Source organism: Haoranjiania flava, assembly GCF_025631005.1.
In the GTDB taxonomy this organism is placed as follows: domain Bacteria; phylum Bacteroidota; class Bacteroidia; order Chitinophagales; family Chitinophagaceae; genus Haoranjiania; species Haoranjiania flava.
The window spans coordinates 57,672-115,342 of record NZ_JAOTPL010000009.1 but is presented as its reverse complement, the minus strand read 5'-3'; the positions used below and the strand labels follow the sequence as shown (position 1 = coordinate 115,342).

Genomic DNA, 57,671 nt, shown 5'->3' with positions numbered 1-57,671 from the left:
CTGAAAGTTTGTTTCTGTAAAGGCTGCCTTATTCTTTCCGGTAATATATATGTCTCCGGTTTCGCTATTCATTTTTATAAGATATGAATTGCGCGGTGAAAGCATATATGCATAAGGGTCAAGATGGAGAAATACCGGGTTTTCAATATAGATCTTGGTTTGCTTTGTTTTACTTACAGGAATTGTAGCATAGTTGTGCGTTCTGCTATCATAGTACTGAAAATCAAGCAATGGTGCTTTACCACCCCAGAATGCACTCGGTGCAAAAACAGAAGAATCGAAAGCTATGTATACAGCATGCTTTTCATTTTGTATATTTTTTGACTGGTAGAAAATATTCTTCGGTTTGCACCCTGTTACAACTATGGTGATTATTGTGAGCAGGCATATGATCTTGTACATAGGAGCATATTTGTCCAAATATAATCAAATAATACGCACAGGCAATACAACTGCCAATTTTACCAACTAATAAAATTTCAGTAGGTTTGCGCAAACTAAAAACTATACTTATGGAAACAGGCTTATTACATTTACACAACATTCTTCGCTGGGTAATTTTTATTTTATTGTTGATAGGCATTTTTAAAAACTATGCCGACGCCAATAAACCATTTACCAAAGCACATAAAAATATTGGTTTATTTACCATGATCGCAGCACACCTTACCTTGCTGATAGGCCTGTACCAGGTGATACTGGGCAACCGTTTTTCCTGGACCAATGTACCAGCAGGTGAAAGCGTAATGAAAAATTCCACGCTGCGCTTCTTCCTTGTGGAGCATCCGCTTGCCATGATCATTGCCATTGTGCTTATTACCATCGGCTATGGTGTGTATAAAAAAAATATTTCCGATACCCAAAAGCATAAAAAAGCAGCGCTGATGTTTTTGCTGGCGCTGGTATTGATACTGGCTGTTGTTCCCTGGCCCTTCAGAGCCGACGGGATCGCGCGGCCTTTATTCCCGGGCATGTAGGAAAAATTTGAAAAAAGGTTTCAAGATGGTTTTGGAACCTTTTTTGTTTAATTAAATGAAAGAATGTTATGGATTTTAAAGATCTCAGGATAGTATTTTTAGGGACGCCCGAATTTGCGGTGGCCTCACTGAAAGCATTGGTAAATGCAGGAGCCAATATTGTGGGTGTAGTTACTGCGCCCGATAAGCCTGCCGGCAGAGGCATGAAGCTTACAGCCAGCGCTGTGAAAAAGTATGCATCAGAAAAAAACATACCGCTATTGCAGCCCGAAAAGCTCCGCGACCCGGGTTTTCTTGAAATGTTGCAAGACCTGAATGCCGACCTGCAGATCGTGGTTGCTTTCCGCATGCTGCCGAAAGCTGTGTGGAACATGCCACGCCTGGGCACAGTGAATTTACATGCTTCTTTACTGCCGCAATACCGGGGTGCAGCGCCCATCAACTGGGCCATAATCAACGGCGAAACAGAGACAGGACTCACCACATTTAAACTCAGGCATGAGATTGATACGGGCAATATTTTATTACAGGAAAAAGTAGCTGTTTTGCCGGAAGACAATGCAGGCACATTGCACGATAAAATGAAAGACATCGGCGGCAGGCTGGTTGTAAAAACCGTAGAAGCAATAGCTGCAGGCAATATCGTGGAATCTGTGCAAACTATGGAAGGCAGGCAGTTAAAAACCGCACCTAAGCTTTACAAAGAGACCTGTAAAATAAACTTTGAAGATACCGCGGCATCTATACATAACCTGGTTCGTGGTTTATCGCCCTTTCCGGCAGCGTTTACCTATTTGCAGGAAAAATTAGTAAAAATATATGTATCAGTACCGGAAACAGAAGCACACAACCACACGCCCGGCGAATTTTTTACAGACGGGAAAACTTACCTGAAATTTGCCTGCAGGGATGGTTTTCTGAATGTAAAGGAATTGCAGCTCGAAGGGAAGAAACGCATGCAGGTAGCTGACTTCCTGAGAGGGCACAGGTTCGACAGTTTGTACGATTAAATTTTTATGCAATGATGAACTTTATACCCATATTCCCGCTGTCCGTAGCTCCGTATCCCGGAAAGGTTATGGCTTTAAATATTTTTGAAGACCGTTACAAGCAATTGATCAATGATTGTATTTCTACTAAAAAGCCATTCGGCATCCCTATGATCGCCAAAGGCAACCTGGAAAATATCGGTATGCTTGTGTCCATCAGTCAGATAAGAAATGTATTTGAAGACGGCAGGATGCAGATAAGTGTGCGTGGCGAAAAGATTTTTCATACTTTGGAAATAATAGAAGCCATGCCCGATAAGCTGTACCAGGGCGCAATTGTAAAATATCCGCACAACGACCGCCGGCCGCAGCCTGCATTGTTTAACAGCACTAATATTTTATTACAGCGGTTATTTGACCTGTCCAATATGGCTTATCCCGTAGAGGGAAATTCTGATTCTTCGCTCAGCTACGACATTGCTGATTTTGCAGGCTTTACCTTAGACCAGAAGATAGCGTTCATGTCGCTTTTGAAAGAAGATCAGCGCCTGGAGTATATTCGCCAGCACCTGATGAAGGTAGTGCCGCTTATAGAAAACTCTGTAATCATCAGTGATGTTATGAAACAAAAAGGTTTCAGCCTCGACAATTTTTCACTCAATTAATTTACAAACATCGTTTTTTTATATAGCCATTTTAGTTATATTTTTGCGGGTAAATTTTACTAACTATGGCAGATATTTTTGAGAGGCTCGTAAAGAATTATGGACCTATAGGAGAACACAGAGACAGATCGCACGGTTATTTTTCATTTCCAAGATTAGAAGGAGAGATTTCAAGCAATATGAAATTCAATGGTAAGGAAATGATCGTATGGAGCCTGAACAACTACTTAGGCCTGGCAAACCACCCGGAAGTAAGAGCAACAGACACACAGGCCACTGCAGACTGGGGACTGGCCTACCCGATGGGCGCAAGAATGATGAGTGGCAATACAACCATCCACGAAGAACTCGAAAGAAGACTTGCTGCATTTGAAAATAAAGAAGACGCAATTTTACTTAACTACGGATATCAGGGCATGACCAGCCTGATTGATGCTGTGTGCGGCAGGCACGATATTATTGTGTATGATGCTGAATGCCATGCCTGCATCATAGACGGTATGCGCATGCAGTTGGGGCACAAATTTGTATTCAAGCACAATGATATGGATGATTTTGAAAAGCAGATGGTACGTGCTACTGCTTTGATGGAAAAGCAGGGGCAGGGAGGCATACTGGTAATCTCAGAAGGGATTTTCGGCATGGCAGGCGACCAGGGAAGGCTTAAAGAAATCGTTGCGTTAAAACAAAAATATGAATTCCGTTTGCTGGTAGACGACGCGCATGGCTTCGGCACGCTCGGTAAAACCGGCGCAGGCGCAGGAGAGGAGCAGGGTTGCCAGGACGGCATAGATCTTTATTTCTCAACATTTGCAAAGTCAATGGCTTCCATAGGCGCCTTTGTGGCCGGCGATAAAACCATCATAGACTATATCCGTTACAATATCCGCTCACAGATCTTTGCCAAATCATTGCCTATGGCGATTGTAGTAGGTAACCTGAAAAGGCTGGAGATGTTGCAGACTATGCCCGAATTGAAAGAGAAACTCTGGCAAAATGCCATTAAATTGCAGGAAGGCCTTAAAGCGCGCGGCTTCGACATTGGCAATACCAACACGGCTGTAACGCCGGTGTACATGAAAGGCGGCCTGGAAGAGGCAACCGCCATGTGCATGGACCTTCGCGAAAACTTTAACGTGTTTGCCTCTATTGTGGTTTACCCCGTGATCCCCAAAGGCCATATCATTTACCGCCTGATACCTTCTGCTGTGCACACAGATGAAGATATTGAAACTACGTTACATGCATTTGAGGTCACCAAAAAGAAACTGGATGCAGGCGAATACAAGGTAGACCAGATACCCGATATGCACATTGCCAAAAGCGATGTATAATTTATAACTATAATTCTGTAAGCCTGCTGTGTAAGACGGCAGGCTCTTTAATTTTCTCATTTAACAGGCAATCTGTTATTTTTCAATCTTCAAAAAATTAAGATGAACCTGGAATGGTTTCTACAATATCACCCTGTACTGCTGGCGCTGTTTGCTACGTTATTCACGTGGTTTGTAACTGCTTTAGGCGCGTCAATGGTATTTTTTTTTAAATCCATCAACCGGAAAGTGCTCAACGCCATGCTGGGCTTTGCTGCGGGCGTAATGATCGCAGCCAGTTTCTGGTCTTTGCTCAATCCTGCCATTAAAATGGCTGAAGAGTCCGGCACTACATCCTGGGTGCCTGCCGTGGTGGGTTTCCTGCTGGGCGGTGCATTTTTATTTGGTATAGATAAAATTCTGCCTCATTTGCACCTCAACCGGAGCATAGATAAAGCCGAAGGCGTAAAAACTTCCTGGGAAAGAAGCGTGCTGCTGGTGCTGGCAATTACCCTGCACAACATTCCCGAAGGGCTGGCCGTAGGAGTAGCCTTTGGTTCATTGGCTAACAACCCGGATACGGGTGTGCTGGCGGGCGCTATAGCGCTGGCTATCGGCATTGGATTGCAGAACTTTCCGGAAGGAGCCGCTGTGTCTATTCCGTTGAGGAGAGAAGGCATACGGCGCTGGAAGGCCTTTAAATACGGGCAACTTTCCGGAGCGGTAGAGCCGCTTGCAGGTGTTGCAGGCGCATACCTGGTTACAACAATGGAACCCTTATTGCCTTACGCACTTTCGTTTGCTGCGGGCGCTATGATATTTGTAGTGGTGGAAGAACTGATACCGGAATCGCAAAGCGGTAATGAAACCGACCTGTCTACCATTGGCGCTATGATTGGTTTTGCTACCATGATGCTGCTCGATATATCTTTAGGCTGATGTTGCGCCTGCGGATACATAGTCAGGCTAAAAGAATAACCAGGCTTATTATCAGTTTTTCGGGTCAGCAACTTTAAAGCCGTTGTCTTTTGCAAACTTTTGCTGTGCGGTTACAATGTCTTGTACAAGCTTTTCTTTGTCTGCCACGGTTTGCAATAATTTTTCTGCTTCAACCCTGTAGGCTGCCGTGTCTGTCTGTGCACTTACTTTAGAATAGCCGGTATACACAGCCTTCAGGCCTTCAAAATACTTCAGGCTTTCCTGTTTAAATTCAGCGCCGCCTTTGATGCCTCCAGGCAGGCTCATGCCCTGGATTGTATCAATAGATCTTTGTACTTCAGCTGCCATGTTATCGCTTACGATCCTGGCGCTATCGTTATTGCCTGTTTCAAAAAGATGGCCAAGTGTGGCTTCGGCGGTTTCTATCTTTGGTATCAGGCGCTGCTCCTGTTGAGTTATAGTTTCACTGAATTCAAATGCCTTTTTAGAATTATCGGCACAGGAGATTAAAAAAATGCTCAGCAATAAAGCTGCGAATGGAAGAATACGTTGCATGTGTATATTTTATTTTCTGATGGATTGCGATAGTTGCCGGGAAAATCGCCATAATATTTATGGCGATTTTATGTGTATATTATTTATTTTTTCAGTTGCCACATCGAATAACCATTTTTAGATTCCATACTCATTCCCGGTTGGTATAGATTCCTGATCTTTATGGCTATTTCATGTGTATATTTTAATTGCTTTTCAGTTGTCATATGGAATAGCCTTTATTCATTCGCGGTTGGTATGCAACTTTGCTTATGGCTATTTTATGCTACAAGTTTTACTTAGCTTTAATTTATCAAAAGTAATAAACTTTATTATAATATATAAATTTTCCAGATGAAGAATTATGATCCTGCACAGATGAAGTTTTATGAACTGATTTTTTATAATTGAATAGTATCGTTTTTTTTGATCAACTCTAAAACTCAGCACAGATTGTGTTAACTTCGCTGCCACATGAATATTTCCCCGTTCATAGCAAGGCGCATTGTATTTAACCGGCAAAAATCTTTTTCAAGGTTTATCATCAGGCTGGCTACTACTGCCACAGCCATCAGCGTAGCTGCCATGATCCTTACCTTAGCGTTTGTTAATGGTTTCCAGGATGCCATCAGCCAAAAGATATTCAGCTTCTGGGGCCATGTACGTGTACAGCAATACGAAGCGGGCATGGGAGAAGGTGATGAGCAGCCGCTGTACAGCAACAGCGAAGTGGTTGACATTATTAAAAAAATCCCCGGCGTAAATACGGTGCAGGGCTATGCTACCAAATATGCTGTAATGGAGAATAATAAGGATATTGAGGGTGTATTGATTAAAGGTGTGGATGCGCAATATAATTTTTCCAAAATAGCGCCGTTCCTGAAACACGGCAGGTGGATTAGTTTTACAGAGGATGCCTATAGCCGCGAAATTGTCATATCGCAGCAGAATGCCGATGCACTCAAACTCAAACTGAACGACGAGGCCTCTTTTTATTTTATTTCCAGTGCAGAGAACAGGGCAAACCTCAGGAAGCTTAAGGTAGTCGGGATCTATAAAACCGGTATTGAAGAATACGACAAGTTGTACGCCATCGGCGATATGCGCCTGATCAGGCGTATGAATGATTGGGACAGCACGCAGATCGGTGGGTACGAGGTATTCCTGAACGATTATAAAAACATGGATTCGGTGAATTATGCCCTGTACGGCGTATTGCCCGAACGCTGGACAAGCCGCACCATTAAAGACGTGTATCCCAATATTTTCGACTGGCTCAACGTGCAGGATGTAAACCGCAACGTGATCTTCATCATCATGTCTGTAGTTGCCGTTATCAATCTCATTACCTGCCTGCTGATACTGGTGCTGGAGAGAACCCGTATGACGGGCATTTTAAAAGCGCTGGGCAGCACCGACTGGACCATTCAGAAAATATTTCTCAACCAGGCTTCCGTGATAGCTTTGCGGGGCGTAGTATATGGTGTGGTTGCAGGCCTGGGGATTGCATTGCTGCAGAAATATACAGGCTTCATCAAGCTGGACGAGGCGGCTTACTATGTTTCAGAAGCGCCCGTAACTATTGTGTGGTGGCATACAGTACTGGTAGCGGCGGCTACTATCATTGTTTGTTATCTTTCGCTTTTGTTGCCTACATTTCTTGTGAAAAAAGTAGACCCGGTAAAAGCTATTCGTTTTAATTAAAAAAAATATTTTCATTCATGCGTCAAAAACCCATTCATCCGGCATTGCAGGAATATTTAGACGGGAAAGTTTTATTGATCAATAAGCCGCTGAAATGGACATCGTTCGATGCTGTAAAAAAAGTGCGCATTCTTACCGGTGTTTCCAAAGTAGGCCATGCAGGCACGCTCGATCCGCTGGCAACAGGATTGCTGATCATCTGTACAGGCAAATTTACCAAGAACATCAACGATTATATGGCGCAGGAAAAAGAGTATACCGGCACGTTTACGCTGGGAGCCACCACACCAACCTTTGACCTGGAAAGTACACCCACTAATTTTAAAGATATTTCTTTCCTGAGGCAACAAACCCTCAGGGACGCTACCGCAGATTTTACAGGCAATATCCTGCAAATGCCGCCCATGCATTCTGCTATTAAGAAAGATGGTAAACCGCTTTACCTTTCTGCACGCAAGGGTGTGGAAGTAGAGATAGAACCACGGCCTGTGACCATTTCAGCCTTTGAGATCACGGGTATTGACCTGCCATTTGTGCACTTCAGGGTTATATGTTCTACCGGGACCTATATCCGCAGCCTGGCTAATGATTATGGCGCCAGGCTGGGAGTGGGCGCTTACCTGAGCAAACTCTGCCGCACCCGCATTGGTAATTTTAGTTTAGAAGATGCGGTGGATATACCGCAGTTTGAACAGCAGATCAAACAACAGAAAGAACTTTATTCTGTGTAAGATTGCACGCTTGCGTTTCGTTCGCAGGCAGGCAGTGGACCTGCCACTGCGATACACAGCAGCAGCAAAGCAGCGCCAGTATCAGCCAGATCCGTCGCAGTATTATATAAAAAATTCTGTGCGTCTACTGCCTACACAATTCGTTAAAGGATTTGTATAAGCCTGACTATTGCTTCTTTCCTTCAAATTTTGCACCTATAGCTGGTACGCCTAAAACAAGAATACTTCTTTGGTCTATTAAATATTGCAGAGATTTTCCCGTTTTCGCATCAGCATCTAACAGGCGCACCAAAGTATGCTCTTTAGCATATACCTCACTGATGGGGTCTATTTCATCGATCTTTTCTTTGGTATTGGAAATTTCTATAGCCGCATAAGATTTACCCGGCACATTAGGTGCAATTCTAATTTTAGTAGGGGCAGGCCTGGTTATATGGATGGTGCCGTTGACTGTTTTGCCCTCAATCGTAAAGGTGCCGTTATACGTACCTAAAACCTGTTGTGGTCCATTAACGAATCTTTGCTACAACCGGCAAATAAAACGCCGGCAGACAATACAAATAATAATAAATGCAGCATTGAGTTTTTTATAAAAAATTTTTTCAAAGATAAATAAAGCTTATGCCGGCATTTACGGCTAAAGAAAAATGCTTAAACTAAGTAATGTTGGAAATATCTTCTTGTTTAGTATGCTAATTGTCATCTATTTTCACACCATAGCTTGCCGAGCCTTCAGCTACAACCTTTACAACTTCCACGGATATACAGCAGCCATGATTATTACATCCATTCACTAATGGCCCCCGGCATCTTTTATAAAACATATATCGATGTAAGTCTAATGACAAATTGTTCAATATAAAATTAAAAGGGACGATGTATCAAAAGTTAAGCGCAAGGGTTGAGAATTGCTTAAACAAAAGCTTTCTTCATTCCATTACCAAATAAAAAAGAGGCTGCCTCGGACTTTTGAGGCAGCCTGCTCGCTATTCATCGTCATAGTTCCGTGTGTCTATGCCTGCCGCCTGGTATGCAGGGCATTTGCCTGTAAGGCTTGTAGCAAGTAACATAGCTGCTCCCAGGGCAAGGATTACTTTGCCCGTGGTAGATATTTTTTTAGAGCATGCAGCCCCGATCATTGAAGAAGCTACGGTGGCTCTGATCACTTTATCAGCAGTGCCTACATTTTTTTCCAGGCTGGTATTAAATAGTTGATCCATAATTAATCTATTTTAGGTTAAAAAATCTTACTGTTTTATCTATTGCTATAGCTCAGCACAAACCTGCAGGCGTATGCATTGTTGCTATTGTCTATAAAGTAAACCGGGTTATATTTTGATTTTTCCTTCTATGCCGTCAGAGTTATCGGTTTCTTTGCCCGCAATCACAGCAAACGCAAAAGATAAAATGCTTACCATCTTCCCCGCTTTGGTATCCCAATAATACGATTCTGAAGGCTGCACGCGTATAATGCTTACTGCCGGATCTTCTTTGCCTTCATCGAACCAGGGCTTTGCAAATGCTGACCATTTTTCGTCAATGGTGGCCTGGTCTGTATAAATATAGGCATCGCCATATACGGAAAGATACTCTGAATCACTGTTGTTGGAGAAGAAAAGCTGCACTTTTTTATCTGCTTTGATATCAAAATTCTTATTGCTTTCTTTGCTGCTGATAAACCAGAGGTTGCCTTCTTCATCTACCTCCTGGAGGCTCATAGGCCTGGTAGAAACAGGCTGTTCATCCAAGTTGGTGCAAAACAGGCAAATGCGTGCTTTTTCAGCAAGTTCTTTCAGTTTTTTTACTCCTTCTTTGTTTGATAAGTTTTCAGTTGACATAAGTTTTTTGTTTTAATTTTAGTATCATAGCTACATAAACTACGCCAATCATACACGTTCACTGCCAATTTATTCTAAATGCTTACATATAGACTTGTTGGCCTTTAATTATTTTTCCTAAACAAGATTCTCGCACAGTAGTTGCAGTAATAAATTTTTAGCTATAAATCGATTAATGGATAAACTCTTACAATTCACAAAAACAGGGATTTATTGTCCACAGGGAAAATTTTATATCGATCCCTGGCAGCCTGTGGATTATGCCGTGATCACTCACGGCCACAGTGATCATGCGCGCTACGGCAGTAAGCATTACCTCTGCCATACGTTCACCAGGCCCGTGTTGGAATACCGGCTTGGTACAGATAATGATTTTGAAACGATGCATTACGGGGAAACCCGCTACATCAACGGCGTGCGGGTTTCATTGCATCCCGCAGGGCATATTGTAGGTTCTGCGCAGGTACGCCTCGAATACAAGGGGTGTGTGGCGGTAGTTTCAGGCGATTATAAAACCGAGAATGACGGCATCAGCGGAGTTTTTGAACCCCTTAAGTGCCATGCTTTTGTAACGGAAAGTACTTTTGGCCTGCCGATTTACAACTGGCTGTCGCAGGAAGAGATTTTCGATAAAATAAAGCAGTGGATATTATTCAACCAGCAATACAACAAGACCAGCATCTTTGTGGCTTACAGCCTGGGAAAAGCACAAAGGATCATGAAAGGCCTGGAAGGCGTGGCAGATATTTTTGTGCACAGCGCTGTGGCCAATATGAATAAAGCTATTGAACGCGCAGGTATAGAGTTGCCTGCATACAAAATTTTGCATGAGGTGGAAGACAGGCAGCAGATGCAAAACCAGGTGGTCATAGTCACATCTGCTTTGCTGGGTACGAACGTCATCAAACGTATACCCAACGGCGCTACTGCCATTTGCTCCGGGTGGATGCAGGTGCGCGGCAGCCGCCGCTGGCAGGCAGTTGATGCCGGCTTTGCCGTAAGCGACCATGCAGACTGGGGCGGTTTGTTGCAGAGCGTAAAAGCCACAGAGGCCGAAACAGTGTACGTAACCCATGGTTTTCAGAGCACTTTTGCCAAATACCTCAACGAGCAGGGCATACAGGCTTATGAAGTGGCCACCCAATACGGTAATGAAGAGGTTGATGAAACGGTAAATAAAACAGAAGATAACTGATGGAAAACTTTGCTGTGCTTATACAGGAACTGGAAACGAGCAATAAAACCAATGATAAAATTGATGCTATTGTCCGCTATCTTGAAGTTGCATCGGATAAGGATAAGGTATGGCTGATTGCATTGTTCACGGGCAGGCGGCCTAAGCGGCCGGTGAAAACTTCGCTCATGCGTGCGTGGGCTTTGGAGATCACCGGATTGCCGGAATGGTTGTTCCTGGAAAGCTATTCCAGTGTAGGCGACCTGGGCGAAACACTTTCCCTGATATTGCCCAAGCCTACGCATTCCATCAGGAAATCTATCCATACCTGGATCACCGAACTAATAGCTTTGCAGGAGGCGTCTGAAGAACAAAAAAAAGAATACGTGCTGAAAGCCTGGTCTGGACTTGATTTTACCGAACGTTTTATTTTTAATAAGCTTATCGGCGGCGGCTTCCGCATTGGCGTTTCGCACAAACTGCTGGTAAATGCCCTTGCAAAATATACGGAAACCAGCCCCACGAAGATCATGCACAACATTATGGGTAACTGGCACCCTTCAGACATAAGCTTCGGCGAGCTGGTAGGCGAAGATTCAGAAGGTGACTTTTCAAAGCCTTACCCGTTTTGCCTGGCATACCCCATAGATAAAACACCCGACGAATTAGGGCCTGTGGAAGATTGGCAGGCAGAGTGGAAATGGGATGGCATACGCGGCCAGCTGATTAAGAGAAAAGGAGAAATTTTTATTTGGTCGCGCGGGGAAGAGCTGGTAACACAACAGTTCCCGGAGATAACGGTAATGGCCGAAAAGTTGCCGGACGGAATAGTGCTTGATGGGGAAATACTTGCGGTAAAAGACAGCCAGGTATTGCCTTTCAACGATCTTCAGAAAAGGCTCAACAGGAAAACGCTTACCAGGAAAATGCTTGAAGATGTGCCGGTAGGCTTTTATGCTTACGACCTGCTGGAATACGATGGTAAAGATTACCGCGAACATGCTCTGGCGCAGAGAAGAAAATTGCTGGAAGAAATAGTAGAAGCGCTTATTGGCAACATCAGTATTTTCTTATCGCCTGTGGTCCGGTTCGATTCCTGGGACGAGCTTACAGACATGCGCAGTTATTCCAGGGAGATGAACAGCGAAGGTATTATGCTGAAACATGTGTCGTCGCCCTATCATACCGGAAGAAAAAAAGGCGACTGGTGGAAATGGAAGGTAGAACCTTACTCCATAGATGCCGTGCTGATCTATGCACAGAAGGGCAGCGGCAGAAGAAGCTATTATTATACCGATTACACTTTCGCGGTGCGAGACGGGGAAAAGCTGGTCACCATTGCCAAAGCCTATTCCGGGCTTACAGACCAGGAAATAAAAGCGGTGGATAAATTTGTGAAAAACAATTCCATTGAAAAATTTGGTCCTGTGCGTACCGTAAAACCCGAGCTGGTTTTTGAAATAGGTTTTGAAGGTATTGCAGAAAGCAATCGCCATAAAGCAGGCATTGCAGTACGTTTTCCGCGCATCCTGCGCTGGCGCCACGATAAAAAAGTAGAAGACATCACTACTATTGAGGAAATGCGCGCCATGCTTTAATTTGATAAAAAGAATTATTTTTATTCGTGAATAAATTTTCTGAAACACCGGGCTACAGCATCATTGCCGATTGGATGGCAGCTTCTGGTAATAAACCTTTTGACTTCCAGGCGAAATGCTGGCAGCAATATGCACAGGGCTATTCCGGCCTGGTGATAGCGCCTACCGGCTTTGGTAAAACTTTTTCTGTGTTCCTGGCGCTGATCATTGATTACCTCAATCATCCCGGAAATTATCAGCCCGGGCTTAAACTCTTGTGGATAACTCCTTTGCGTTCGCTTTCCAAAGACCTGGCCCGCGCTATGGCAACTGCCATTGCCGAAATTGGGCTTGACTGGGAAGTAGGCGTGCGCAATGGCGACACACCGGTGAATGAGCGCCAGCGGCAAACACGCAATATGCCCGAAGTACTTATTGTTACCCCGGAGACGCTGCATCTCTTATTTGCACAAAAAAATAACAGTGCATTTTTTAAATCACTGCAATGCTTGGCTGTAGACGAGTGGCATGAATTGCTGGGCTCTAAGCGCGGCGTGCTTACCGAACTGGCGGTAAACCGGTTGTTGTCAGTGGCGCCAAACCTGCGTGTATGGGGCATTTCAGCCACTATTGGCAATATAGAGCAGGCGGTGGATGTATTGTTGCCCTACAGTCGTTTGAAGAGAACAGTCATTTATTCAAAGGCGAAAAAGAAGATAGACATTATCTCCATTATGCCCGATGAGATAGAAGAGCTTCCCTGGGCAGGACATTTGGGAACCAGGCTGGCTTACAAGGTTTTGCCCATTATTGACAAAAGCCGCACCACGCTGATTTTTACCAATACCCGCAGCCAGTCTGAAATGTGGTACCAGACCCTGCTTGACCTTTCCCCCGATCTGGCCGGGCAGATAGCCATTCATCACGGCTCGGTGGATATGGAACTACGCACCTGGATAGAAGACATGTTGCAGACAGGCCAGCTTAAAGCGGTGATAGCTACTTCATCGCTGGACCTGGGCGTGGATTTTAAACCCGTAGATACTGTGATCCAGATCGGCTCTCCCAAAGGCGTAGCGCGTTTTTTGCAACGCGCCGGCAGGAGCGGCCATTCGCCTTTTGAAACCTCGGTGATTTATTTTTTACCCACACATTCCCTTGAACTGATAGAAGCTGCTGCGTTAAAGGAAGCAGCCAAAAAGCAGGTGGTAGAAGACAGGTTGCCCATGCTGCTGACCTTTGATGTGCTGGTGCAGTACCTGGTGACACTGGCTGTAGGCGAGGGCTTCAGGGAAAATGAACTTTTTGAACAGGTAAGGCAAACTTACGCTTTTTCAGAAATGGAGCCGCAGGAGTGGCAATGGTGCCTCAACTTTATCACCCACGGCGGAAGCTCGCTTGATGCGTACGAAGAATTTCATAAAGTGGTTGTGGAAGACGGTTTGTATAAAGTCACCAGCCGGCGGATTGCCATGCTGCACAGGATGAACATAGGCGTGATTGTGAGCGATGCCATGCTGAAAGTAAAGTTTATGACGGGCGGCTATATCGGCATGATAGAAGAGTATTTTATTGCCAAGCTAAACCCCGGCGATGCGTTTGTGCTTGCGGGCAGGGTGCTGGAGTTTGTAATGATCAAAGATATGCATGTACTGGTGCGCAGCTCCAAATCTAAAAAAGCGCTCACCCCAAGCTGGCTGGGCGGCAGGCTGCCGCTGTCTTCCAACCTCAGCCGTTTCCTGAGGCAAAAGTATACTGAGGCATCTCACCCAGCATCCGGCGAGAAAGAATTGCGCCTGCTGAAACCATTGTTCGACAGGCAGGAAAAAACATCACACATACCCAAAGAGAATGAGCTGCTGGTGGAAATGATAGATACCAGGGAAGGCTACCACCTGTTTATATATCCTTTTGAAGGCAGGTACATTCATGAGATCATTTCGGCGCTGGTGGCTTACCGCATCAGCAGGATCATGCCCATCAGTTTTTCTATTGCTATGAATGATTATGGGTTTGAATTGTTAAGCGATCAGCCTATACCCGTCACGGAAGAAAATATCGGCGACATACTTTCTTCAGCAAACCTGATGAACGATATTTTCCTGAGTGTAAACGCTACGGAAATGGCACGCAGGAAATTCAGGGACATTGCCGTGATATCAGGGCTGGTATTGCAGAAATACCACAATCAATACAAAAACAATAAAAGCCTGCAGGCTTCATCAGGCATTATTTTCAAAGTTTTTGAAGAATATGACAATCAAAATTTACTTTTGCGGCAGGCTTACAACGAAGTGTTCATCCACCAGATGGAAGAGCCGCGCCTGGTAGCCGGCTTTGAACGCATAAACAAAGGAAAAATAATATTAAAGAGAGCAACTGCCTTTACGCCGCTGAGTTTCCCCATAAAAGTGGACAGCCTGCGGCAAAGCATCAGCAGCGAAAGCCTTGAAACACGCATCACACGTATGCAACAGGAGGCAAAGCGGAGTAAATAATGAACAGCACAGAGATCAATTGCAACGGAGAAATTTTACAGTTGTCGGTTCACCGGGTGGCTTTCTGGGAAAAGCACCGCATGCTGATAGCTTCAGATACACATTTGGGCAAATCTGCCTACTTCCGCAAAAACGGTATACAGATACCTTCCGGCGTTTTAACCGCCGACCTCCGCAGGCTGCAATCGCTCACAGAAAGTTTTAATGCAAAAACTATCCTCGTGGTAGGCGATATGTTTCACCATGATTTTAATTCTGATGTGGAAGTTTTTAAAAACTGGAAACAGAATTTCCCGCACATCAGGTTTATACTGGTCAAAGGCAATCACGACAGGCTCTCTCAAAAGCAATATGCACACCTGGGTATTGAAGTGTTTGAAGATGGGTTACAGGTAGATAATCTTTATTTTACACATGCTTTTACCTGCGCAAATGCTGATGGATTCTGTATTACAGGCCATGTGCATCCTGGCGTATACATCCAGGGGAAGGCTAACCAGGCCATACGGCTGCCTTGTTTTGTTGAGTCAGCAGGTCACCTGGTGCTGCCGGCGTACAGCTCATTCACCGGGCTGGATACCAATACTTACCAGCAGAAAGCCGGTGTGCGTTTTCATTACTTTACGGAAAAAAGTATTTTTTCCACGCGTTAGCCCAGCATGGTTGCCAGTACTTCTTCGGGTTTACCGCAGATCTTCAGGCGGGCAGGTTCGTAAAGGAATCCTTCTTCTTCCATTTTCACGGCATGCGCTATCAATGCATCGTAGAAGCCCAGGGTGTTTAGTACAATGATTTTCTTGTCGTGGATGGTGAGCGTATTCCAGGTAATAGTTTCAAACAATTCGTCGAGCGTACCTGTGCCGCCGGGAAGCACTATCACGGTGGTTACGCTTTCATATATTTTCTTTTTGCGCGAATGCATATCAGGCATTATTTCCAGCGAAGAAAGTGAGCCGTGCTGCTTTTCACTTTTAATGAACATGTCTGGGATTATCCCTGTGACCCTGCCACCATTTTCCAATGCGCCATTGGCTACAGCGCCCATGATGCCGTCTCTTCCGCCGCCATAAACTATCGCCAGGTTATGCTCTGCCAATAGTTTTCCTAAGGTATAGGCGTCTGTTGCGTATTGCGGTTTGTTGCCTGACTGTGAACCGCAAAAAACGGCGACTGCTTGTTGCATAAAAAATAATTTTATTGAAGATAATAACTTACCCCGACTTGAAGAAATCAGGCTTATAGAACTTCCTGAAAAAATTACTTTTTTATATTTGCAAAAAAAAGATGCTGATACAACCAATAACTTCACCCATAGACAAATTCCTGAACCCCATAAAATCATTCATAAAAAAGGACTACTCTGTTGGCGTGGTGTTGATGGTGAGTGTAGTGGCGGCTTTGATCTGGGCAAACGGCAGCTATGCAGATTCCTATGAGCATTTATGGCACACAGAGATCGGTTTAAAACTCGGAGATTTTTCCTTCTACCAGCCATTGCATATCTGGATCAATGATGCTTTAATGGCCATATTCTTTTTTGTGATAGGCCTGGAGCTAAAGCGGGAATTTATGGCCGGCGAGCTTTCAAGCTTCCGCAAAGCCATGCTGCCGATGGGTGCGGCGCTGGGTGGCATGATAGTGCCTGCACTGATCTATGTTGCTTTCAATGCAGGCAGGCCCTCTGCATCAGGCTGGGGAATCCCGATGGCTACGGATATTGCCTTTGCACTAGCTTTGCTTACCCTGGCAGGCAAGCATCTTCCCGGTACGCTCAAGATATTTCTTTCAGCGCTGGCAGTAGCCGACGACCTGGGCGCTGTATTGGTGATAGCTTTGTTCTACACTGCAGAAATATCCTGGATGAGCCTGGGCATGGGGGTACTGCTGCTCATTGGCATGGTGGTGATGAACATGATTGGCATTCGCAGGGCGTACTTGTATGGATTAGTCGGTGTAGTGGCATGGCTGTTTTTCTTTTACTCGGGTGTGCATGCAACCATAGCAGGCGTGCTGGCCGGCTTTACCATACCCGCACGTACTAAAATTGATGAAGAAGGCTATGTCAATAACCTGAAAGTGCTGACCGGTAAGTTTGAGCAGGAGATCCCGCTGGAAGGCCCGCTGACAACACCCGCACAGCATAAGATAATAGAGCAGGTCAAAGAGATAAGCTCTGCTGCAGAAACGCCATTGCAGAAACTGGAGCACAGCCTGCATCATTGGGTAATGTTCCTGATCATGCCTTTGTTTGCGCTTTCCAATGCAGGCCTGCACCTGTCAGCTTCCTTCTTTGAAGGCGGCATCAATGGTGTAATGCTGGGTATATTCTTCGGATTATTGTTTGGCAAAATTATCGGCATTACGGGCTTTACCTTCCTGATGGTAAAAACCAAACTTGCAGACCTGCCGGAGCAGGCAAATTTCAAGCACGTATTTGGGGTAAGCATCCTGGCAGCCGTTGGTTTCACCATGTCGTTATTCATCAGCAACCTTGCCTTTACGGATGCGCACCTGATAGAATCGGCTAAATATGCTATCCTCATCACTTCGTTGCTGGCAGGTGTCCTGGGTATTCTATACCTGAAAAGCCTGAAGCAAAAGCCGGTCTGATGCTTGCATAAAGGTTTTAATGAAATGTTAAATTTTATTAAAATTGGTTTGTCTCAAGTTCAATTGAGGTGTTTTTTGCACTTGTAAGTCAGAAATGTGGATAAATATTTTAGATTTCCAAACATTTTGTATACTTTTGCGCTCCCAAAATATGGCTAAACAACCTTTAATTAAACAAGACGGAGTAATACTCGAAGCATTAAGTAATGCAATGTTCAGGGTAAAACTCGAAAACGGACACGAGATACTTGCTACGATTTCCGGTAAGATGCGCATGCACTACATCCGTATTCTTACAGGCGATAAAGTTGGCGTTGAAATGAGCCCGTACGACTTGTCAAGAGGTCGCATCATATTTAGGTACAAGTAGTGGAGAGTGTATTGCGAAGCGGCGAATTTGAGCGACATGGGATATTTTTTGGGAATAAAAAAAACGGTAAAAATTAATGTGTTGAGTTGGCGCATTGATTTTCAATAAATATAAAATCTTAAAAAAGAAATTATTATGAAAGTTAGAGCATCAGTAAAAAAACGTAGCGCCGACTGCAAAATTGTTCGCAGAAAAGGCAGGTTGTACATTATCAACAAAAAAAATCCCCGCTTTAAACAACGCCAGGGATAATTCAATTAAAATATTAATAATAAAAAATTAATCGTTAAATATGGCTCGTATTGCCGGTATAGATTTACCTAAAAATAAAAGAGGCGAAATAGGACTTACCTATATTTATGGTATCGGACGTTCTACTGCCCAGTATATTCTTGATAAAGCAGAGATCGATCACAGCAAGAAAGTAAACGAATGGAACGACGATGAGCAAACTGCTATCCGTAACATCATCACCAACGAGTTTAAAGTAGAAGGTGCACTGCGCAGTGAAACACAAATGAACATCAAACGTTTACTGGATATTGCCTGCTACAGAGGATTGCGCCACCGTAAAGGCCTGCCTGTAAGAGGACAGCGTACACGTACCAACAGCCGTACAAGAAAAGGTAAAAGAAGAACGGTTGCCGGTAAAAAGAAAGCGCCGAAGAAATAATTGTAAACTTAGTATTTTCCCTGACAGCAACGTCCGGGAATTACTGTTTTATATAACCAAAGCCGCCGGATAGTTCTGCAAGGAAAAGGAGGGGCTCAATTTTTCAGAAGATTACCTAAACAAATTAAAATGGCAAAAGGAAAACAACAAAGTGCTAAAGCTGCTGCAAAGAAAAGAGTAGTAAAAGTAGATGCACACGGCGATGCACACATCAGCGCCACATTCAACAACATCATTATCGCGTTGACCAACAAGCAGGGTCAGGTTATTTCCTGGTCTTCTGCCGGTAAAATGGGCTTCCGCGGCTCTAAGAAAAATACACCATACGCTGCACAGATGGCTGCTGCAGATGCCGCAAGAGTGGCATTAGACGCCGGCCTGAAGAAAGTAGATGTGTTTGTAAAAGGCCCGGGCGCCGGTCGTGAAGGCGCGATCCGTTCGCTTTCTCAATCAGGTATTGAAGTAGCTATCATTAAAGACATTACTCCGATCCCGCACAACGGATGTCGTCCTCCTAAGAAAAGAAGGGTATAACGTTTAATTGCAGATTACAGATTACAAATTATAGACTGCAGATTGCAAATAATAGGTTTGCAAATTGCAGATTTCAAATAACCAGGGTGCTTTATTTATTTTAGATTTTTACAGATAGGGCATCGTCATTAAAAAATCGAAAAACAAAATTTTTATGGCACGTTACACAGGTCCTAAGACCAAGATCAGCCGTATATTCGGCGAGCCTATTTTAGGCAATGGTAAATATCTTACCAAAAACAGCAATCCTCCCGGCCAGCATGGCGCAGCGCGCAAGCGTAAACAATTAGGGGAGTATGGGTTACAGTTAAAAGAAAAGCAAAAAGCTAAATATACTTACGGTGTATTAGAGCGCCGTTTCCGCAATACGTTCGAGGAAGCAAGCCGTATGAGAGGCGTTACCGGTGAAAACCTGATCAGGTTGCTCGAATCCCGCCTGGACAACGTTGTTTACCGTTTGGGCATGGCTCCTTCACGCCCGGCAGCACGCCAGCTGGTGAGCCACAAACACATTATGGTTAACGACCAGGTGATCAATATTCCTTCATCACGCGTAAAACCCGGAGATATCATTTCTTTCAAAGACAAAAGCGCAGCCAACACTTCACTTACCAGCCAGGTACGTGGCAAAAATCCAAAATTCGGTTGGTTAGACTGGAACGAATCTGAGCAGAAAGGTACTTTCATCGCATATCCTGAAAGAGAAAATGTTCCTGAAAACATTAAGGAACAACTGATCGTAGAGCTTTATAATAAGTAATAGCATACGGAGACTTTAATTATATCATCATCTCTCACTTTAAAAGTGAAAAACAAAATCAAGTTTTAATATGGCAATATTAAGCTTTCAAAAACCCGATAAAATTGTATTGCAGAAAGCAAACGATTTTGAAGGTCTTTTCGAATTCCGTCCGCTGGAACCGGGCTATGGAAATACAATCGGTAATGCATTGCGCCGTGTTTTATTGAGCTCTTTAGAAGGATACGCGATCACCGGGATCAAGATAGAAGGAGTAGACCACGAGTTTGCTACCATACACGGTGTTACTGAAGATGTAACTGAAATGATCCTTAACCTGAAACAAATACGCTTCAGGCTCAATAAAGATGCTGAAGTTACTACCGAGAAAATAAACATATCCATCAAAGGTAAAACTGAATTTGTAGCCGGTGATATTGAAAAAGCAAATGCTAATTTCCAGGTGATGAACCCGGAGCTGGTAATTTGTGTTTTAGATACTACTGCTAAATTAGATATTGAACTTACCATTGGCAAAGGCCGTGGCTATGTGCCATCCGAAGAGAACAAAGTAAAGGATGCTCCTTTCGGCTATATTGCAATTGATTCTATCCACACACCCATCACGAAAGTAAAATATTCCATAGAAAACTATCGTGTGGAGCAGCGCACAGACTACGAAAAATTGTTGCTGGAAGTAGCTACTGACGGTACAATACATCCTGAAGAAGCTGTAAAACAAGCGTCAAGAATTCTTATCCAGCACCTGATGATCATCACGGATGAGAACATTACTTTTGACAGTAAAGAAGATAAAAAAGAAGACATCGTAGACGAGCAGGTGCTTCAGTTGCGCAAAGTATTGAAAACACCGCTGGAAGACCTTGATCTTTCCGTGCGTGCATTCAACTGCCTGAAAGCAGCTAAGATCAACTCGCTGAGCGAACTGGTACAGTACGAGCAGGAAGACCTCATGAAGTTCCGCAACTTCGGCCAGAAATCTTTAACGGAAATTGATGCCGTTCTGCACGACAGAGGGCTAAGCTTCGGTATGGACCTGGCAAGGCTGGGAATTGATTCCATAGATTAATGTAAAAAAGCTCCGGGTAAAAACCGGTGCTAATGATAACTTTATTATTAAACAGGCGAAAGCCGGTGCTTACATTCCTTGACACGGTGTAAGCATTAAACAACAATTTATTGTTATGCGTCACGGAGATAAAATAAAAAATTTAGGCCGTAAGAAAGCACACAGAGATGCCTTATTGTCTAACCTGGCTGCTCAATTGATCGTGCACAAAAGGATCGTTACCACATTGGCTAAAGCCAAAGCTTTACGCGTGTATGTAGAGCCAATGATTACTAAGACCAAGAAAAACGAGAATGAGCTGCAGATCAGCCACAACCATCGTTTGGTGTTCAGGGACCTTGAGAACAAAGCAGCGGTTAAGGAACTATTTAATGTAGTGGGCCCTAAGGTGGCAAGCCGTCCCGGTGGCTACACAAGGATCATTAAATTAGGTACACGCCCTGGTGATAATGCTGAAAAAGCCATGATCGAACTGGTAGATTTCAACGAAGTTTACAACACATCTGCTGATACGCAGGAAGTGAAGAAAACACGCCGCAGCCGCAGAGGCACAGGCGCTAAGAAAGAAGCTGCCCATACAGAAGCTGTAGCAACAGAAACAAAAGAAGAAGTTGCCGCACCTGAAGCAGCAGAAGCCACTGCTCCTGAAGCCACTGCACAGCCTGATGCTGAAGCAAAAACTGAAGGAGAGGAACCTAAAGCCGAAGCGTAAGATTATACAAATAAATCATTCAATAAAGCCTTTCAGCATGAGAGGCTTTTTTATTGGATGAAAGTAATGTAAGGTTGAAAAATATTATTGTTGCCCGCAATTATCAATTTTATTTGCTGGCTACCTTTGCCAGGTACAATTGATAATTCTCTTCATCAAAACATACGAAAGTTACCTTTTCAATTGTGCCGGGCTTGTAATTCATTACAGCATCAACCGCAATCTCCGCAGCTTTGCCTTTAGGAAAACGGTAGATGCCCGTACTGATGTTTGGAAAAGCTATATGCTTCAAAGCGTGCAGCTCTGCCAGTTTCAGCGCGTTGGTATAGCAGTTTTTTAAAAGGATTGCTTCGTCATGCCCGCCACCGTGCCATACAGGCCCTACGGTGTGTATCACGTACTTTGCAGGCAGCTTGCCCGCTGTAGTGATCACGGCTTCGCCGGTAGCGCAGCCTCCTTGCTTAGCGGCTATTTTTTTACAGGCTTCTAAGATTGCTTGTCCGCCCGCGTGGTGAATAGCGCCGTCGACACCTCCGCCACCCATGAGCGAAGTATTGGCAGCATTTACAATGGCGCCGGCAGCTAATGTAGTTATATCACCTTTGATCACTTCAATTTGCACAGTTAAAATTACAATTTTATTTGTAGAAAACTTGGGCATAAATCCATCTGAATCTTGTAGTTATTAAAGTACTTTTGCAACCATGAACAGCATTGATCTAATCACCGGGCATTGGCGCGAAATTTTATTCGGCTCCTTCTGCCTGGTTATTCTTATACAACTTTACTACTACATTTTTATTTTTTCCAGACTGGCATTTTATAAGGAAAAGCCTAAGGATTATACCCAGAACAACCCATTGACAGTGATCATCTGTGCCAAAGACGAAGCTGCCAACCTGGTAGACAACCTGCCCGGCGTACTGGTGCAGAACTACAATTCTACTCATAGCGTACTGGTAGTGAATGACAATTCTACGGATGAGTCTAAGTATATCCTGGAAGAATTACAAAGAACTTTCAGGCAATTGCAGGTACTGCCGCTTACACAGAGCTCATCTAACATCCCGGGAAAAAAGTTCCCGCTTTCCATGGGTATCATGTCTGCAAAGACTGAATTGCTGTTGCTCACAGATGCAGATTGTATTCCTGCCAGCGAATTCTGGATGCAGAAGATGCAGGCGGCTTTTACCGAAGAAAAAGACATTGTGCTTGGCTACGGACCCTATAAAAAAAGGCGGGGCCTGCTCAACAAACTTATCAGGTTTGAGACCTTCCATACAGCACTGCAATATTTTTCTTACGCTTTGGCCGGAAAACCCTACATGGGCGTGGGAAGAAACCTGGCTTACAAAAAAACAGTGTTCCTGAACAACAAAGGTTTCTCTTCCATCAACCATATTCCCGGCGGCGATGATGACTTGTTTATCAGCAACGTGGCTAACAAACGCAATACTGCTGTGGTGTTAGATAAAGATACTTTTACACTCAGCGAGGCCAAGCTCACCTGGAAATCCTGGAGGAAGCAAAAGAGCAGGCACTATACTACCGGCAAATATTACAAGCCAGGCATTAAATTTTTATTGGGAATGTATTCTCTTTCAGCCTTCCTGGTGTACCCGCTATTGGTGTTGGCTGCTGTATATTACAACGTTTGGCTTGCGTTGGGAGTTTACGCTTTAAGAATGATTTTTGTGGCCGTCACCTGGAGAAAAGTCATGCATACGCTGGATGAAATGGATCTGTGGAAATGGTTTTTGGCATTAGATATCTGGCAGTTTATTTATTATTTTATATTTGCTTCTACACTCTTTAAAAAACCGGCAAGGAACTGGAAATAATTATGAAGAAACAGGTACCATTGAGTATATTACTGGTCTCTATCTCGCTGATAGGGTTCTTTATAATCCAGGTTTCCTGGGTGGTAAACCTCATAGACTCTTCGCGCCAGAGAACCACCGAAAGGGTTACGCTTGCCACTAAGGAGGTCACCAGCAATATTGCTAACCGGCTCTCCATTACCCTGAGGCCGGTACAGAAATCTCCGCTGCAGTTTCCCGAAGATATTTTCAACAGTCCCAGGATCACTACGGTGCGCGAAAGTTTTTCGCTGGAAGAAATCCAGCAGATGTTCCAGCGCGCGCTCGAAAGCCACAATGAAAAAGGATTGCATATAGAATTTGGCATCATCAATACGGTAGCGCCCGGCAGGCGCAGCGTTTCCCTGAGTACGCCGAATTTTTTCGCCATCACCCAGGATTCTGCACTGGAAAACAAAGCCGGAAAACCCATTATAGAAAATATTGGACTAAATGTGGAGTATGGCGGGGTATCGGAAAGCATGGTGGTGTACATCCCCAATATCAATACCCAGGTATTGAAAGCACAATGGCTGGTATTGCTGGGATTCTTATTTTATAGCATTATTACCCTTTCGGCATTCTACCTTACAGTAAAGACCATGCTGCAGCAGCGAAATCTGAGCAAAATCAAAAGTGATTTCATCAACAATATGACGCATGAGTTCAAGACGCCCCTTGCAACTATTTCACTGGCCGTAGATGCGTTGCAAAACCGTAAAGTGCAGCAAAACCCTGAGAAGCAACAATATTTTACCGGCATTATCAAAGATGAAAACCTGCGCATGAACAAGCATGTAGAAACCATTCTGAAAGCTGCATTCACCGAAAAGCAGGAGATTACGCTGGAGCTGAAAGAAGTGCATGCCCATGATATCATACGCCAGGTATCTGAATCGTTTGAACTTCAGCTGAGAGACAAGAACAACGGCAGCGCTAAGTTAGTGTTCAATGCTAAAAATGATCTGATAAAAGCAGACCAGGTACACTTTGCCAACCTGATCAACAACCTGATGGATAATGCAGTGAAATATTCTAAACCCGATGTGCCCGCAAGGATCATCATCACTACCCTCAATACCGCTAAATATTTGTCGGTGCGCGTGCAGGACAATGGTATCGGCATGTCTAAAGAAACGGTGAAGCGTGTTTTTGAGAAGTTTTACCGTGCGCATACAGGCAACCTGCACAATGTAAAAGGTTTCGGCCTCGGCATGAACTATGTAAAAAGTATTGTGGAGGCACATAAAGGCAGGGTGCGTATAGAAAGCGAATTAGGGAAAGGCTCCACTTTTATAGTAGACTTTCCATTAGCACAGGCCGTATCATAACCTTCTTTATTATACTATAAATTTTTATCGAGCAACCTTCTTGCGACTCGTGGATTTTACCAAAGTGTACAGACAGATTATGCAGAAATATAGACAGCATGTGGTTTAGGGCTGTTTAAAATTCCAACCTTCTCACTACTTGACCCCAGGTAATGTATATAATGATAGCCTGTAATAATAGTCTGATTTATATATAACGATTAAAAAAATATATTATTTTATGTAAAATATTGTTCAATTTTAATCTTATGGGCGTAATTTTGAATAAATTTAAATATAGCAAATATGTTAATCAGGTTTAAAGCACTGGATTCTTTAGTAGAAAATGAAAGTTACAGGCACATCGCCCCGGAGTTTCCGCCGATCACAGAAATATTCGGTGAAAATGTTTTTACGCTGGATAAGGCCAGAAAGTATTTGCATGATGAAGCTTATAAAGGATTGGTGCAAAGCATCCGGGGCAGTCGTAAGCTCGATAGGACAATATCCGGGCAGGTAGCTGTAGGCCTGCGCGCATGGGCTCAATCCAAGGGCGTGACCCACTATACCCACTGGTTTCAACCTTTAACAGGCACAACGGCAGAGAAGCACGATTCTTTTTTTACCCTGAAAAGCGATGGCACCGCCATTGAAGAATTTGACGGTGGCGCATTGATACAGCAGGAGCCGGACGCTTCCTCCTTTCCCAATGGCGGCATCAGGGCTACTTTTGAAGCACGTGGCTACACCGCCTGGGATCCTACTTCGCCTGCTTTTATTTACGAAGCGGCAAACGGCAGAACACTCTGCATTCCTACCATATTTGTCTCCTACACCGGCGAATCGCTGGATTATAAAGCGCCCCTGCTGAAAGCTATTGACGCAATCAATAAAGCGGCGGTAGACGTTGCCAACCTATTTGATAAAAATATTACCAGGATCGCGCCTACACTGGGTTGGGAGCAGGAATACTTTGTTATAGATGAAGGCCTGGCTAACGCGCGCCCTGACCTGATACAATGCGGCAGAACCGTTTTTGGCGCATCTCCCGCCAAAGGCCAGCAGTTGGAAGATCACTATTTTGGTTCAATTCCTCAGCGCGTATACGCGTTTATGCGCGAGTTTGAATACGAATCTTACAAGCTGGGCATTCCCTTGAGAACCCGGCATAATGAAGTGGCGCCCGCCCAATTTGAAGCAGCTCCCATATTTGAAGAAGTAAACATTGCCGTAGACCACAACATTCTTTTAATGGATGTAATGAACCGCGTGGCAAGGCGACACAAGCTGAAAGTGTTGCTGCACGAAAAACCTTTTGCGGGCATCAACGGAAGCGGCAAGCACAACAACTGGAGCCTGGCTACCGATACCGGCATTAATTTATTATCACCGGGCAAAACCCCGAAAACCAATTTGTTATTTCTCACTTTCTTCATCAATACCATCAAAGCAGTACACGATTATGCTGATATACTGCGTGCATCTATCGCATCTGCAGGCAATGATCACCGGCTGGGTGCCAATGAAGCGCCGCCTGCCATTATCTCGGTATTTGTGGGTCAACATCTGCGTGAGGTGCTGAACGATATTGAGCAAAGAGTAGGAGAGGATTTTGATGAGCAGGACGAAGCGATCCTGAAGCTTGATCTGCATCGCTCTATTCCGGAATTATTGCTCGATAATACCGACAGGAACCGCACATCCCCCTTTGCTTTCACAGGAAATAAATTTGAGTTCAGGGCAGTAGGCTCTTCTGCAAACTGTGCCAATGCTATGGTGTCTTTAAACACTATTGTAGCAGAGACTTTGAAAAGATTCAAGTCGGAGGTAGATACACTGATAGAAGAAGGTACCAAGAAAGAAATTGCAGTGATGCAGGTATTGCAGAAATATGTGGTAGAAAGCAAGGACGTGATATTTGAAGGTGATGGTTACAGCCAGGAGTGGGAGCAGGAAGCAGAAAGACGCGGATTGCCCAACCTGAAAACCACCCCGCTGGCGCTCGATGCGCTTTCCACTGAAAAGGCAGTGAAGTTATTTAGCGAAAATGGTGTGTATACCCAAAGAGAAGTGCACGCGAGGCACGAAATTGAACTGGAAAATTTTCTGAAAAAAGTGCAGATAGAAGGCCGCGTGATGGGCGATCTTGCCCTGAATCACGTGATACCGGAAGCTATACGTTACCAGCAGATTGTTGCTGACAACGTATGTAAACTAAAGGCGGTGGGCTTGCCGGAAACTGCTTATGCCAGCCAGGTAGAGCTGTTGGGCAGGCTCTCCGTACATATTGAAACGGCTTACCAGAAAATACATGAAATGGTTGAAGCCAGAAAGGTTGCCAACAATATTGAAGATGTGCGCGAGCGCGCCATCATGTACGATCGGGAAGTAAAAGCCAGATATTTCGATGAGATTCGCTACCATGTAGACAAGCTGGAACAACTGGTAGATGACGAGATCTGGTCTCTGCCAAAATACAGGGAAATGCTGCTTCTGCGATAGTTAGCAGATAATTGACAATGCACAGTTGATAATGGAATATGAGCGGGAAATTAGGATTGTGGATTTGTAATGTTTTTTATGGGTGTTTATTTTGGACTGCTGTATCTGCAAGCTGAAATTTGTGATGTTTGTTCATAAGTGCTGATATAGGAGTGACTGAATCTGCAAACTGATAGCTGAAAGCTGCAATGGTGTAGGCCAAAATGACCAGTGCAGAATGAGACTGGATAACTTAATGAAAGGTTAATGCAGAGAATAAAATTAGAAAGAAACATTTTAGTATTTTTGAGGAATGTTATTCTTGCTTTAATCAATTATGGCCCTTGTGCCAGCCGAGATTATGGTTGGAGTATGAATATCTGAGAAGTAACATTTCTTTTTCAGGAGGAATGATTGTTTCCACTTATCCTAAAGTTGAAGGTCTAAATCCACTGCATTGAACATTGTATATGCTTTAAAGGAAGGCGATGAGGTTGTTTTTAAAGAGGTATTCGAAGAGTATTTCGGTAAACTATACTCTTTTATATTCAACAGGACTCATTCTGAATATCTTGCAGAAGAAGTAGTACAGGAAACTTTTATCAAGTTGTGGAAGTACAGGGCCAGCCTGAATGAATCATTGTCTGTTTCTATACAGCTTTTCCGAATTGCCCGCACCACCTTAATCGACCAGATCCGCAAACAGAATAATCTGCTTTCAGTGATCAATACGCTATCTGACCAAGAAGTGCAAAACGCTACCTGGGATACCATTTCTTACAACGAGCTCAACAACCAGTTGCAGAATTACATTGAAATGATGCCGCCTATGAGGAAGAAGGTATTTATTTTAAGTAGGATAGAAGGATGGAGTTACAAAGAGATTGCTGTTGAACTTGCTATTTCACTTAAAACGGTAGAAAAACACATTTCCGAAGCGTTGAAACAGTTAAGACCGCACCTTTCAAAAATTAATATTCTCTTAATATTGCTAAGTTATCAAAGTTAAGGAAGGGTAAAAGCTATTTCAAACGTATTTAATACGATGACTAAGGAGAAAATATATAAGTTTTTTCATGAGCAGCTAAGCCGGGAGGATAGCGAGCGGGTAGCGGTCTATTTAAAAGAAAACCCTGCTGTGCTGAATGAATACCTGAATGAAGAGGAGTGGAAGATGTTTGAAGGTGAAGTGTCTGGTTCAGATGAAGCAAGATTTCGGGCCTGGAATAAGATCTCCGGCAACCTGGATTCAAGCCGGCGCAGCGTCAAAAAGCTGTGGAGGCCTTTCTTAGCAGCCGCATCCCTGATTGTGATAATTTTCGGCATCTGGATGTTATTAGGTAAAGAAGAAAAAACCGCGCCTTCCCCGGTAGCGCATTCTTCCAGCATGGAAAAAATAATTGAAAATAAAAATAATGATACGCTAGGTTTCTATATGCCCGATGGAAGTATAGTGTATCTCTTGCCAAAGAGTTCTGTTGCTTATGCCGAACCATTCACGGAAAGGAGCATTCGCCTGGATGGAGAAGCTGTTTTTAATGTAGCAAAAGATTCCTCACGGCCATTTGTTGTCCGCTCAGGTGCACTTTCTACCACCGTGTTGGGAACAATTTTTACGGTAAGGACCTTTCAAATGGAGCCGGTAATTACGGTACACTTGTTTGAAGGAAAAATATTAGTGAAAGAAAATGCGAATGCAAATGAACAACACATGCTGCACCCTGGCCAAACGCTTTTTTATGATAAGGTGACCAATGCTGTAACGGTTGTGTCTCCAAAGCAGAAACGGGTGGTACAAACGCGCGGAACTTTATCCGAAGATCCTCTGCCGCAAGTGAAGGAAAAACATCTTTCAGAAAACCACTGGTACATGTTTGGCAATCAGCCGCTCTCAGAGGTGCTTAACGAACTGGCGCGCCTCTATGAAACGGAGATCGTTTATGAGGAAGAAGATGTGAAAGGCATGACTTTCATTGCCAAACTGGATAAAACAGATTCGCTTGAACGAATTTTACAGTCAATTGCCAGCTTGAATGGGTTAACTTTAACGAAAACCGGCGGCAAATATATCCTTCATAAGAATAAGTAACTATAACCCCTACAATATCTATTTAATTTTTACATTATGCACAAATCCTTTTTATTTTTTCTGCTGGCGGCTTTTAGCTTTCAGGTAAAATTTGCTCAATCCCAGACAATCAGGGTACTCAGTTACAACATCCACCGCGGGGAGGATATGAACGGCAGGATTGATCTTCAACAGATTGCAAGAGTGATTAATGACGCAAATCCTGATGTAGTATCCTTGCAGGAGGTAGACAGCGTCACCAATCGCACAAACAAGGTAGATCAGTTAAAAGAGCTGGCCGCGCTTACGAAAATGAATTATTTCTATGGTAAGAATATGGATTATGATGGCGGCGGTTATGGTGTGGGCATCCTTAGCAAGTATCCTATCGTAGATCAGTTTGTTACCAGGCTGCCAAATTTCTCCAAAAGTGAGCCGCGGGTGGCAGCTACTGTTGAAGTAAAACTCAGGAAAAACAAGTCTTTCCTTTTTACTGCTATTCATCTGGATTATGTAAAAAATCCTACAGAAAGAATTGAGCAGGCCAAGAAACTCCAGGAAGTATTTTCTGACATCAAAAAACCTTCCATACTTGCAGGCGATTTCAATGCAGAGCCCGGCGAGGTGACCATGACAGATTATTTTTACAAATGGTACAATGATACGGACCCGGGACATTCACTTTCATTCCCCTCGAATGAGCCACGCAAAAAAATAGATTACGTGCTCGTGTCTAAAAACCATCGCTGGAAGAAAAAGCATTATAAAGTCATAGATGAAAAAATTGCCTCAGACCACCGACCGGTGCTGTCTGTTGTGGAGTTGAAGTGATACGGCTTTATCATTTCCTCAATTTGCATGTTAATTTTATAAAAATTTTAAACAACAGGTAGGGTAAATCGATATTGAACCGTATTATAAGAAAACCCACTTGTTATGATTTCATTGTTCAGCTCAAGAAAGCTCTTGCTCCTGTTCATTCTTTTTACTGCTCTTGCCCCTGTGGCTATGGGCCAGACATTAAATAATGAAGTAAAAGGTTTTGTAAGGGATCTCAAAGATATACCCCTTCCGGGAGCTACTGTAATTGCCAAAAACGACGACACTGATTTATCTGTAGGCACGCAGACAGATTCTGTTGGTTATTTTGAATTTAAAAACCTTCCGGCAGGTAAGCATTATTCTTTTTTTGTTTCCAATGTTAGTTTTGAAGATCAGGAGCTCTCCGGATATGAAATTACCGGCAATTCTAATATTTCGCTGCTGGTAAAAATGACGCCTTCGGCTTCGGATTTAGATGAAGTGGTGGTGGTGGGATATGGAACGCAGAGAAGAGCGTTAGTGACTAGTGCGATTGGCAGCATAAAATTTAAAGACGAAGATATAAGGCCATCTTCTTCCCCTATAAGACTTTTGGAAGGAAAAATTGCGGGAGTAAATCTGTCGATAGGTTCTGGAAACTTAGCCTCAGGTGAGAGAGTTGCTGTTAGAGGAGCTTCTTCTATAAGTGCTGGCAACAACCCGCTATATGTAGTGGACGGTATCCCGATCAACAGCACTAATATGTCCATCTACGATTTTGGGGAAACATACAGTCCTTTGGCAGCATTAAACCATGCTGATATTGAATCTATTGAGGTACTTAAAGATGCTGCATCTGCTGCTATATACGGTTCAAGAGCAAGTAACGGTGTTATCCTGATTACTACAAAATCGGGAAAGAACGGACGAAATGTTGTAAAGGTAGATGTTACTACAGGTTTCTCTGAGTTTGCCGATAAAGACAAGCTGAAAATTGCGAATTCTGACCTTTATGTATTGCAGTTTAATGAAGGACAGGAAAATTATAATAGACAATACGGTCTGCAACCGGGAGATGCTAACTATAAAATTCCGATTTCTAACCCTTTCGGAAATATGCCTGATACCGATTGGCTGGGCTTAATCCTCCAAAAGGGATATTTCAAAAATATCAATACTAATTTTTCGGGAGGTACAACGAATACCAAATATTATGTGGGTGTAGGTTTTACAGATCAGGAAGGGGTTGTTCATAATAATTCTATCAAGAAATATAATCTGAATACTAAATTCACGCATCAATTTACTGATTGGTTAGAGATTGGTTTCAATAACATGGCAAATTATATCCGAAACAATCAGGTTCCGGGAGCAAACTTAGGTTCTACTATTTTAGCCAGGGCAATCGAACAGAGACCTTTCGACAGGCCATATAAACCTAACGGAGATTATTATGTTGGTGGAACTGATGAACTGATGCGCCATAATCCAATTCAAATATTAAATGAACAAACTGCATATGTAGACAATTTCAGGTATTTAGGTACATATTATGGTAAGATCAATTTCAATGAGAACATCTCTTTTAAATCTTCATTTAGTGCAGATATCGCCTATACTTACGATTATACCTATTATAACGAAAGACATCCTTATGGAACTGGAGTAGGCAGGTTGTTGGATGATAATAGGTTGATACAGAATTATCTGACTGAAAATGTGCTGAACTATACCAATACTTTTGGCAAATATAGTTTAAGCGGTTTATTAGGACACTCATTCCAGAAGTTACATAGCAGAAACTCGAATATAGATGCCCGTGGGTTTCCTACGCCTTCCCTGGGAGTGGTATCTGTGGCTTCTGAAATAACCGGCGCAAGCGGCGCACCAAGCGAATACGCATTAGAATCTTATTTTGGAAGGGCTACAATTTCTTATGACGACAAGTACATGTTCACAGGAACGCTTAGAGCAGATGGCTCTTCCAAGTTTCGGTCTGATAACAGGTGGGGGATTTTTCCCTCCTTGTCTTTCGGATGGAACGTTTCCAAAGAACAGTTTATGGATGGCACTGATCTGGATTTGAAATTACGGGCGAGCTATGGTAAAACAGGTAATCAGGAAGGAATAGGAAACTATGCTTACCAGCCTTTAATTGCCGGAGGTCAAAATTATGGAGGACTTAGCGGAATTTCTGTTTCTACTTTTGGAAACGAAAACCTGACCTGGGAGAAAGCAGACCAGTACGATCTGGGTTTTGATATTTCTTTGTTTAAGAGAAGGGTAAATTTATCTCTGGACGCTTATTATAAGAAAACGACAGATTTATTGTATAGTATGCCTATCCATGCCACCAGTGGTATGACAAGTATCATATCCAATATTGGATCGATGGAGAATAAAGGGATAGAGTTTTCGGCAAGTACAAACTTTAAATTAGGGCCGGTAGTGTGGAACTCTAATTTTAACATTGCACATAACAAGAATAAAATTTTATCTCTTATAGATAACGAGAACAAACCAATTTCTATTGGCGATAACCGCGCACTCGTAGTGGGCAGAGATATAGGTTCTTATTATCTTTTTGAATCGCAGGGTATTTATCAATACGATGGAGAGGTTCCGCAGGCACAATTTGATTTAGGAGTTAGAGCCGGAGATGTTAAATGGACAGATTTAGACGGAAACAATATCGTTAACGACAACGACAGGGTTGTAGTAGGGTCATCAAATCCTAAATTTTCTGGCGGATGGAGTAATAGTTTCAGGTACAAAAAGCTACAATTAGACGTCTTGACTACTTATAGCTATGGAGCAAATATTTATGCTGCGTGGAAGCCAAACGGGTTGGGACGTATCGGTTACAGATTTGCCCAACTTGAGGAATATGTACAAAATCGTTGGACGGGACCAGGTACAACGAAAGTTTATCCAAGAGCGATAGCAAGTGAGACGTTTAATACACGTAATTCAACCAGATTTCTGGAAGATGCATCGTTTATTAGATTAAGAGCGATAACACTGGGATATTTGCTACCTGAATTTACAGTAAGAAAGTTAAAAGTAAGCCAGATTAGACTTTTTGCACAGATGGACAACCTCTTCTTGTGGACAAAATATTCCGGATGGGATCCTGAGGTAAATACTAATTTAGATCCTAGATTTTCAGGCATCGATGCCTTAAATAACCCACAGCCACGAACCTTTAACATTGGGGCCAACCTTATTTTCTAGTTATTAAATCCTTACGATTATGAAAAACAAATGTTTATCTGTATTGCTGCTCACGGGTATGTTTTTAGGTTCATGCGCCGATAAGCTGGACCTCTATCCTCACTCGTCGATGTCACCGGACGCAATCACTGAAAAAGATTTGCCGGCATTACGCATAGGCATGTACAACGATATGCAGAATGACCCGGGCGTGCATGCTTTTATCCTGTTCGATATCCTGGGAGGAAATCTTCATACCGCTTCGGGCTCACCGCTTGATTTAATCAATTCGCAGCTAAGTCCGCTTGCCGGCGTTGTTTCCAACGGCTGGAATGGCTATTATGGTGCGCTTTATCAGGTAAATAATGTAATCTCGATATGCGAAAACCAGGCTCCAAACAGTGTAAGGAATACCGCTTTAGGAGAAGCCTATTACTTCCGGGCACTGATCTACTATAACCTGCTGACCCGCTGGGGCGGAGTTCCTATTTACCGTAAAAATTCACTGGAAAAATTATCAAGAAATTCCAAAGAAGAAGTCTGGGCATTTATAGAAGAGAACCTCGATGCGGCAGAAGAGTTGTTAGGCGAATCCTCCAGCTATTATTATGTCTCTAAAGATGCGGTTGAAGCATTGAAAGCAAGGGTCTTTTTGTATCAGGATAAAAAGCCGGAAGCTGCGGCTATTGCTGAGAAGCTGATCACCTCCAATAAATACAAACTGGACAGCTTTGAGAAAATCTTTAGAAAGCAGGCCAATAGCGAGATTATTTTTGCATTTGAAAACCGGACAGAAGAATCAAGCATCAATATATCCGACCTGTTTTATTCCTATGCACACCCGAACAAAGGGCAAGGCGTTTACCGGGTTTCCCAGCAAATGGTGGATGCCTATTCTGGCACTGATAAGCGCAGGGATATTACCATCACAAATATTGCCGGAACCTATTGTATCAATAAATATCCCAGCGGCCAAACCGGCCGGGATCCTGTAATCATATCCAGAATTTCCGAATTGTATTTAATCAGCGCAGAAGCGCAAGGCAGAATCAAAGGCATTGACAGGCTGAACGAATTACGCCGTTACCGGGGATTGACTGATATATCGGTTACTTCCGATGAGCAATACCAGGAAGCGATGTTGAATGAGCGGAACTTGGAACTGTTCGGAGAAAATTTTAGGTATTACGATTTGGTGCGTACCAATACGGCAGTCGAAAAACTGGGTATTTTAAACTATCAGACGGTATTACCTATCCCAGGCCGTGAATTACAATATAATACTAACCTTGAGCCTAATCCAGGCTACTAATTAAAAGATTGTTAAAATGAAAAATATACATCACATTTTTCTGTCGATAGGACTTTCATTCTCCATGCTGTTCACAACAGGGTGCAGCAAAAATGAAGGATTAATTAAAGCCTATGAGCAGTTTATCCCAAATCCGAAAACAGCAGTTGCAACCAAAGTTGTCAACAACAGCGATCTTATAGCCCGTATCACTACCGATACAACATATAAGCTTATCGACGGACTGGAAGCTACCGAAATCCGTTACTTGTCTACTACCGGCTTATCCATAAAGGCTTTTGTTTTTGAAATAGATTTAACAAGCCCCAGCATCAGAATTGAAGTATCTACACCAAATAATTCACCTTCATTTGGTATGCAACCTATGACAAAGCAGGCAATATACGAAGACTTTGAAGGCCATAAAGTGTGGGCTGGTATCAATGCAGATTTCTACAATATGGACACCGGAGTACCACAGGGAATTGTGTATAAAGAAGGTCTGGCTATCAAAACTACAGTTACAGATGCCGTAAATACATTTTTTGCAATTACCAAAGATGGTAAGGCGGTTATTGGTGATCAACAGATGTATCCGGATATCAAAAATATCATTCAGGAAGCAGTAGGCGGAAGAGTTACCTTATTGAAAGATGGGGTTGCTGTTCAGCAGGTTGATAAGAGATTGGAGCCCAGAACGTGTATTGGGGTAAATCAGGATGGAACAAAGGTTTATATGCTGGTAGTAGACGGCCGCAATTTTCATTATTCTAATGGAATGAATTATGATGATTTAGCGAAATTTATGAAAGCGCTCGGAGCTTATCAGGCTATTAATCTGGATGGAGGAGGTTCAAGCACTTTCTTCATAAGAACAACTCCGTCTTTTGGCGCAGGCAGATTTGCTGTAAGAAACTGGCCAACAGATAATGGAGGTAAGGAAAGATCTGTAGCTAATGGTTTAATAGTGGTTTCTGTTACCAATTAAATACATATAATCATGATAAAAAAATCGATAATATTTCAGTTACTGGGCATGATACTGTTTTTTATGAGTATAGTTGCCTGTCGAAAAATAGATCAGGAGAGTTTTACGCCCAAAACACCAGAAATCAGTTTCGAACAGCAGGAAGTAAGAGTGGGTAATGATATAGATACTATTGAGGTAGATTTAAAATCAAATTTACCGTGGCGTGTTAAAACTGCGGCTAAATGGTTGTCTATATTAAATGCCAATGGTTCTGCAGATGATAAGGTTAGAGTGGCCATCCAAAAAAACAGAACGACTACCGAACGTCAGGCGACATTGGAAGCCTATATCACAGGAAAAGATAAAACAGAGCTTACCATTATTCAAAATGCAGGCGATCCGGCACCAGACTATACTCGTCATTTTTACGTACGGACAGATGGTTTGGAAGAAAGTGACGGGCTATCGTGGAGTAAATCAACAACTTTAGATGCAGCTTTAGACAGAGCCTTAAGCGGAGATATTATCCATGTAGCAGCGGGAACTTATAAGCCAAAGGTTACTATAACCGGAGGAAATACTTCTGCTGATAAGGATAAGACATTTGAGATAACACAAAATGTGAAGCTTATAGGCGGTTATCCGGAACAGGCAACGGTTGGTGCGGTTGCTAATCCGGAAATTAATAAAACCACCTTAAGTGGTCAGTTGGCAACTGGAAAGGTTTATCATACTATGGTTATTACAGCATTGCCGGAACAGGATAAAAAAGTGGAAATGGATGGTTTTACTATCAGAGATGGAAGTGCGCATTCTGCAAACAGCTCAGTTATAATAAACGGAATCGCAGTGAACAGAAGTTTCGGTGGGGGGCTGGTTGTGGCAGGTAGTAAAGTAGAAATTAAGAATAGTATCATTTCCAATAATGAAACTTCTACTCATTGTGCTGGGGTGTTTTTAACAGGTAATGCCCATGTAACGTTTAGAAATAGTTCTGTGTCCAGTAATTCAGGCTTAGTAGCTACAACAAACGGAGCAGGAATCTGGAATGATGGTTCGACACTTTACATGTATGATAGTGAAGTAGTAGGGAACAGAGGCGGTGGTGTAGGCGGTGGAATATATGCCATAAATACAGCCAGAACTTCATATAATTATCTGTTTAATGTTACCATAGCGAATAACGAAGTGGGGACTATGGGGGCTACTACCCGTACCGGAGCAGGTATATATGCCCGAGAGAAATCTAAATTTGTTATAGTTAACAGTACCATTTATGGTAATAAGAACAATGGGTCTGCGTTTGGAGCGGGTATATCTCTGTATGGGGTTTGTACAGTAGACTTGGTTAATTCAACAGTTTCTAATAATGACGGTGGACAAGGCAATACGGGAGTACCTGCGGGATCCGCAATTTACAATAATCCGGCTCATGCCAATATCTTAAATATTTATAATTCCATTGTCTCTGGCAACACCGGAGCAACAGCAGAAGTAGGAGGCACAAATATCTCCCGTTCTTCCGTTATTGGAACAGGAGTATTCAATTATGATGGTGTTTTGGATGCTCGTCAAAGTTTCGATCCGACTACTGCATTTAATCCTTTCGGAAGATATGGAGGTTTCGGACAAACCGTCCCATTGGCAAATTCTGGAAGCGCAGCTGCAAAGTCTGGAATGAGTACATTGCAACTACAGATTTTAGCTTCAAACCTGGCTTTGGAAAGCGATTTACTATCTGTTGATCAAAATGGAAAAAGCCGATCTGGCAAAACAGTAATGGGAGCTGCAATTCCCCAATAGTTAAAATAAATGAGGGTGTCGCAAAATAAAAAAATGTCATTTCAACCATCTTAAGGAGACTTGTTTACCGGGTGGTAGGAATTTCTTTCTTAAGCGCTCCTGATGATTCGGGATGAACGATGAAAAAAACTTTTGAGACATCCTCTTATAAACCATTTTATGAAATATTTGAATTTAATACATCTTTTTCTGGCTTTATTAGTCAGTAATACCATTTTAGCGCAAACAGAACTATTCATAGTTCCTTATCCAAATAATGTAATGGTAAAAAAAGGTGCATTAAATTTTTCTAAAGGCGTATACATAGTTGGTAATTCAAATCAGAAGACATATTTACAGAAAATACTTAATGAAAGAGGGATTTTAAAAACTACCTGGAAAAAGGGAGTTCAGATTAATCTGCTGTTGAGCGCAAACGCATCTGATAATTCGGAATCATATGAGCTTTCTACTTTTGAAAACAAAGTAGAAATAAAAGCGACTACCGAGGCAGGCATTTTTTACGGAATTCAAAGCTTAAATCAGCTTATCCTCAAATCAATTGAAATCCCTTTGGTGACCATTAAAGATGAGCCCGCCTTTAAATGGCGATCGTTTATGCTGGACGAAGCCCGCTATTTTCATGGAAAGGAAGTTGTAAAGAAGCTTCTGGATGAAATGGCCTTATTAAAAATGAATAAATTCCATTGGCATTTAACTAATGATGCGGGCTGGAGAATAGAAATTAAAGCATTTCCATTACTGACTCAAATAGGTTCTAAAAGAGATAGTACGCAGATAAACGATAGCGGAAAAAAATGGAAGAGCGAAGTTTCGGACTACAAAGCGCATAGTGGTTTTTATACTCAGGAAGACATAAAAGAAATTATCGCTTATGCTGCCGAGCGCCAGATTACGATTATTCCCGAAATTAGTATGCCTGGGCATACTTCTGCGGCAATTGCCAGCTATCCTTATTTGGGAACGACCAAGCAAAAAATTAGGATTCCAACCCGTTTCGGAGTTGAAAGTGCAGTTTTAGACGTTAGTGACGAAAGGGCCAAACATTTCATTCACCAGGTTTTGCGAGAGGTTTCAGAATTATTTCCTTCGCAATATATCCATATAGGAGGCGATGAAGTGAGATTTGATCAATGGAAGAACTCTAAATTGGTGCAGGATTATATGACTAAGCATGCTATCAAAAACTATTATGATCTACATGTTCACTTTACAAACGAAGTATCAAAATTTGTAGAAGATTCTTTGGGTAAAAGGATAATAGGATGGAACGAGATATTGGGGAAAAACGTACATGAATGGGCAAATGAAGAAAATGCAAATACATCATTGTCTAAAAATGCGATAGTCCAATTTTGGAAGGGCGAGGCTAAAGATTTGCTGTTCGGCATAGATAGAGGCTATGAAATTATTAATTCGGATCACCGATTTACTTATCTGGATTATACTTATCAGCAAATTGATTTAAAAAAGGCGTACGGATTTAAACCGGTTCCCCCAGGTTTAAATACAGCCCAGCAGAAACTGATAATAGGCCTTGGTACGCACATGTGGAGTGAGTGGACTCCCACTTTTAATGATATTACATATCAGACTTTTCCGCGTATCGCAGCTTATGCAGAGTCTGGATGGACAAACGCACAGCATAAAGACTTTCCAAGATTTGAAAAGAATATCTCTTACCTGATAAACTATTGGAAATCTAAAAATTATAATTTACCCTAAGTTTTTTAATCTGTTTTACTGGATCATAATATTCTTAGATAGATTACAACAAATTAATATTTTAATTATAATTTTAAAGCATGAGAAGAAGAGATTTTTTCAGGAATGGTTCGTTGGCGTTTTTAGGCACTGCGCTTATTAATCCCGGCATTGGTCAAACAGCAGCGCGCACACAAAAATGGTCTGGCAAAACGGCCAGGAACATCATCTTTATGGTGAGCGACGGCATGAGCAACGGCACTTTGCAAATGGCCGATGCACTCATTTACAGGAAAGAAGGCCGCCACAGCCACTGGGTCCAACTGATGCAGCAGCAAGGCACCAGGCGCGCGCTGATGGATACGGCATCTGCCAGCTCCATTGTTACAGATTCTGCAGCGGCCAGCTCCTCGTGGGGCGGCGGCAAAAGAGTGCCCAACGGTTCGCTGAATGTGAATGCCGACGGCAGCTTTAACAAACCCATTCTGCAGAAATTCAAAGCAAAGGGAAAATCTGTAGGCTGCGTTACCTCTGTGCCCATCACGCATGCCACGCCTGCGGGCTTCTGCGTGAACAGCAATAAAAGAAGCGCCATGGAAGATATTGCGCTTGAGTATCATAAGCTCCGTTTTGATGTAATGATGGGCGGCGGGGTAAATATTTTTAGCGCTGATAAAAGAAAAGATAAACAGGATGTTTTCTCCCTGTTTCGCAACAGCGGCTTTAAAGTGGTGCGCAACAGGCAAGAGATGCTGAGCATCCCTGCAACCAATTCAGCGCCTGTGCTGGGCGTATTCCACGGTGAAAGCCTGCCTTACGAGATCGACAGGAGAAACGATGCTGCGCTGATCAGCAATACGCCGACGCTGGCAGAGATGGCCAAAACTGCCCTGCAGCAACTGAGCAGGAACAAGAATGGCTTTGTGATGCAGATAGAAGGCGGCAAGGTAGACTGGGCAGCACATGCCAATGATGCTGCAGCGCTGCTTTACGACCAGATAGCTTTTGACGATGCGCTGAAAGTAGCTATGGATTTTGTAAACAACAACAAAGACACCCTGCTGATAGTAACTACCGACCACGGCAATGCTAACCCCGGGCTGTTTTACGGCTCAAAGGCCGGTGATAATTTTGATAAATTACAAAGTGTAAAACATTCGAGCGACTGGATACTGATGGGGATCACGAAAGACAATACGGCTGCGCAGGTGAGGGAAAGAATTGAAGCGGCCCATGGCATTGGGGTGAGTACAGAGGAGGCCGGGGAATTATTAAAGCGCTATCAAAAGCTCGATAGCGAGGGTATTTATAACAGTTACAAGCTTCCGTTCAGGGAACTGGCCATTATGGAGCAGAAATATTTCAACATCGGCTTCGGCTCTATGGACCACTCGGGAGACTACGTTGAGCTGACGATGTTTGGCCCCGGCAGTGAGAACCTGCTGCCTTTTGTAAAAAACTACGAACTGCACAATTTCCTTTTGAAAGCGGCAGGCATAATGGCGTAAAACAAATTTCCTCATATAACCAAGTAGGAAAAAAAGGAATACCGGCTTGATCTACAGTAATTTGTTGCCAATGATCCAAGGGCGCTTTGTTTATCTCTGTTTATTTGCTTTGCATACGCATTGTCGCTGCTACAAAGCGCCAGGTTGATGCGGTACTGCCAATAAAATCAGGTTGCAGGTAACCTCCTCTGCAATGCGCAATCTGTATAGAGCACGCACATAGTCTAAATCAAAAAATCGGCACTATAGACCCAGCACTTGTTTGTGGCATTGTTTATGCTTTTGATTAAATTGCATACATTACCTACATTAAAACAGATAGTCATGAACGAAAATAGAGAAGATAAAAATGTAAAATCTGTTGCCAAAAAGCTGGCAGAAGAGCAGTGTAAAGAAGAGCCTGAAATGCATCACCTGCCTACAGATGGTAAGAAGCCGGGTGAGCTGGAAGATTTTAAAAAAAGCCTGGATAACAACCCCGGCAAAAAAGAAAAAACAAATAATGAGGAATAGCGTTGGATAAGATCATTCCCCTCCTGGGATATTCTTATGCTTTCGTACCCGGTGCGGCGCCATCCATCTTTACAATCTTTGGTTTAAAGCTGCCAACAATGTCAACAAGATTGTTCTGGGCGCGCATTACCGCGTCAATGTCTTTATAGGCAAAAGGCGCTTCGTCCAACCCGGCGCCAAGCAGTTTAACACCGGATTTATGTAAAGCTTCTTTTAATTCACTGTGTGAAATGGTCTCCATTGCTTTGGTCCGGCTCATCTTTCTTCCTGCTCCGTGTGAAGCAGAATTCACTGAAGCCTCATTTCCTTTGCCTTTTACAATATAGCCGTTGGCTGTCATACTGCCGGGGATGATGCCCAGCACATCTTTACCCGCCGGTGTGGCTCCTTTCCTGTGCACAATCACATCACGGTTTTCAAATTTTTCCTTCCAAGCAAAATTGTGGTGGTTCTCTACCATCTTTACCGGCCGCTCGCCCAACTGCCTGGCTATTTTTTCATGAATAATGTGGTGGCAGGCGCTTGCATACTCGCCCGCCAGGTTCATGGCTATCCAGTATTCCTGCCCTTCCTGCTCATCCAATGAAAGCCAGGCGAGGTTCCTGGCTTCTGCAGGCAGCCTTCTTTTTTGCATAGCCAATTTGGTATAGTGGCCGGCAATACTGGCTCCCAGCCCACGCGAGCCGGAGTGCGATAGCAAGCCTGTATATTTGCCTTTGGGAATACCTAATATTTCATCATCTTCCTCTATGATCACTTCGCCAAACTCTACAAAATGATTTCCTGAACCGCTGGTGCCGAGCTGCTTCCAGGCTTTTGTGTGCAGGCTTCTCAGCAGACCATGCTCGTAAAATGCTTTATTTTCCATCACAGCATGGTCAGCAGCTTTGTCTAACTGTGCGCCGCTGCCGAATTTAGTATTTTCAATTATTTCTCTTGCAAAGTAATTTTCTTTTTCCTTTAATGCTTTAGGATCGATGTTAAAGACCGACAGGCACATCCTGCAACCAATGTCTACACCCACTCCATAAGGGATTACTTCGTTGGCTGTAGCCAGTACGCCGCCGATAGGTAATCCATATCCGTGGTGCGCATCTGGCATCAGTGCACCGATGACGGCTACAGGTAGTTTGGCTGCTGTATACATCTGGCTCGTGGCGCCTTCTTCAATAAATTCGGCTCCGAAAATATTAAAAGGTACACCCTGGTTGTTTAAGGATGTTTCATAAAGTTCGGTCTTTGCGGCAGGTTTTAATTGTAAGGCAACCGGCGCGAGTCGTTCATCTTCCAGGAAAGCCTGGGGTTTATCCAATACATCTTTTAATATCTTTAACGCCTGCTCCCTGGTATTGTGCTTAAAAAATTTTTTGGCAATATTTATTGCCAGGCTTACCACAGGCCCTTCGGGATAGCCGATTGCTCTTAGTTCCTTGCCGGTGATCTTTAGTTTTTTCATGTGTATAATTTTTATTTTTTCTTTATGGCCACATGGAATAGCCTTTATTCATTCGCGGTTGGTATGCAACTTTGCTTATGGCTATTTCATGTGTGTAAATTTTAGTGCGCCGCTTTACGGCAGTTTTAATGGTTGCCTGGAATTACTTCCAGTGAACTTCTATGCGCTTATTCATGCTCGATTGGTAAACGTGTATGGTTTATGGCTATTTCATTTATAGATTTATACTGCGTAACAGGCTTTGATAATAGCTATAACCATTTGTGTCGAATGCATTAATTCTCTGTCAAAACATGTTCCCTCCTAAAGCCAATAGGGCGTATATTTTGTTCGGCATAATCTGTATTGTTTGCATTCATTAATTCCGCGAGCGTCATTTCCCGTTTTACTGTTATTTCCTTTTCAAGAAACTCGCATAGTTGTTGGGCTTTATCTATTTTCAATTTACCGAATTCATACCTTGCAATAAGCCTGCCTTTACGCATTAATGCATTATCTATGGTTGAAATATTACTATTAAAGGTACATATGATTTGCACATTTAAACAATCGCTCAAAAGCCCGTCACTCAGGTTTAACAGGTTGGAGACTGAAGAAACAGCATTGACTTTTCTGTCCATTATTATATTCTCGGCGTCTTCAATAATAAGTATTGCATTTGGATTATCGATCAGCAAATCAATAAACGTTGGATCCATCAAATTTTCTGCAACGGAGGGCGAAACAAATAAAATACGCTTATCTACTTCTCCGATTAAATATCGTAAATAAGTAGTTTTGCCTGTGCCGGGAAGTCCATGCAAAAGCACAATACCTTTATCGTTAGGTGTTTTGAGCCTTGCAAGAATATCTCTGTGAACCTGTAAAAAATCATCATTATAAAAGTATTCTATATTTAGTTGAGTAGATTTTATATCCAGTGTTTTAAGAATTAACCCGTCTTCGCCATTAACAATAATATTCATCTCGTTTTCTCTTTGCTTTTTCTTTTCTTTAAATATAGATATACTTTTTACAAGCGTTTCAATTTGTTCAGACTTGTTTTGAGGATACAGAAATTCTGCATAAGCCATAGATAATTCTATCAATATTGCTCCTTTCAGCATTATGATTATCATATCGGCTTTTAATTCATTACTTTCATGTGTATATTTTTTATTTTTTCTTTATGGTCACATGGAATAGTCTTTATTCATCCGCGGTTGGTATGCACCTATGCTTATGGCTATTTCATGTGTATATTTTTTAGTGCGCCGCTTTGCGGCTGTTTTTAATGGTCGCATGGAATAACCTTTATTCATCCGCGGTTAGTATGCACCTTTGCTTATGGCTATTTCATGTGCATAATCATTATAGGTATAAATATGTTTTATCTGCGCGTGGAAATTTTGCTGCAAATATTTCAACGCTTCAGTAATATTGATGTCGTTTACCAATGTAATGGATGGGGTATCATTAAAAAGATAAAAATAAAAGGCCTTGCTTTCCAGGTACCTGTTTCTGAAATAAAAATTAAATTCTTTTTTTCTACGGTATAGCCTGAATAGCAAAAGCATTGTACCTAAAATAATCCCGATTATAATTGTTTCCATTTTAAAATTTTTCTTTTGTTTTTTAGCATATAAAAAGCCCGATCATGTTGCGATCGGGCTAATATTATACACTTACATAATTTATATATGCCGATCGCTTAAACCTTCAATAAAATCAATATCATAGACATGGCTATAGTTTTGCTTCAACAAAGCAGTTTCTTCTATTGAAGTCTTTTGTTTATATAAATAATATATGCACATCTTTTTTTTATTTTACACATAAAAAAACCCCGGAACGCCGGGGGTAATTATGTTGAGTATTTCTTAAAAATTATTCTACTACATATCACGTCCCGTAGGTTACAACTTCACCGTTGTTTTCCTGCTTTTTATCAGTGTGTATATTTATATTAAAGTTTATCATGTTACTAATCTTTAGAGATGCAAAATTGTAATCATTTTTTCGAATTAACAAAAAATTCTTAAAAGTGGCCTTCACCGATATTAAAAGATTATTTTAATAATACTGACAATCTTTCATCTTCGAAATCATCTATTATCAATAAAATATTGTTGTAGTCTTCAAAATCTTCTTTCGGGTGAAACGTAGTAATGGCAACTGCTTTCATGCCTGCATTGGCAGCAGCGCGTATACCCATAGGCGAGTCTTCAAAAACAATACAATCTTCAGCCGCCACCTGCATGAGTTTGGCGCATTTTAGAAATACTTCCGGATCGGGTTTGCTTTTTTCCACCTCGTCTGCACAGATGTATCCGCAAAAAAATTTTTCTACAGGCAGGTTGGTGTATACATAATCTACGTTTGATCGCGGCGCGGCCGTGCCGATAGACATGGGAATTTTTTTCAGGTGCGCATTTTCAAGAAAATTGTCCAGGCCTCTGATCAATTTCAGGTCAGGCAAAAAATCTTTTTGATATTGTATTTCTTTTTTCCTGGAAATAGCTTCCATTTCTTCCTCGCTGAAGCCATGCCCTTCGCCCAGCATTCTTTCAAATATCTCTGCTGCTTTGCCGTAAATATGCAGTTTGCTTTCTTCCGCGGTTTTGGTGCATCCGAGCGATTGAAAAACCTTGTACCACGCATCGGCATGATAGTGCATATCATCGATCATGGTTCCGTTCATATCAAAAATAAAAGCCTTCATAATTATCGCTTTGTTGTTATTTCTTCTGTAGATCCGTCTTTTTTTCCTAAAATAAGTTTGTGGGCCCTGCTGATGAACAACCCGCATACAACCACGCCCGGTATATTGTGGATAGAGGTTTCCAGCGATGCGGCATCATTGATCAAGCCAAAATCACAATCAAGAATATAGTTGCCGTTATCCGTTATGAAAGTTTCCTGTTCTTTTTTGCGCAAGGTTGGCTTCGCGCCTAACTTTTCGAGATGTTCTGCTGTTCTTTGCCAGCCAAACGGCACTACTTCCACTGGTATGCCAAACGCGCCTAATTGTGCCACATACTTGCTTTCATCGGCTACAATAATGTAATATTTAGTGATGTTGGCAATGATCTTCTCGCGCAACAATGCGCCGCCGCCTCCTTTGATCATATCGAGTTGCCGGTCTATTTCATCGGCGCCGTCAATGGTGATGTCTATGCTGCTTACCTGCGCGATGTCTGTAAGAGGAATATGAAACTGTTCGGCCAGCTTCTCCGATTGTATGGAAGTGGCTGTACAGGTGAGTTGTAAGCCTTCATTTGCTATCCTTTCACCTATTTTTTTTATTGCCCAGCAGGCGGTTGAACCTGTGCCGAGCCCTATCACCATATTATTTTCTACATAAGCTGCTGCCTGCTCTCCGGCCAGTTGTTTAGGATCCATTCTTGATTTTTTTGAATGGCAAAGGTATCTGAAAATAAAAAGATGTACAAATGGTCTTAAAGCCATATGCGAGCTACAATGTATTATTTTATCTGTTCTTTTTAATAAACATTAGTAACTTTGCTTTCTTTTTCCTGTTTCAATGAGCGACCAAATTAAACACGAGTGCGGATTAGCATTTATCCGGTTAAGAAAACCCTTATCGTATTACCTTGAAAAATACGGAACTGTGATGTACGGTTTAAATAAACTGTACCTGCTGATGGAAAAGCAGCACAACCGCGGGCAGGACGGCGCAGGCATGGCATCGGTGAAGTTAGATACATCTTCCAGCACGCCCTATATGATGCGTTCCCGGAGCAATTCCACACAACCGATTGCCGACATCTTCGGCAAAATTGGCGCTGAGATCAAGGAGCTGGAAGCACACCAGCCGGATATTCAACAGCACCCAGAGTTTATTAAGGCGCATTTACCTGCTTTAGGCGAATTGATGCTTGGCCACTTGCGCTATGGCACGCAGGGAAAAAACAATGTAGAGTTCTGCCACCCTTTCCTGAAACGCAGCCTGGAAAAAAGCAAGAACCTTACACTTGCCGGTAATTTCAATCTGGTAAATACCGAAGAGCTTTTTAATTCTGTAGACCTGAGCATGGGAGAGTTTCAGCGCCAAAGCGATCTCGCTGCCATGATGGAAGTGATATACCATTACCTGGCTATGGAAAGCGACAACACCAACGGCAACCCCAGCTTGCAGAAAGTGCTGGAAAATGCGGCAGCTAAATTCGACGGTGGTTTTACGGTAGGCGGGCTGGTTGGCAACGGTTCCGGTTTTGTGTTGAGAGACGGCAACGGCATTCGGCCAGCTTATTATTATACAGATGATGAAGTGATTGTAGCAGCCAGCGAGCGCGCATCTATACGTACCACTTTTAATATAGGAGAAGACCGCGTGAAACCTTTACCGGCCGGTCATGCATTGATTGTAGATCCGCAGGGTGATTTTAAAGTAGCTCGCGTACTGCCCGAAATGGAAAAACGCGCCTGCAGCTTTGAACGTATTTATTTCAGCCGTGGAGGTGATGAAAAAATATACAGGGAAAGAATAGCGCTTGGCTACCACCTTAGCCAGACTGTGCTGGAAGCTATCAACTACGATCTTAGAAATACCATTTTTTCTTACATACCCAATACTGCAGAAGTAGCCTACTATGGTTTGGTAAAAGGTATGGAAGACTATTTAAATAAAATAAAAGTTGAGCGCATCCTGAGTTGGGAGAAAGATTTTACCAGGGAAAAGCTGGAAGAAATGGTGAACAGGAAGATCCGCCAGGAGAAAATTGCCATCAAGGATGTGAAGATGCGCACCTTTATTACCGCTGATTCCGGCAGGAATGAAATGGTGCAGCACGTTTACGATATTACCTATGGTACCGTGCGTCCCGGCACTGATACGTTGGTAGTAATTGATGATTCTATAGTGCGTGGCACCACTTTAAAAGAAAGCATCATCAGGATGCTTTCCAGGCTGAAGCCTAAAAAAATCATTATAGTTTCTTCTGCGCCGCAGATACGCTACCCCGATTGTTACGGCATAGACATGAGCCGCATGGGCGATTTTATAGCATTTCGAGCTGCACTTGAGCTTTACAACGACAGGGGTATGCAACAGTCCGTGCGCGACATTTACCAGGAATGCAAAGCGCTGGAACAGTTTGACCAGTTGCACACCAAAAATGTTGTGAAACAATTTTACAAACCATTTACGGCTCATGAGATATCCGCAAAAATAGCGCAACTCATTACCGCAGAAGATATTGATATACCGGTGGAAGTGATCTTCCAGACCATTGAAGACCTGCACAACAGTTGCCCTACCAATACAGGCGACTGGTATTTTACCGGCAACTATCCAACGCCGGGCGGCAACAGGGTAGTAAATAAGGCATTCATTAATTTTATGGAAGGTATAGAAACAAGAGCATATTAGCCTTGTAAAAGATTTAATATTCGTATATGCAAAAAAACGATAAGGCGGCCAGGATGATTATTGGCATAGTTTCTCTCGTAATTTTTATAGCCATTGTTGCGCTCGACCGCCATGTGGTACAGGTACCTTACCCCTTCAGCTTTGACGTACATATTTTTGCACTCATCAATGCAGTGATCAATTCATGTGTGGCACTGCTGCTGATGCTGGGTTTCCTTGCCGCGAAACAAAGAAGGTATCTCTTACACAAAAAACTCATGTTGTTCGCAATTATTTTCTCCGTATTGTTCCTGGTGTCATATATCTGCCACCACATGTGGGCGGGCGATACAAGTTTTGGGGCAAAAGGAATGATCCGCTATATTTATTATTTTATTCTCATTACGCATATTATTCTGGCAGGCCTTATTCTCCCGTTTATATTATTTACAGCATACCGCGGCCTCACAGGAGAATATGACAAGCATAGGAAAATAGCGCGTTACACCTTTCCGCTATGGTTGTATGTAGCCGTTACCGGACCGCTTATTTATATTTTAATATCTCCATATTATTAATTCTTCCTTCTAAAATAAGACCAGGAAAAAATAGTTGCAAAAAAACTAAAATAATAGTTGTTTATTTAAAGTTTTAGTTGTAGGTTTGTATTGACTAAAACTCAAATTATGTCTGCAAAAAAACAACAGGAGAAAAAAACCCTTACGAGGGCAGAAGAGCAGCTTATGCATATTCTTTGGGATTTAAATGGCGCCTACCTCCGCGAGGTAATGGATGCATTGCCGGAGCCAAAGCCCCACCAGAATACGGTGGCTACTTTTTTAAAGATAATGGTAGATAAAGGTTTTGTAGAAGTAGAGGTGATCGGGCGAATCCACAAGTACGTGCCGGCCATTAGCAAAGATGCTTATTCAAAAAGATCTTTGAGCGGGTTGGTTAAGAACTATTTCAGCGGCTCGTATAAGCAGGCAGTCTCCTTCCTGGTGGAAGAAGATAAGCTAAGCATACAGGACCTGGAATTGCTGCTGAAAGAGTTGAAGAAAAAATAGTACATCACTTTAATAATTCAGGTTATGGTTGCCTATATCATCAAGGTAATCTTATGCTCCGGCATACTATACCTTTATTACGTATTGTTTTTGCGCAACAGGAAATTTCATCCTTACAACCGCTTTTATTTATTGTTTGCCGTGGTTGCCAGCTTTCTCATACCGCTGTTGAGAATAGATGTGTTTATACAGGGCGATAATGAGCGCATAAGCAGGCTGGTAGGGTGGTTGTATGCCAGCCAGCCGGCAGGAGAAATGATACTTGTTACAACCCGCCCAACTATTTCCTGGGAATCATTGGCATATTATGCTGTTGTGTCTATCTCTGCAGTATTGCTGTTGTTAGTAATGATAAGGATTGCCAGGATTTATCATTTAAAAAAACGATACCGGACTCAACAGGTGGCAGATATTACTATTGTGACAACCGATCTTCCTGAAGCGCCGTTTTCATTTTTCAGGAATTTGTTCTGGCGCGAAGATATTTCTCTAGAAGAAGAGGCCGGCAGGCAGATCATGCGGCACGAGATGGCGCACATCCGCCAGCACCATTCCTGGGACCGCGTGTTTTTACAAACGGTAAAAGCAGTGTGCTGGTTTAATCCCATATTCTATTTAATCGAGAAAGAGATAACACTTATCCACGAATACATAGCAGATGAGCAAGCCATTGCAAGCAAAGACGGACGCGCTTTTGCGGCCATGCTGCTGCGTTCGCAGGTAAGTAGTTTTTCGTATAGTCCCGGCCAGGCAATTTTTTATTCATCCATTAAAAAAAGACTACACATGCTTACAAATAATCAAAAAACCAAGTACAGTTATACACGCAGATTGCTGGCATTGCCACTGCTGGGCTGCATAGCATTTGCCATCGGGCTCAACGTGCAAAAAGCAGAAGCCAGAGAAACAATTAAAGAACTGGAAAACCAGCTGGCCATGGCGCAAAGTACTACACAGGACACACTGCCTCCCCTGAAAGGAAAGGGGAAAGGAGTAGTGATAATGACAAAAGGGGAAGTAAAAGTACTTGAAAATGGAAAGCCATTTGCCACAGTAAGCGGAGATGGGCCATTAACTATTTCACCCAACGACAGCTCAATTACAAAAGCTTTAATTATTGTGGATGGAAAGCCCTTGGAACAAAACACGGATTTGGGTAAAATAAATCCGAACAACATAGAATCTATTAATGTTTTAAAAGACGAAGCTGCTGCAAAAGCATACGGGCAAAAAGGCAAAAACGGCGTTTTAATAATAACGACCAAGGAACGAGCTGCAATTGACATAAGAAAAGAGGGAGAAACATCAGCCGACAACGGCTCGCCCAGGATTAAGCTTAAGAACGTAAAAGGCGACCCATTATATATAGTAGACGGTAAGCCTTTAGAAAAAGGTGAAACCTTGGAAAAAATTGATAAAGACAACATACAGGCTATCAATATTATAAAAGGTGAAGAAGCTACCAAACTTTACGGTGAAGCAGCTATAAACGGTGTTGTGATAGTATTATTGAAAGATAAACAGAAAGAAGATACTGCGCCAGCTGCAATTAAAAAAGAAGAGAAATACGATAAGGAATTTACAAGCGTTCAGCAGCCTGCGAGCTACCCGGGAAGCTGGAGCCAGTTTATAAACAGGAACCTGGATCATAACGTGATCACCAATAACAAAGGGCCTGCCGGTAGATATAAAGTTACTGTTTCTTTCAGGGTAGATAAGGAAGGTAATATATCTGAGGTGAAAGCTTTAAATAATCCCGGGTATGGAACCGCCGCTGCAGCCGCCAGCACGGTCAGCAAAAGCGGAAAGTGGAATCCTGCCAGACAAAATGGTGTAACTGTTATTTCAAGAAAAAAAATAGAAATTGTTTGGGTTGTAGATGAGTCCGGGTCTACCACGGTCTATACCAATTCATAGATAAATCTTACTGTTGGTATCGTATACATTTATTTTAGGCACCCGTTCCTCCAAAGAACGGGCTTTTTAGTTTACAAATAATAGATAAAAGCTGATTTATTGCAGTTTGGCGCGGGATTTGTGTGTTTACAATCAAAATCTAATTATTACAATTTTATCTGAGCTTTATAAATAAAATTAAAACTTTTTTTATGAATAACACTATCCTGGAGCTGGCAAAAAGTTATTTGGGAGATGCTTTTTCTCAGGATGCTTCCACCAAGTTAAATGAGAGCAGCGACGGCATCACTAAAGCATTGGGAGCCATTGTGCCGGCTATTTTTGCGGGCGTAAGCCGCAAAGCCAACACAGATGCTTCATTCATGTCAACGGTATTCAGCCTGGCCAAAAATATTTTTACAAACGGCAGCCTTAATAATTTAAACAATGTATTCGGAAGCAACCAAAACTCATCTGCTACACAGGCCGGTACATTCGTGAGAAACCTCTTTGGCAACGGCTTTCACAGCATTGTAGAAAAAATATCTTCCTATGCAGGCATAAAGCCTTCATCCACAAGAGATCTTTTTGAAGCTTCTTCCATAGCTTCTTTGGGAAGTGTAGGCAGAGATGCTGTTGAGAACGGATCTACCGTAAGTTCAATAACAGACTTCTTTAAAAATAATGAATCTTCATTCTTAAGCGCTATTCCCCCATCGCTGGGGCTTACCTCATTGTTGACAAATGTGGATGCAAGCGTAACGGGAGGCACAGAACATACTCCCGTTCAGCAAGAGCCGGCAGCCGACTACAACCGGCATGAACCGGAGGATAAGAAAAGCGGTAACAAGTTTTTAATACCCTTGCTCCTGGCGCTGGTAGCAGTAGCGCTATTGTTGTTCCTGTTAAAGCAGTGCAATAAAACTCATGATGAAGTAACCACTGCAATAGACTCAACCACTGTAACCGCAGCAGATACAATAGCTGCTAGACCAGCACTAACCACGACTTCCAGGGAACCTTTGGTGGTTACCCTTCCCAGCGGACAGACAGTGCAGGCATATAAAGGCGGTATAGAAGATCAGGTGGTTACCTTCCTGAAATCGCCTGAATACGCCAGCGCAACAGAAGAACAGCTCAAAAACAGGTGGTTTAATTTTGATAACATTAATTTTGAATTCGGTACCTCAAAACTTACTCCTGAATCGCAGGTACAGTTTGATAACCTTGTAGCTATACTGAAAGATTTTCCTGACGCAAAAGTAAAAGTGGGTGCATATACCGATAAAAAAGGCAATGATGCGGCTAATTTAAAATTGTCCCAGGAGCGCGCTAATGCCATTAAAAACGCACTTGCTGCAGCAGGCACACAGATCACAGGCGCAGAAGGCTATGGCGAAAAATTTGCTACAGTGCCTGAAACCGCTGACGACCAGGCAAGAGAAGTTGACCGCAAAACCGCTATCAGGTTTGTAAAATAATAAATAGAAATCCGTAAAAACACTTAACAACTAAAACACTTATTTCTATTTTTTAAACGACTGCCCGGGAAACCGTGGCAGTTTTTGTTGCATAGGGAAGGGTTGTTTCCGGAAATAATATAGTACCTGCCCCTTTATATTGAAAATGATACAATTTCTTCCTGATCCAATGGAGCTGCTTAGAAACAATAAATGTAAAGTATAACTTGCGATTACATTTGTAACGCAAAGGCAAAGTTTTACACAAACAAAAAGTATTGTACACGTCAGCACAATGCTTCGTTCTTGCTGCAAGCCGAAACAGAAGTGTGTGTTTGCAAAACTCCGTAGCTTAGAAGCAAAAGGTATTGTGTTTTTGATAGTATCATACTTCTTAAAGCCGATAGATGTTTAGTTGCCACAGCCTTGTGAATTCTTTGGGAGAGCCACATAAAAAAAGCCACTCAGTATGAGCGGCCAATTATATAAACTTGGTTTGGTTTAGGCTTTGTTGCTGTTTCCGCCTCTTAACAGTGCCACTAATAAGAGGATAAAAACTAATCCGCCAACGATCCATACCCAGGTTTGGGAGTACCATACGTCGGATTTAGCGCCACCCAGATCTACGTCTACATCCAGTTTAGATGTTTCCTGGGCAAAAGTTGTCATTAAGCTTGCAAAGAACATTCCTACTGTTGCAAGAACTGTGTGTGTTAGTTTAGTCATAGAATATGAAATTTTAAGTTTAAACAATGATTCAAATAAAAATATACTAAAACTATGCCAAGAAATTAACTTATATTCAGTAATTGACTTAAAAAAATTTCAATTTAATTTGGAAAAATAAAATAAGAATGTACCTTTGCAATCCCAAATTAAAAAATTGGGTAAGATTATGTCTCAGAGAATAAGAATTAAATTACAATCATACGATCACAGCCTGGTAGACAAATCTGCCGAGAAAATCGTGAAAACAGTACGTGGTACCGGCGCAGTAGTTACAGGTCCCATTCCTTTGCCTACGCATAAAAAAATCTTTACTGTTTTGCGTTCTCCGCACGTGAACAAGAAGAGCCGTGAGCAATTCCAGTTAGCTACACACAAGCGTTTGCTGGATATTTATACATCTTCCTCCAGGACGGTAGATGCGTTGAGTAAATTAGATCTTCCCTCAGGTGTTGAGGTAGAGATCAAGGCATAATCAGTTTTTTCCGGGCAGCATGCTGCCGACAGTTCTTACAAAAAAACATCGTCATCTCTCAATCCGCATCTTAAGGTAAGGAGAAAAGAGCTCTGATCTGAAATAATTAACCGTTTCAAAGCAATTTGAAACACAACATATAAACAAAGCCCTTCGAGGTTTGTTTATCGCCGGTACTTCTGAAATTTCTCAAAAAGAAATAAAAAAAGAAAAGGTCGGTGAAAACTGGAGATTGAATTTCTGCACCATTCAGAAATGTCTCAATAACCTGGCGGGGCATAAACCGCAAATTAAAATGAAAGCTATTATTGGTAAAAAGATTGGTATGACCAGCATATTTGGCCCCGAAGGGAAACAAGTAGCGGTTACCATCATTGAAGCTGCTCCCAACGTAGTGACTCAGGTCAAAACTACAGAATCGGATGGTTATAATGCATTGCAGCTTGCATTCGGCGAGAAAAAAGAAAAAAATACCCCCAAAGCCGAGTTAAATCATTTCTCAAAAGCCAACACTACGGCTAAGAAAGTTGTAAAAGAATTTCGCGATTTTTCTATCGATAAAAATATTGGAGAAACAGTTGCTGTGGACATCTTCGAAGAAGGAGAAACAGTAAGTGTGGTTGGCATTACCAAAGGTAAAGGCTTCCAGGGTGTTGTAAAGCGCCACGGCTTTTCCGGCGTGGGAGATCAGAGCCACGGCCAGCACGACCGTCAGAGAGCTCCAGGTTCTATCGGCGGATCTTCCTATCCATCAAGAGTATTCAAAGGCATGAGAATGGCCGGAAGAATGGGTGGCGACAGAGTGAAAATGAAAGGACTTAAAGTGGTAAAAATTTTCCCTGAAAAAAATTACATATTGGTTAGCGGCTCAGTACCCGGACATAACGGAGCGGTAGTTTTCATTCAAAAATAAAGTAAAGCATTCCTTTACAGAAAATAGAAAAAAATGCAAGTAGAAGTTTTAAATATACAAGGACAAAAGACCGGCAGAACCATTGAATTACCGGAAGATATATTCGGCGTAGAACCCAACGACCACGCTATTTACCTTGCTGTAAAGCAATACCTGGCTGCACAGCGCCAGGGTACACACAAAGTAAAAACCCGCGCCGAGGTACAAGGTTCCAGCCGCAAGCTGCATAAACAAAAAGGTACCGGCGGCTCCCGTAAAGGTAATATCCGCAACCCGCTGTACAAAGGCGGTGGAGCTATCTTCGGCCCCAAACCTCACGGTTATGCGTTTAAACTGAACAAGAAAGTTAAGAACCTGGCTAAGATCAGCGCACTTTCTTACAAAGTAAAAGACAATGCCTTAGTGGTGGTGGAAGACCTGTCTTTCGATGCACCTAAAACAAAGCAAATGGCAGATGTGCTGAAAAGCATGGAGATCAACAACAAGAAAGTATTGTACATCTTATCTGAAAATAACAGCAACGTATACCTGAGCATGAGAAATCTGCCTAAAGTACAGAGCACGATTATCGATGATATAAACACTTACAACATTGTAAATGCAGATGTACTGGTATTGAGCGAAGGCGCTGCCAAATTAATAGCAGAAGCAGCAGAAGAAGCTGTGGCATAAAAAATTGAATAACCGTTAGAGATAAGGGAGGAAACGAAGCATAAAGTAAATTTAGAATTCCAACCGACAATTAAAAACATAAAAAGATACAGGGATGAAACTCAGTGAAGTCTTAATAAAACCCATACTTACCGAAAAAGCCAACGCTCAGCAGGAAAAACTGAACAGGTATACTTTTAAAGTAAACCGCAGGGCTAACAAGCTGGAAATAAAAACAGCTATCGAAGCTTTTTACGGTGTAGCAGTGGTAGACGTAAATACCCTTGTTGTTCCCGCCAAAAACAAAGCACGCTTTACAAAAGCAGGCTACATACAGGGTGTAAAGCCGGCTTACAAAAAAGCTTACGTAACCGTAGCTGAAGGCGAAACAATAGATCTTTACGCAAATATTTAATAAAATAAACTTATAGCAATCGGAGCTGATACTTCCGAAAAAATATAGAAAGATGGCTTTAAAAAAATTCAAACCCATTACCGCAGGCTCCCGCTGGAGAATAGGAAATGCATACGCTGAAATCACAACCAATAAACCCGAAAAAAGTTTATTGGAGCCCCAACACAAAACCGGGGGCAGAAACGCCCAGGGACGCCGTTCCATGCGTTACAGAGGCGGCGGACACAAACAGCACTATCGTATTATAGATTTCAAACGCGATAAAAGAGGTATAGAAGCTAAGGTAGTTTCCATTGAATACGATCCGAACCGTACAGCATTCATCGCATTGCTTCAATATACTGACGGCGAAAAAAGATACATCATTGCACCGAAAGGTTTGCAGGTGGGCGCTACAGTAGTAGCCGGCGACAGTGTAGCCCCTGAATTGGGAAATGCACTTCAACTTAAAAATATGCCTTTGGGTACCATCATCCACAACGTGGAGCTGCAACCCGGCCAGGGCGCTAAAATGGTAAGAAGTGCAGGCGCATCTGCCCAGCTGAGCAACAAAGAAGCTGCTTACGCCACGCTTAAAATGCCTTCAGGTGAGTTAAGAAAAGTACTGATCAATGTATACGCTACCGTAGGTGAGGTTTCCAACTCTGACCACAGCTTAAGAAGCTACGGTAAAGCAGGTGCTAAACGCTGGAAAGGTATCCGTCCGCGCGTAAGAGGTGTAGCCATGAACCCTGTAGATCACCCGATGGGTGGTGGTGAAGGTAGAGCTTCAGGCGGGCATCCGCGCAGCAGAACCGGTAAATACGCTAAAGGTGAGATCACCCGTAAGAAAAAAGGTTCTGATAAGCTTATCATTCAGCGCAAAAACGGTAAAAAATTAAGTAACAGGTAATTATTTATAATAGTTAAAATGGTCTCGCTACCGGCGGGATAAATCAACAAAAAGAAACAATATGGGTCGTTCGATTAAAAAAGGTCCTTACGTAGATCATAATTTAGAGGAAAAAGTGTTGGGTATGAACGAAGGCGGCGCTAAGAAAGCCGTTGTAAAAACATGGAGCAGGCGCTCTACCATCACTCCCGATTTCGTAGGACACACATTTGCGGTACACAACGGGAACAAATTCATACCGGTGTATGTAACTGAATTCATGGTAGGCCATAAATTAGGAGAGTTTGCACCAACCAGGAACTTCAGAGGACACGCAGGTAGCAAAAAATAATTAAGATAAAATCAATAGTAAAGTTGACAAGTTGTGAGTGGTAAGAAAAACTTACAACCTACAACTCAAAACTTAAAACTTAAAAAAAATGGAAGCAGTAGCTAAATTAAGAAATTATCCTACAGGGCCGCGCAGAATGCGTTTGCTGGCAGATGTAGTTCGCGGAATGGACGTAGATAAAGCACTTTCTGTTTTAGAACATCATCCGCAACACAACGCAGTGCCTTTGGCAAAATTGCTGAAGAGCGCCATTGCTAACTGGGAACAGGGTAATGACGGAAAAAGTGCCGCAGATGCTAATCTGGTTGTGAAAACGATTTTTGTAGATGAAGGCCGTACTATTAAACGTATGCGCCCTGCACCTCAAGGTCGCGGATATAAAATTCGCAAACGCAGCAATCACGTAACAATAATAGTAGATTCAAAAAATTAAAAATAAAACATGGGTCAGAAAGCAAATCCTATAGGTAACAGGTTGGGTATCATCCGCGGATGGGACAGTAACTGGTATGGCAACGATAAGGATTATTCCAAACGTTTAATTCAGGATCATAAGATCAGAACCTACTTAAACGCCCGTATCAACAAAGGAGGAATTTCAAAGATCGTTATCGAGCGCACTTTAGGAAAATTGATTGTAACTATTCATACTTCCAAGCCCGGTATCATCATCGGTAAAGGCGGTAATGAAGTAGACAGGATCAAGGAAGAATTGAAGAAATTAACCAACAACGACGATGTTCAGATCAATATATTAGAGATTCGCCGTCCTGAGCTGGATGCCGCAATTGTAGGAGATACTATTGCACGCCAGATCGAGAACCGCATCAACTTCAAACGCGCTATTAAAA

The 57,671-nt window shown here is 42.5% G+C and carries 58 protein-coding genes (2 of these 58 cut by a window edge); 45 read left to right on the top strand and 13 right to left on the bottom strand.

Going from position 1 to position 57,671, the window contains the following annotated elements:
- Nucleotides 1-402, bottom strand: partial view of a TlpA family protein disulfide reductase gene (locus tag OD355_RS08060; protein ID WP_263037953.1) — the 5' portion only. The gene continues 1,074 nt to the left of window position 1, outside the view; 402 of the gene's 1,476 nt are visible here — the first part of the coding sequence; its start codon is at nucleotides 400-402; its stop codon lies off the left edge, out of view.
- A gap of 110 nt (nucleotides 403-512) precedes the next feature.
- On the opposite strand from OD355_RS08060, the gene OD355_RS08055 reads away from it, so the two are divergent.
- From OD355_RS08055 to OD355_RS08035, 5 genes are all read left to right on the top strand, one after another.
- On the top strand, nucleotides 513-977 hold the full coding sequence (locus OD355_RS08055; protein ID WP_263037952.1) for a hypothetical protein: 465 nt from the start codon (nucleotides 513-515) through the stop codon (nucleotides 975-977).
- A 68-nt stretch (nucleotides 978-1,045) separates the two neighbouring features.
- Nucleotides 1,046-1,987: a methionyl-tRNA formyltransferase gene (fmt, locus tag OD355_RS08050; protein WP_263037951.1), complete on the top strand. Its 942-nt coding sequence runs from the start codon at nucleotides 1,046-1,048 to the stop codon at nucleotides 1,985-1,987.
- Nucleotides 1,988-1,998: 11 nt separating this feature from the next.
- The gene (locus tag OD355_RS08045) at nucleotides 1,999-2,631 is read left to right on the top strand and encodes an LON peptidase substrate-binding domain-containing protein (protein ID WP_263037950.1); all 633 of its coding nucleotides are present in this window, start codon (nucleotides 1,999-2,001) and stop codon (nucleotides 2,629-2,631) included.
- 65 nt (nucleotides 2,632-2,696) lie between these two features.
- The gene (locus OD355_RS08040) at nucleotides 2,697-3,965 is read left to right on the top strand and encodes an aminotransferase class I/II-fold pyridoxal phosphate-dependent enzyme (RefSeq protein WP_263037949.1); all 1,269 of its coding nucleotides are present in this window, start codon (nucleotides 2,697-2,699) and stop codon (nucleotides 3,963-3,965) included.
- A 102-nt stretch (nucleotides 3,966-4,067) separates the two neighbouring features.
- On the top strand, nucleotides 4,068-4,883 hold the full coding sequence (locus OD355_RS08035; protein WP_263037948.1) for a ZIP family metal transporter: 816 nt from the start codon (nucleotides 4,068-4,070) through the stop codon (nucleotides 4,881-4,883).
- 51 nt (nucleotides 4,884-4,934) lie between these two features.
- Here OD355_RS08035 and OD355_RS08030 read toward each other — a convergent pair whose 3' ends face one another.
- Nucleotides 4,935-5,438 (bottom strand): hypothetical protein, encoded by a 504-nt coding sequence (locus OD355_RS08030; protein ID WP_263037947.1) that lies wholly within the window; start codon nucleotides 5,436-5,438, stop codon nucleotides 4,935-4,937.
- A 453-nt stretch (nucleotides 5,439-5,891) separates the two neighbouring features.
- Between OD355_RS08030 and OD355_RS08025 the strand changes: the two genes are divergently transcribed.
- Together OD355_RS08025 and truB are read left to right on the top strand one after the other, a co-directional pair.
- Nucleotides 5,892-7,121: an ABC transporter permease gene (locus OD355_RS08025; protein ID WP_263037946.1), complete on the top strand. Its 1,230-nt coding sequence runs from the start codon at nucleotides 5,892-5,894 to the stop codon at nucleotides 7,119-7,121.
- 17 nt (nucleotides 7,122-7,138) lie between these two features.
- The gene (gene truB / locus OD355_RS08020) at nucleotides 7,139-7,852 is read left to right on the top strand and encodes a tRNA pseudouridine(55) synthase TruB (protein WP_263037945.1); all 714 of its coding nucleotides are present in this window, start codon (nucleotides 7,139-7,141) and stop codon (nucleotides 7,850-7,852) included.
- 166 nt (nucleotides 7,853-8,018) lie between these two features.
- Here the strand turns inward: truB and OD355_RS08015 are convergent, their stop codons facing one another.
- The 3 genes from OD355_RS08015 to OD355_RS08005 form a co-directional block, all read right to left on the bottom strand.
- Nucleotides 8,019-8,243: a hypothetical protein gene (locus OD355_RS08015; RefSeq protein WP_263037944.1), complete on the bottom strand. Its 225-nt coding sequence runs from the start codon at nucleotides 8,241-8,243 to the stop codon at nucleotides 8,019-8,021.
- 595 nt (nucleotides 8,244-8,838) lie between these two features.
- Nucleotides 8,839-9,072 carry a YgaP family membrane protein gene (locus OD355_RS08010; RefSeq protein ID WP_263037943.1) on the bottom strand — a complete coding sequence of 78 codons (234 nt, stop codon included), beginning with the start codon at nucleotides 9,070-9,072 and terminating at the stop codon, nucleotides 8,839-8,841.
- A gap of 108 nt (nucleotides 9,073-9,180) precedes the next feature.
- Nucleotides 9,181-9,690, bottom strand: a complete 510-nt coding sequence (locus OD355_RS08005) for a pyridoxamine 5'-phosphate oxidase family protein (RefSeq protein ID WP_263037942.1) — start codon at nucleotides 9,688-9,690, stop codon at nucleotides 9,181-9,183.
- A 175-nt stretch (nucleotides 9,691-9,865) separates the two neighbouring features.
- On the opposite strand from OD355_RS08005, the gene OD355_RS08000 reads away from it, so the two are divergent.
- Genes OD355_RS08000 through pdeM form a run of 4 tightly spaced genes read left to right on the top strand, consistent with a single transcriptional unit; the run spans nucleotide 9,866 to nucleotide 15,592 of the window.
- On the top strand, nucleotides 9,866-10,885 hold the full coding sequence (locus OD355_RS08000; RefSeq protein WP_263037941.1) for a ligase-associated DNA damage response exonuclease: 1,020 nt from the start codon (nucleotides 9,866-9,868) through the stop codon (nucleotides 10,883-10,885).
- Nucleotides 10,885-12,462: an ATP-dependent DNA ligase gene (locus OD355_RS07995; protein WP_263037940.1), complete on the top strand. Its 1,578-nt coding sequence runs from the start codon at nucleotides 10,885-10,887 to the stop codon at nucleotides 12,460-12,462. The genes OD355_RS08000 and OD355_RS07995 overlap by 1 nt, the downstream gene beginning before the upstream one ends.
- Before the next feature lie 26 nt (nucleotides 12,463-12,488).
- A complete protein-coding gene (locus OD355_RS07990) occupies nucleotides 12,489-14,939 on the top strand; it encodes a ligase-associated DNA damage response DEXH box helicase (protein WP_263037939.1) in 2,451 nt (816 codons plus the stop codon).
- Nucleotides 14,939-15,592 (top strand): ligase-associated DNA damage response endonuclease PdeM, encoded by a 654-nt coding sequence (gene pdeM / locus OD355_RS07985; RefSeq protein WP_263037938.1) that lies wholly within the window; start codon nucleotides 14,939-14,941, stop codon nucleotides 15,590-15,592. Before OD355_RS07990 ends, pdeM begins: the two co-directional genes overlap by 1 nt.
- Here the strand turns inward: pdeM and OD355_RS07980 are convergent.
- Complete coding sequence (locus tag OD355_RS07980; protein WP_263037937.1) at nucleotides 15,589-16,122, bottom strand: LOG family protein; 534 nt, start codon at nucleotides 16,120-16,122, stop codon at nucleotides 15,589-15,591. The genes pdeM and OD355_RS07980 overlap by 4 nt on opposite strands.
- 101 nt (nucleotides 16,123-16,223) lie before the next feature.
- On the opposite strand from OD355_RS07980, the gene nhaA reads away from it, so the two are divergent.
- The 8 genes from nhaA (at nucleotide 16,224) to rplQ (ending at nucleotide 21,667) form a co-directional block, all read left to right on the top strand.
- Nucleotides 16,224-17,549 (top strand): Na+/H+ antiporter NhaA, encoded by a 1,326-nt coding sequence (gene nhaA, locus OD355_RS07975; RefSeq protein WP_263037936.1) that lies wholly within the window; start codon nucleotides 16,224-16,226, stop codon nucleotides 17,547-17,549.
- Between the two features lie 151 nt (nucleotides 17,550-17,700).
- Complete coding sequence (gene infA, locus OD355_RS07970) at nucleotides 17,701-17,919, top strand: translation initiation factor IF-1 (protein WP_263037935.1); 219 nt, start codon at nucleotides 17,701-17,703, stop codon at nucleotides 17,917-17,919.
- Nucleotides 17,920-18,054: 135 nt separating this feature from the next.
- Complete coding sequence (gene ykgO / locus OD355_RS07965; RefSeq protein WP_091398692.1) at nucleotides 18,055-18,171, top strand: type B 50S ribosomal protein L36; 117 nt, start codon at nucleotides 18,055-18,057, stop codon at nucleotides 18,169-18,171.
- Nucleotides 18,172-18,211: 40 nt separating this feature from the next.
- The gene (gene rpsM, locus OD355_RS07960) at nucleotides 18,212-18,592 is read left to right on the top strand and encodes a 30S ribosomal protein S13 (protein WP_263037934.1); all 381 of its coding nucleotides are present in this window, start codon (nucleotides 18,212-18,214) and stop codon (nucleotides 18,590-18,592) included.
- A 129-nt stretch (nucleotides 18,593-18,721) separates the two neighbouring features.
- Nucleotides 18,722-19,126, top strand: a complete 405-nt coding sequence (gene rpsK, locus OD355_RS07955) for a 30S ribosomal protein S11 (RefSeq protein WP_263037933.1) — start codon at nucleotides 18,722-18,724, stop codon at nucleotides 19,124-19,126.
- 154 nt (nucleotides 19,127-19,280) lie between these two features.
- Entirely contained in the window at nucleotides 19,281-19,886 is a 606-nt protein-coding gene (gene rpsD, locus OD355_RS07950) for a 30S ribosomal protein S4 (protein WP_263037932.1), read from the top strand.
- 70 nt (nucleotides 19,887-19,956) lie between these two features.
- Nucleotides 19,957-20,955, top strand: coding sequence for a DNA-directed RNA polymerase subunit alpha (locus OD355_RS07945; RefSeq protein WP_263037931.1), 999 nt, complete (start codon nucleotides 19,957-19,959; stop codon nucleotides 20,953-20,955).
- 115 nt (nucleotides 20,956-21,070) lie between these two features.
- Nucleotides 21,071-21,667, top strand: a complete 597-nt coding sequence (gene rplQ, locus OD355_RS13905; protein ID WP_317619113.1) for a 50S ribosomal protein L17 — start codon at nucleotides 21,071-21,073, stop codon at nucleotides 21,665-21,667.
- Between the two features lie 109 nt (nucleotides 21,668-21,776).
- On the opposite strand, the gene OD355_RS07935 is transcribed toward rplQ, so the two are convergent.
- Nucleotides 21,777-22,328 (bottom strand): O-acetyl-ADP-ribose deacetylase, encoded by a 552-nt coding sequence (locus OD355_RS07935; protein WP_263037930.1) that lies wholly within the window; start codon nucleotides 22,326-22,328, stop codon nucleotides 21,777-21,779.
- Between the two features lie 43 nt (nucleotides 22,329-22,371).
- Here OD355_RS07935 and OD355_RS07930 point away from each other — a divergent pair, with 43 nt between their 5' ends.
- The 13 genes from OD355_RS07930 to OD355_RS07870 all read left to right on the top strand — a co-directional run bounded on the left by OD355_RS07930 (nucleotide 22,372) and on the right by OD355_RS07870 (nucleotide 41,188).
- Nucleotides 22,372-23,508 carry a glycosyltransferase gene (locus tag OD355_RS07930; protein WP_263037929.1) on the top strand — a complete coding sequence of 379 codons (1,137 nt, stop codon included), beginning with the start codon at nucleotides 22,372-22,374 and terminating at the stop codon, nucleotides 23,506-23,508.
- Nucleotides 23,509-23,510: 2 nt separating this feature from the next.
- Nucleotides 23,511-24,857: a sensor histidine kinase gene (locus OD355_RS07925; protein ID WP_263037928.1), complete on the top strand. Its 1,347-nt coding sequence runs from the start codon at nucleotides 23,511-23,513 to the stop codon at nucleotides 24,855-24,857.
- Between the two features lie 285 nt (nucleotides 24,858-25,142).
- Entirely contained in the window at nucleotides 25,143-27,338 is a 2,196-nt protein-coding gene (locus OD355_RS07920) for a glutamine synthetase III family protein (protein ID WP_263037927.1), read from the top strand.
- Between the two features lie 436 nt (nucleotides 27,339-27,774).
- Nucleotides 27,775-28,326 (top strand): RNA polymerase sigma factor, encoded by a 552-nt coding sequence (locus tag OD355_RS07915; RefSeq protein WP_263037926.1) that lies wholly within the window; start codon nucleotides 27,775-27,777, stop codon nucleotides 28,324-28,326.
- Between the two features lie 36 nt (nucleotides 28,327-28,362).
- Complete coding sequence (locus OD355_RS07910; protein WP_263037925.1) at nucleotides 28,363-29,406, top strand: FecR family protein; 1,044 nt, start codon at nucleotides 28,363-28,365, stop codon at nucleotides 29,404-29,406.
- Nucleotides 29,407-29,442: 36 nt separating this feature from the next.
- On the top strand, nucleotides 29,443-30,216 hold the full coding sequence (locus OD355_RS07905) for an endonuclease/exonuclease/phosphatase family protein (protein WP_263037924.1): 774 nt from the start codon (nucleotides 29,443-29,445) through the stop codon (nucleotides 30,214-30,216).
- A gap of 105 nt (nucleotides 30,217-30,321) precedes the next feature.
- Entirely contained in the window at nucleotides 30,322-33,420 is a 3,099-nt protein-coding gene (locus OD355_RS07900; RefSeq protein WP_263037923.1) for a SusC/RagA family TonB-linked outer membrane protein, read from the top strand.
- Nucleotides 33,421-33,439: 19 nt separating this feature from the next.
- Nucleotides 33,440-34,711: a RagB/SusD family nutrient uptake outer membrane protein gene (locus OD355_RS07895; RefSeq protein WP_263037922.1), complete on the top strand. Its 1,272-nt coding sequence runs from the start codon at nucleotides 33,440-33,442 to the stop codon at nucleotides 34,709-34,711.
- 16 nt (nucleotides 34,712-34,727) lie between these two features.
- Complete coding sequence (locus OD355_RS07890; RefSeq protein ID WP_263037921.1) at nucleotides 34,728-35,678, top strand: phosphodiester glycosidase family protein; 951 nt, start codon at nucleotides 34,728-34,730, stop codon at nucleotides 35,676-35,678.
- 12 nt (nucleotides 35,679-35,690) lie between these two features.
- On the top strand, nucleotides 35,691-37,463 hold the full coding sequence (locus tag OD355_RS07885; protein ID WP_263037920.1) for a right-handed parallel beta-helix repeat-containing protein: 1,773 nt from the start codon (nucleotides 35,691-35,693) through the stop codon (nucleotides 37,461-37,463).
- A 159-nt stretch (nucleotides 37,464-37,622) separates the two neighbouring features.
- Complete coding sequence (locus tag OD355_RS07880; protein ID WP_263037919.1) at nucleotides 37,623-39,188, top strand: beta-N-acetylhexosaminidase; 1,566 nt, start codon at nucleotides 37,623-37,625, stop codon at nucleotides 39,186-39,188.
- Between the two features lie 80 nt (nucleotides 39,189-39,268).
- Nucleotides 39,269-40,675, top strand: coding sequence for an alkaline phosphatase (locus OD355_RS07875; protein WP_263037918.1), 1,407 nt, complete (start codon nucleotides 39,269-39,271; stop codon nucleotides 40,673-40,675).
- 324 nt (nucleotides 40,676-40,999) lie between these two features.
- Nucleotides 41,000-41,188: a hypothetical protein gene (locus OD355_RS07870; protein ID WP_263037917.1), complete on the top strand. Its 189-nt coding sequence runs from the start codon at nucleotides 41,000-41,002 to the stop codon at nucleotides 41,186-41,188.
- Between the two features lie 34 nt (nucleotides 41,189-41,222).
- On the opposite strand, the gene OD355_RS07865 is transcribed toward OD355_RS07870, so the two are convergent.
- The 5 genes from OD355_RS07865 to rpiA all read right to left on the bottom strand — a co-directional run bounded on the left by OD355_RS07865 (nucleotide 41,223) and on the right by rpiA (nucleotide 46,025).
- Nucleotides 41,223-42,644, bottom strand: a complete 1,422-nt coding sequence (locus OD355_RS07865) for an RtcB family protein (RefSeq protein WP_263037916.1) — start codon at nucleotides 42,642-42,644, stop codon at nucleotides 41,223-41,225.
- 275 nt (nucleotides 42,645-42,919) lie between these two features.
- A complete protein-coding gene (locus OD355_RS07860; protein ID WP_263037915.1) occupies nucleotides 42,920-43,717 on the bottom strand; it encodes an AAA family ATPase in 798 nt (265 codons plus the stop codon).
- Between the two features lie 234 nt (nucleotides 43,718-43,951).
- Complete coding sequence (locus OD355_RS07855; protein WP_263037914.1) at nucleotides 43,952-44,236, bottom strand: hypothetical protein; 285 nt, start codon at nucleotides 44,234-44,236, stop codon at nucleotides 43,952-43,954.
- Between the two features lie 455 nt (nucleotides 44,237-44,691).
- On the bottom strand, nucleotides 44,692-45,345 hold the full coding sequence (locus OD355_RS07850; RefSeq protein ID WP_263037913.1) for an HAD family hydrolase: 654 nt from the start codon (nucleotides 45,343-45,345) through the stop codon (nucleotides 44,692-44,694).
- 2 nt (nucleotides 45,346-45,347) lie between these two features.
- Nucleotides 45,348-46,025, bottom strand: coding sequence for a ribose-5-phosphate isomerase RpiA (rpiA, locus tag OD355_RS07845; RefSeq protein ID WP_263037912.1), 678 nt, complete (start codon nucleotides 46,023-46,025; stop codon nucleotides 45,348-45,350).
- A gap of 232 nt (nucleotides 46,026-46,257) precedes the next feature.
- Here rpiA and OD355_RS07840 point away from each other — a divergent pair, with 232 nt between their 5' ends.
- The 5 genes from OD355_RS07840 to OD355_RS07820 all read left to right on the top strand — a co-directional run bounded on the left by OD355_RS07840 (nucleotide 46,258) and on the right by OD355_RS07820 (nucleotide 52,438).
- Nucleotides 46,258-48,015: an amidophosphoribosyltransferase gene (locus OD355_RS07840; RefSeq protein ID WP_263037964.1), complete on the top strand. Its 1,758-nt coding sequence runs from the start codon at nucleotides 46,258-46,260 to the stop codon at nucleotides 48,013-48,015.
- Nucleotides 48,016-48,041: 26 nt separating this feature from the next.
- Entirely contained in the window at nucleotides 48,042-48,572 is a 531-nt protein-coding gene (locus OD355_RS07835) for a DUF420 domain-containing protein (protein WP_263037911.1), read from the top strand.
- A 108-nt stretch (nucleotides 48,573-48,680) separates the two neighbouring features.
- The gene (locus OD355_RS07830; RefSeq protein WP_263037910.1) at nucleotides 48,681-49,061 is read left to right on the top strand and encodes a BlaI/MecI/CopY family transcriptional regulator; all 381 of its coding nucleotides are present in this window, start codon (nucleotides 48,681-48,683) and stop codon (nucleotides 49,059-49,061) included.
- A 24-nt stretch (nucleotides 49,062-49,085) separates the two neighbouring features.
- Nucleotides 49,086-50,978, top strand: a complete 1,893-nt coding sequence (locus OD355_RS07825) for a TonB-dependent receptor plug domain-containing protein (protein WP_263037909.1) — start codon at nucleotides 49,086-49,088, stop codon at nucleotides 50,976-50,978.
- Nucleotides 50,979-51,169: 191 nt separating this feature from the next.
- Complete coding sequence (locus tag OD355_RS07820) at nucleotides 51,170-52,438, top strand: OmpA family protein (RefSeq protein ID WP_263037908.1); 1,269 nt, start codon at nucleotides 51,170-51,172, stop codon at nucleotides 52,436-52,438.
- Nucleotides 52,439-52,918: 480 nt separating this feature from the next.
- Here the strand turns inward: OD355_RS07820 and OD355_RS07815 are convergent, their stop codons facing one another.
- Nucleotides 52,919-53,143: a hypothetical protein gene (locus OD355_RS07815; protein ID WP_263037907.1), complete on the bottom strand. Its 225-nt coding sequence runs from the start codon at nucleotides 53,141-53,143 to the stop codon at nucleotides 52,919-52,921.
- 169 nt (nucleotides 53,144-53,312) lie between these two features.
- Here OD355_RS07815 and rpsJ point away from each other — a divergent pair, with 169 nt between their 5' ends.
- From rpsJ to rpsC, 8 genes are all read left to right on the top strand, one after another.
- The gene (rpsJ, locus tag OD355_RS07810; protein WP_263037906.1) at nucleotides 53,313-53,618 is read left to right on the top strand and encodes a 30S ribosomal protein S10; all 306 of its coding nucleotides are present in this window, start codon (nucleotides 53,313-53,315) and stop codon (nucleotides 53,616-53,618) included.
- Nucleotides 53,619-53,913: 295 nt separating this feature from the next.
- The gene (rplC, locus tag OD355_RS07805) at nucleotides 53,914-54,531 is read left to right on the top strand and encodes a 50S ribosomal protein L3 (RefSeq protein WP_263037905.1); all 618 of its coding nucleotides are present in this window, start codon (nucleotides 53,914-53,916) and stop codon (nucleotides 54,529-54,531) included.
- A 33-nt stretch (nucleotides 54,532-54,564) separates the two neighbouring features.
- Nucleotides 54,565-55,203: a 50S ribosomal protein L4 gene (rplD, locus tag OD355_RS07800; protein ID WP_263037904.1), complete on the top strand. Its 639-nt coding sequence runs from the start codon at nucleotides 54,565-54,567 to the stop codon at nucleotides 55,201-55,203.
- Between the two features lie 94 nt (nucleotides 55,204-55,297).
- Nucleotides 55,298-55,597: a 50S ribosomal protein L23 gene (rplW, locus tag OD355_RS07795; RefSeq protein ID WP_263037903.1), complete on the top strand. Its 300-nt coding sequence runs from the start codon at nucleotides 55,298-55,300 to the stop codon at nucleotides 55,595-55,597.
- A 52-nt stretch (nucleotides 55,598-55,649) separates the two neighbouring features.
- Nucleotides 55,650-56,489: a 50S ribosomal protein L2 gene (gene rplB / locus OD355_RS07790; RefSeq protein WP_263037902.1), complete on the top strand. Its 840-nt coding sequence runs from the start codon at nucleotides 55,650-55,652 to the stop codon at nucleotides 56,487-56,489.
- 61 nt (nucleotides 56,490-56,550) lie between these two features.
- The gene (gene rpsS / locus OD355_RS07785; RefSeq protein WP_263037901.1) at nucleotides 56,551-56,820 is read left to right on the top strand and encodes a 30S ribosomal protein S19; all 270 of its coding nucleotides are present in this window, start codon (nucleotides 56,551-56,553) and stop codon (nucleotides 56,818-56,820) included.
- Between the two features lie 88 nt (nucleotides 56,821-56,908).
- Nucleotides 56,909-57,253, top strand: coding sequence for a 50S ribosomal protein L22 (rplV, locus tag OD355_RS07780; RefSeq protein ID WP_263037900.1), 345 nt, complete (start codon nucleotides 56,909-56,911; stop codon nucleotides 57,251-57,253).
- Between the two features lie 9 nt (nucleotides 57,254-57,262).
- On the top strand, nucleotides 57,263-57,671 hold the 5' portion of the coding sequence (rpsC, locus tag OD355_RS07775) for a 30S ribosomal protein S3 (protein WP_263037899.1). It continues 365 nt past the right edge of the window; only the first 409 of its 774 coding nucleotides appear in the window; it begins with the start codon at nucleotides 57,263-57,265; its stop codon lies beyond the right edge, outside the window.

Coding starts and splice junctions, on each gene's coding strand:
- OD355_RS07880 (WP_263037919.1), top strand. CDS start 37,623: ATGAAATATTTGAATTTAATACATCTTTTTCTGGCTTTATTAGTCAGT.
- OD355_RS07875 (WP_263037918.1), top strand. CDS start 39,269: ATGAGAAGAAGAGATTTTTTCAGGAATGGTTCGTTGGCGTTTTTAGGC.
- OD355_RS08030 (WP_263037947.1), bottom strand. CDS start 5,438: ATGCAACGTATTCTTCCATTCGCAGCTTTATTGCTGAGCATTTTTTTA.
- rpsM (WP_263037934.1), top strand. CDS start 18,212: ATGGCTCGTATTGCCGGTATAGATTTACCTAAAAATAAAAGAGGCGAA.
- OD355_RS08045 (WP_263037950.1), top strand. CDS start 1,999: ATGATGAACTTTATACCCATATTCCCGCTGTCCGTAGCTCCGTATCCC.
- OD355_RS07850 (WP_263037913.1), bottom strand. CDS start 45,345: ATGAAGGCTTTTATTTTTGATATGAACGGAACCATGATCGATGATATG.
- rpiA (WP_263037912.1), bottom strand. CDS start 46,025: ATGGATCCTAAACAACTGGCCGGAGAGCAGGCAGCAGCTTATGTAGAA.
- rplD (WP_263037904.1), top strand. CDS start 54,565: ATGCAAGTAGAAGTTTTAAATATACAAGGACAAAAGACCGGCAGAACC.
- OD355_RS07995 (WP_263037940.1), top strand. CDS start 10,885: ATGGAAAACTTTGCTGTGCTTATACAGGAACTGGAAACGAGCAATAAA.
- OD355_RS08005 (WP_263037942.1), bottom strand. CDS start 9,690: ATGTCAACTGAAAACTTATCAAACAAAGAAGGAGTAAAAAAACTGAAA.
- truB (WP_263037945.1), top strand. CDS start 7,139: ATGCGTCAAAAACCCATTCATCCGGCATTGCAGGAATATTTAGACGGG.
- rplW (WP_263037903.1), top strand. CDS start 55,298: ATGAAACTCAGTGAAGTCTTAATAAAACCCATACTTACCGAAAAAGCC.
- OD355_RS07935 (WP_263037930.1), bottom strand. CDS start 22,328: ATGCCCAAGTTTTCTACAAATAAAATTGTAATTTTAACTGTGCAAATT.
- OD355_RS07905 (WP_263037924.1), top strand. CDS start 29,443: ATGCACAAATCCTTTTTATTTTTTCTGCTGGCGGCTTTTAGCTTTCAG.
- fmt (WP_263037951.1), top strand. CDS start 1,046: ATGGATTTTAAAGATCTCAGGATAGTATTTTTAGGGACGCCCGAATTT.
- rplV (WP_263037900.1), top strand. CDS start 56,909: ATGGAAGCAGTAGCTAAATTAAGAAATTATCCTACAGGGCCGCGCAGA.
- OD355_RS08025 (WP_263037946.1), top strand. CDS start 5,892: ATGAATATTTCCCCGTTCATAGCAAGGCGCATTGTATTTAACCGGCAA.
- rpsD (WP_263037932.1), top strand. CDS start 19,281: ATGGCACGTTACACAGGTCCTAAGACCAAGATCAGCCGTATATTCGGC.
- OD355_RS07890 (WP_263037921.1), top strand. CDS start 34,728: ATGAAAAATATACATCACATTTTTCTGTCGATAGGACTTTCATTCTCC.
- OD355_RS07910 (WP_263037925.1), top strand. CDS start 28,363: ATGACTAAGGAGAAAATATATAAGTTTTTTCATGAGCAGCTAAGCCGG.
- OD355_RS08055 (WP_263037952.1), top strand. CDS start 513: ATGGAAACAGGCTTATTACATTTACACAACATTCTTCGCTGGGTAATT.
- OD355_RS07900 (WP_263037923.1), top strand. CDS start 30,322: ATGATTTCATTGTTCAGCTCAAGAAAGCTCTTGCTCCTGTTCATTCTT.
- ykgO (WP_091398692.1), top strand. CDS start 18,055: ATGAAAGTTAGAGCATCAGTAAAAAAACGTAGCGCCGACTGCAAAATT.
- rplQ (WP_317619113.1), top strand. CDS start 21,071: ATGCGTCACGGAGATAAAATAAAAAATTTAGGCCGTAAGAAAGCACAC.
- rplB (WP_263037902.1), top strand. CDS start 55,650: ATGGCTTTAAAAAAATTCAAACCCATTACCGCAGGCTCCCGCTGGAGA.
- pdeM (WP_263037938.1), top strand. CDS start 14,939: ATGAACAGCACAGAGATCAATTGCAACGGAGAAATTTTACAGTTGTCG.
- infA (WP_263037935.1), top strand. CDS start 17,701: ATGGCTAAACAACCTTTAATTAAACAAGACGGAGTAATACTCGAAGCA.
- OD355_RS08000 (WP_263037941.1), top strand. CDS start 9,866: ATGGATAAACTCTTACAATTCACAAAAACAGGGATTTATTGTCCACAG.
- OD355_RS07980 (WP_263037937.1), bottom strand. CDS start 16,122: ATGCAACAAGCAGTCGCCGTTTTTTGCGGTTCACAGTCAGGCAACAAA.
- rpsK (WP_263037933.1), top strand. CDS start 18,722: ATGGCAAAAGGAAAACAACAAAGTGCTAAAGCTGCTGCAAAGAAAAGA.
- OD355_RS07920 (WP_263037927.1), top strand. CDS start 25,143: ATGTTAATCAGGTTTAAAGCACTGGATTCTTTAGTAGAAAATGAAAGT.
- OD355_RS08010 (WP_263037943.1), bottom strand. CDS start 9,072: ATGGATCAACTATTTAATACCAGCCTGGAAAAAAATGTAGGCACTGCT.
- OD355_RS07840 (WP_263037964.1), top strand. CDS start 46,258: ATGTACGGTTTAAATAAACTGTACCTGCTGATGGAAAAGCAGCACAAC.
- OD355_RS07895 (WP_263037922.1), top strand. CDS start 33,440: ATGAAAAACAAATGTTTATCTGTATTGCTGCTCACGGGTATGTTTTTA.
- OD355_RS07925 (WP_263037928.1), top strand. CDS start 23,511: ATGAAGAAACAGGTACCATTGAGTATATTACTGGTCTCTATCTCGCTG.
- rplC (WP_263037905.1), top strand. CDS start 53,914: ATGAAAGCTATTATTGGTAAAAAGATTGGTATGACCAGCATATTTGGC.
- nhaA (WP_263037936.1), top strand. CDS start 16,224: ATGCTGATACAACCAATAACTTCACCCATAGACAAATTCCTGAACCCC.
- OD355_RS07815 (WP_263037907.1), bottom strand. CDS start 53,143: ATGACTAAACTAACACACACAGTTCTTGCAACAGTAGGAATGTTCTTT.
- OD355_RS07860 (WP_263037915.1), bottom strand. CDS start 43,717: ATGGCTTATGCAGAATTTCTGTATCCTCAAAACAAGTCTGAACAAATT.
- OD355_RS07865 (WP_263037916.1), bottom strand. CDS start 42,644: ATGAAAAAACTAAAGATCACCGGCAAGGAACTAAGAGCAATCGGCTAT.
- OD355_RS07825 (WP_263037909.1), top strand. CDS start 49,086: ATGGTTGCCTATATCATCAAGGTAATCTTATGCTCCGGCATACTATAC.
- OD355_RS07855 (WP_263037914.1), bottom strand. CDS start 44,236: ATGGAAACAATTATAATCGGGATTATTTTAGGTACAATGCTTTTGCTA.
- OD355_RS08035 (WP_263037948.1), top strand. CDS start 4,068: ATGAACCTGGAATGGTTTCTACAATATCACCCTGTACTGCTGGCGCTG.
- rpsJ (WP_263037906.1), top strand. CDS start 53,313: ATGTCTCAGAGAATAAGAATTAAATTACAATCATACGATCACAGCCTG.
- OD355_RS08040 (WP_263037949.1), top strand. CDS start 2,697: ATGGCAGATATTTTTGAGAGGCTCGTAAAGAATTATGGACCTATAGGA.
- OD355_RS07835 (WP_263037911.1), top strand. CDS start 48,042: ATGCAAAAAAACGATAAGGCGGCCAGGATGATTATTGGCATAGTTTCT.
- OD355_RS07830 (WP_263037910.1), top strand. CDS start 48,681: ATGTCTGCAAAAAAACAACAGGAGAAAAAAACCCTTACGAGGGCAGAA.
- rpsS (WP_263037901.1), top strand. CDS start 56,551: ATGGGTCGTTCGATTAAAAAAGGTCCTTACGTAGATCATAATTTAGAG.
- OD355_RS07820 (WP_263037908.1), top strand. CDS start 51,170: ATGAATAACACTATCCTGGAGCTGGCAAAAAGTTATTTGGGAGATGCT.
- OD355_RS07945 (WP_263037931.1), top strand. CDS start 19,957: ATGGCAATATTAAGCTTTCAAAAACCCGATAAAATTGTATTGCAGAAA.
- OD355_RS07930 (WP_263037929.1), top strand. CDS start 22,372: ATGAACAGCATTGATCTAATCACCGGGCATTGGCGCGAAATTTTATTC.
- OD355_RS07870 (WP_263037917.1), top strand. CDS start 41,000: ATGAACGAAAATAGAGAAGATAAAAATGTAAAATCTGTTGCCAAAAAG.
- OD355_RS07885 (WP_263037920.1), top strand. CDS start 35,691: ATGATAAAAAAATCGATAATATTTCAGTTACTGGGCATGATACTGTTT.